We start from the raw sequence: 43,390 nt of genomic DNA on the forward strand, positions 1-43,390 counted from the left end.
GATCTCCCGCGGAGCGGGTCCCTTCGGGCTGCGCCCGAAGAAGCGAACCGGGTCGCTACGCTCCCCGGCCGCTCCCGCTCCGCGTGAGCGGATGCGGCTCGCTCCGCTCACCGCCAGGCGGCACGCGCTGCGCGCGCTGCGCCAACCGCAGGGCATCCGGCCCGCGTTGCGGACCGGGGCCGACCTCCGGCCGACCCGTGGCCTCCGCTGCGCTCCAGCCACCCCAGGGCGCACCCCTCAACTCCCGTGCGGCCAGGCGTGCCACGCTCCGCGCGGCCCGCCCACCAGGCTCACGCCACAAGCAGCAGCAAAAGGAGGAGTGGTGACGGGCAGTCGGGACAGGTGGGGGAGTCCGGGGGCCGGCCACCCGGAGAGGGAGGGTGGACTGAGGGGGCGTCAAGGCTTCGGATTGGCTTGCGATAAGGCAAGACTAACAGCTTTCAGCCACGTTCGGGGGAATCTCGGCATTCTGTGTGCTTCATTTTTGAAGTCGAGATACGCTATGGACTCAGAGCCCACCACCCCGGACAGCTCCGGAGGGTTATCGAGATCCATCACAGGGCCTTGCCGGTGCTCCGGTGGGGCAAAGCAGTCAGCCGACCGCGTCAGTTCAACCGTAGCCACTGCGACTCCTCCACGTGCAGGTTTCCCGTTTCCCACCGTCCGAATCGACCGGACGGCATCCCAGGATAAGGCAGGCGAATATGTCGAGCACAGACCGCGCTGACCAGCGCGAAGCAGCCCAGCGAGAGGCCATTGACGCGGTCGTGCGCGCTCTCGAATTGCCTGCAAGATCACTTGTGCCCGAACGAGGGCTTCGAACGCAGGTGATCATGGCGACCGGGTCCGGGAAGACCCGGGTGGCGGTCCGCAGCGCGGAGGAGCTCCACGCGGGCCGTGTGCTGGTGCTCGTGCCCTCGCTGGACCTGCTCGCCCAGACCGAGGCCGCGTGGCGCGAGGGAGGCCGCCGGGGGCCGATGATCGGGGTGTCCTCGCTGCGCGGTGAGGAGGTGTCCTTCCCCAACACCACGGACGTGGACGAGCTGGTGGAGTGGACGCGGGGCCTGGACAAGGTGACCGTGTATGCCACGTACGCGAGCCTGGGGCTCGGCACGCTGGAGCGGGCGCACGCCGGGGGTCTGGCGGCCTGGGACCTGATCGTCGTGGACGAAGCCCACCGCGTTTCGGGCCGGATCGGGAAGCCGTGGGCGGTCGTCCACGACAACCAGAAGATCCCGTCCCTGCGCCGCCTGTACATGACGGCCACGCCCCGGCTGTGGCAGCTCGGGGACGAGGACGAGGCTGGCGCACCCGGCGAACTGGTCGCGAGCATGGAAGACGACCCGGAGGGCCCCTTCGGCAGCAGGGCGTTCACTTTGACGCTTTCGGAGGCCATCGACCGGGGAATTTGTGCCCCCTACCAGGTCGTATGCGTGGACGTCACCGACACCGCGCTCCAGGCCGCGCAGCTCCTGGGCGCGGAGGGCCGCTCGGCAGAGGTTCGCGGGGCCCGGCTCGCCGCGCTACAGACCGCCCTGGTGAAGGCGTCGGCTGAGGAGAACTTCCGGCGCACGCTCGTCTTCCACCACATCGTCAAGGAAGCCGAGGCGTTCGCGGCCGGCCTTCCGGACGTCGCCGCACAGCTGCACGCCAGTGACCCGGAGCTGTACCCCAAGACGATCTGGGCGGACTGGCTGTGCGGCGACCACAAGCCGCTCCACCGCCGCCGGCTGCTCGGGGAGTTCGCGGCCGGGATCGCCACGGACGGCACTGTGGTGGAGAAGTGCTTCCTGTGCTCGGTGAAGGTGCTGGGCGAGGGCGTCGACACGAAGAACTGCGACTCCGTGTACTGGGCGGATGTGCGCGGGTCGATGCCGGACCTGGTCCAGGCGGTGGGGCGGGCGCTGCGGATGCAGCCGGGCGAGGGGAAGATGGCCTCGCTCGTGGTGCCGGTGCTGCTCGGGCCGGGCGAGACGGCGGACAACATGCTCACCAGTCGGGCGTTCGGCGGGTTGGCCAAGCTGTTGGAGGCGCTGCGGGCGCACGACGCGCGGATCGTGGAGAACCTCGCGGAGCAGCAGGCACCGAGCCGCTACAAGCCCGTCAGCAAGGACGAGAGCGGGAAGAGCGCGGGCGGGAGCGGTGAGGGCTCCGGGGGCGTCAGTGCCCCCGCCAAGGCCCTGCTGAAGTTCTCCACGCCCCGCGATCCGGCCGCGCTCGCCGCCTTCATCAACCTGCGGGTCCTCAACCCGGAGCACGAGCACTGGCGGCGCGGGATCGAGGCCGCAGTCATCTTCGCCCGCGAACACGGCGACCTGCGCGTCCCGTTCACCTACCGCGTCCCCGAAGGCGAAGAGGCCGAAGGGGTCGGGTGGCCGGCCTCGCTCGCAAACTTCCCGCTGGGGCAGTGGACCGCCGACGCCCGCCGCTTCTACGCCCGCGGCGACATGGACGAAGACCGCATCGCGCAGCTGGAGAAGCTCGGCATGGTCTGGTCGCACTTCGATGTCGCCTGGGAGGAGGGTCTGTCGGCAGCGCGTGGGTGGGCCGCCGAGAATGGCCACCTCCTGGCGCCGCTGGATGCCGCCCACCAGGGCTACAAGGTGGGCATCTGGTTGAAGAACGCGCGGGCCGCCGCCCGGCGCGCCCAGGAGCTCGAACAGCGCCAGGCGGAGGGGCTGCCGGTGGAGTCCTGGGCCGGGGCGATGTCGCCGGAGCGGCGCGAGCAGTTGGAGGACATCGACCCCTCCTGGTGCCCCACCTGGCCCGTGGAATGGCAGAGGGCGTTCCATCTCACCCGCCTCCACCTCGAGGAGGTCGGTGGTGAACTGCCCAGCGAGCCCGGCGTCGTCGTGCACCAGGGCGAAGATCTCGGCCGATGGGTCCGTGCGCAGCGTCTCGGCTGGGACAAGCTCACGGGCGTGCAGCAGTGGATGTGCGAGCAGGTCCTCGGGATCGAGCCCGCCACCGAGGAGGAGAGGCCGAAGCCGCGCCGTACGCAGGCCGACAAGTGGACCGCGAACCTGGCGGCCGCCCGGCAGTTCTTCGAGCGCGAGGGCCACCTGAAGGTCCCCCGGAAGCATGTCGAGACCGTGCTCTCCGAGGACGGCTGGGAGCTCCAGTTCCGTCTGGGGGCGTGGGTCAGCAACCAGCGGAGCAGGGCCGCGACGCTGTCCCCGGAGCGGGTGGAGCAGCTGTCCGAGGTCGGGATGCGGTGGTCGTGATGGGCGTCGTCATCATCGCGGCCGCCGCGCTCGCCGCCGGCTATCTGCTCGGACGTCTTCGCCCGTGACGGCGTGCAGGCGACTGGGCAGCCGATCAGGTCCGCTTCACCGGGCCGTGGGCCCGGGGCATCTCCGGCCACCAGGCCGTCGTCGTCCCGGTCCATGTCGTCACCGCGCCGCGCACCAGCTGGCGCATCATGCGCGCCCCGGCCGCCGACACGCGGGCGCCGGCGCCCCAACGCGATCCGGACTGGGCCACCCAACGCACCCGCACCCGCACCGACCAGGGAGAAACAGCGTGAACACCGACGGCACCAATCGGAGGAAGACCATGACGACAGCACGCAGCGACTTCGAGATCCGCATGGCGGTTCGCCAGGAGGTCACCGGCCTGACGTACGAGCAGCTGCGTGAGCTGATCTCCGCCGACAGGGACGGGGCAGACCCCGCGGACCGGCACGCGGCGGCGGTGCGGATGACGGAGCTGAAGCGGATCCGAAATCTGGTGAGCCAGCAAGCCTTCGGATGCGGGTACACACCTGCGGGCGATCCGGAGGAGCGCGGACAGGGGCACCCCGCGTCCGGCGGGGTACGGCCGCCCGAGCAGCGGGGGCTCTACCAGGTCCTGGCCAGGTGCACCGAACCGGAACACCCCGGAGCCTCGGAGGTGACCAACCGGGCCACCGCCGACTCGGTCGAGGAGGCCGCAGTGATGGTGCGCCGCACGAAGGAAGGCAACCTATACGGGCCGCCGGGCCTGTACCGAATCGTGGAGGTCTTCGAGGACACGCCCTCGAACTCAGCACGGCACATCCAGGAGGCACTCTCGCAGGCCGCCGCCGAGACCGGGCAGGCCGCGGCCGCCGTGGTCGGCGCCTACGAACCCGCCCCCGAAGCCACCGGCCTCTACGAGGTGCTCGCCGACTTCTTCCACCGCACCGTCGTATACCCCTGGCACCTGGCCTACCCCGGCGACCGGGGCGACGGCAGCACCTCCCAGCAACCACGCGGCAGCGACCACGGACGCACCCTGGCCCGCCTGCTCCTGGCCCACCTGGAAGCACTGGACATGCCGCTGGCGAACACTGCCCGGCACGCGCCGAGCGCGCCACCGGCGCACGACGCGGACGCCTACGGGCAGGAGCTGGCCCCGGTGGAGGAACCGTCTCCGGCTCCGGCCGTGGCGCTGGACGCGAAGGACGTCCTGGCGGCGGCGGAACGGTTCCCGTGGGCCCTGGCCGCGCCCGGCGAGCGCCACTGGCCGGACGGGGAGTTCCTGGACGTCGCGCTGAGCGCGGTGCGCGCCGAGGAACGCGAGGGGTACATCGAGCGCCTGGAGGTGTTCGTGGAGCAGCACCGCGACCGCTTGGAGGAGCTGCTGCGGGCGTACGGGCCGGGCAGCAGGCCCGCTTCGCACGGCCGGTACGCGCTGATCGGGCAGCCCGAGACCCTGGTCATCCTGGAGCAGATGGAGACCAACCCCTTCGGTCTGCGCGCCCAGTGGGAGAAGGAGCTGGAGACCGTCTTCCTGGACGACCTCGAGTTCGCGTGGGGGCCGCGTATCCGCCTCAGCCGGTGAGCAGCGGGGCCGGGCAGGGTAATCCTGTCCGGACCCGCTGTCGTCGGGTCAGCCGAAGTCGAGCGTTTCCTGTGCGAAGTCGGCCGGGGCTGGGCTGGGCAGGGGCGGCGGCGGTGCGCCATCCTGGCGCGCGGCCTCCCAGCGCTCGATGAGCTCGTCCTTCCATCCCTTGGGCGGGGGCCACGAGACACCCCAGGCGGCGAGCTGGTCACGCTTCCAGCCGCCGGCAGGCGTACGGGCGGCTTCGACCTCTTCAGGCGAGGGCAGGCCGGCCATGCTTAGCGACCGCCCATGAGGAACAGGGCCGACGCAGGGTTGGCGAGGCTCTTGGCCAGCTGCTCGCTGTCGGCCGCGACGGTCCGAAGCTCTGCGGCGGTCGTGGCCACCTCGCTCTTCGGGTCGCCCTGCTCCACCGTGACCTTGTCGTTGGCGGCCAGCAGCTCCAGGACGTCGGCGGTCTGCTCGAACGCCTGCGGGAGCCGCTCGACCAACGACTTCAGCGCCTGGGTGGCTTCCGACAGAGCGGGCGCCGACAGGTCCTTCGCGTCGTCCAGCACCACGCGGTTGAACTCCTCGATCAGGTCTCGGGCCTGCCGCGCCAACTTCGCCGGATCCGTCTTCGCCGCCATGTGCTCGCCCCTCGCCGCTGGAATGGTGGCCCTCAGTGTCCCAGAGCGAGAACGGCGACAGGCCGCGTCAGCCGCGCAGACGTGAGAACCAGCCGGTGGCCTTCCGCTGCTCGGGCACCGCCTGGTCCTCCTCCTGGTGCTGGTCCGGCCAGGCTTCCTGCCATTCGGTCTCGAACCGCCGGTCGCAGTCTCCGCACAGAGACGGGCGGGGCTCTTGAGCAACGCCCCAGCCGACGCGCTCGGTCGCCTTCCATCGTTCGTCGGTGAACTCGGCACCGCAGTCGGTGCAGACGGGACGGCGGGCGTTCCGCTGGAAGTCGTGCGGCCCTACCTCGCCACGCACCGGCTCCTGGTGCTCCTGCTTGTCAGCCGCTTGGCTGACGGCGGCGCCGACCCTCTGCTTGCAGTCGTCACACAGGTGCGGGTGGGTGTCCCTCGGGGTGCCCCAGTCCGTTGCCTGGGCCGCCTCCCACCGTTCGTCGGTGAACTTCGCCCCGCAGCCGGTGCAGACGGGACGGCGGGCCTCACGCTCGGCTGCCTTCTTCGCGGTCTGCTCCTGGGCCGCCCGCCGCACCTGTGCCTGGTACTCGTCCTGGCGGACCTTGGCCGCTGCCCGGGCGCGGGCATCGGCCGCCTCGCGGCGGGGGTTACCGATCGCTTCCCGCAGGGGCTGCATGTGCTCGCGGCCGAAGCGGAGAAACACCGGTCCGGCCGGGCCGTCCTTGCGCAGGTTGTTCAGCCCGGTCGCGATGATCGGGATCCGCCCGTCGTAGTGGTGGTGGCCGCCCTTCTGCCGATCGCCCTCCCACAGGTGCCGGGTGAGCTCCATCAGGCGCGGGATCGTGAGGTTGGGGTTGCGCTCGCCGACCCGGTTGAACACCAGCAGCACGGGCGGGTGCGTCCGGTCGCCGGACCAGGTCTCCGGAGCCGTCCAGCGGGTGCGCCACATCGGGCGCTCCTTGCCGTCGGTGTCCTTCATCTTCCGCCGGAAGAACCGGGCGTACTTCTCCAGCTTGTCGGCGAGCTCCTCCGCGGTCTCGTGGCAGTTGTCGACCTCGATGAACAGCAGCGGCACCTGGTCCTGCGGGGCGGTGAGGACGATGTCGGCCTGGGCGCCGCCCTTGCCGGGCGCGTTCCATGTGCCGGTGGCGGGCAGCGGGACCTCGGTCCAGTACGAGGCGATCGTGCCGATCCCGGCCGGCTCGTCGACGGCGGCCTGCGCGGCGGCCCGGACTTCGGCCGGGTCGTCGGCGAGCTTGGCCATGTTCGGCTTCGGGCGCAGCATCGCGATGACGGTCTCGTTGACGGCCATGGGGTGTGAGCCGCCGCTGGAACCCGCACCGCGTGCGGTGGAACCCATCTCCGTCACCGGGCGCCGCAGCTCGTAGGAGGCAGCCTCCAGGCCCTTGGCGGTCAGGTTCCGCAGCCTCTCCCCCGTCCCGGTGGAGCCGCCGGTCTCGGCGAGGCCGTGCTTGCGCATGTCGGAGAGCGCACCAGTGTGCGAGGCGGTGCGGGCCGTCTTCTGCTCGGACGGGGTGTCCTTGTCGGTGTGCCGGAAGTTCAGGTGCGGAGCGCCGATCCGCTGGATCTGATCAGTCGTCGCGACCTTCAGCGCTCCGAGCACGCGCAGCACGTCACCGCGGAAACTGTTCGTCGACCCCGCCGGGTTGGTCTTCCGCTTCCCCGCCATCAGCTCTGCTCCCTCGTTGCTCGCGACTGGCCACCGGCTGGGCGCCGGCCGCGCCTGGCCTGGAAGGGCGTCCGGGCCCCCCGGAACCCGATGATCTCCTCCACTACTGACATCAGGAGTAGAGAAGAGGGTTGTGACGGCGCAGTTTTCGCGCCGATTCCCATCCTGACCAGCAAGTTTCCCCTACCCCCAGGTGTCGGGCACCAAAGGGGGTTCCCAAGTGCCCCCCGAAGTGGGCGCTCAAGGAGCCCACTTCGGCTTGCCCGGTGCTGGTCGGGTCCATGGCCGGGGTGGGCGTGCAGGGCGCCGGCTGGTGGGCGACGTGTGGTCATCGTCGTGGCTCCTTCGCTTCGGACTGCCCTTGGGCGGGCGGTGATCGAGGGAGCAGCGTGCAGGGTACCCCCATGTCCGCGGTCTGACGGGCGCTGGTAGCGAGCGTGGTCAAGGAGAAACGCGGCGGTGGTCGGGCGGCAGCCGACCTGGACAAGGGGTCGGGGTCGGGCTCGTGGTCGGGCCGACCACGCTGGACAAGGGGGCCGAGTTTGACCCTTGCAGCCCGATTCATCCCGTCTGATGGGGAGGGAGAGTTCTCCGTCCTCTGTCCACAGGTCAGCACGCCGACCATGCGAGGACGACGCCGTGGTTCGCGCGGCGGCCATCGTGAGGAGAGCTTGATGCCGTACCTGATCCCGTCCCGTACACCGCTGACGCCCGAGCAGGTGGAGCGGGGCTTCGACTACCTCCTGGCGCTGCAGATGGGTGGCGCCGGCGCTGTCGCCGGGCGGGCGGAAGCGGACCCGCAGCTGGCGTTCGTCCTGCTGCGGCTGGCCGAGGACATCGTCTGGCCCGTCACGACCGTGGACGGGGAGGCCGACCCGTGCGCGGACTCCTTCGCGCTGGACGAGGTCGGGTGCGCGCTGCTGTCCGCGCTGCGGGACTGGGCGCGGGACTCCCCCACCACGGCGGTGCCGGGCATCGCCCGCAGCATCATCCGGTTCACCGCGAACGTCATCCCGGACCCCGACCACCCGGACACCGCCGACACCCTGGAGGCGATGCGCGATGAGCGCCTGGTGCTGGCGCACGCGGTGCACTCCGTACCCGGTGCGAACCGGTAGCCGCACCACCGTGGGGTGGATGCGCACCGGTGCGGCCAGCGGCGCGGGAGTGCTGCGCATCGGGTGCGCTCGGTGGGGTGGAGCGGGCCCCGGTGGGCGGCGCGTTTCCCCTTGACACGGGCCGTGGTCAAGGGGAGATGCGGCGGGTACACACCGGGTGGATGCAGAGCATCGTGCCCGGCGATGTCGCCCACTCCCGCACGATGTCGCCCACTCCACTCAGTGGAGTGGATGCCGTGCATCGCCGGTGCGAACCACGGCATCGGGTGCACTCAGTGGCCGGCCTCCCGGCCGCGATGCGCACCGGGCTGCTCCGGGCGGTGCGCCTGCTGGTCGTCCTCGCGCACCGAGTGCGGCCTCTCGGCATCGTCGCGGTGCGCGTAGCGGTCCATGGTGGCGCGGGCCCGGTCGGCCGCCGCGGTGAAAGCGTCCTGGAGGTGGCGCAGCCGCTCGGCAGTGAGATCGACGGCCTCCACGTCCGTGCGGGATTCCTTCAGGGCCGACAGCGCCGTCATGGCGAGCGGCGACCTGGGCTCGGAGTCGTCGGCGCCGGAATCGGCGTCCGGGAACGGGATGAGGAGCTGCTCGGGCATCGCGGCCTGCTGGTGCGTCACGACGTCGTACAGAGCGCGGCCGGTGCGGCGCGCGGTGCGCAGCTGGGCGCTGAGGGCGGTGGAGGCGATGACCGCGCGGTCGTAGAGGAGCGGGACGCGCGGGATGTCCCACTCCCCCGGCTCCAGGGGCAGGCGGGGTGTGTCCGGGTCGCCGGGGCCGGCCGGGGGCCGGTGGTCGGTCTCGGGGTTGGCGTCCGGTGGGCGGCGGCGGGTGGGCGGCGGGTCGTCCAGGAGCCAGCGGGCGGTGTAGAAGCGGTAGGCCGGCATGTGGCCGCGCAGCGTCTTCGGTTCGGTGATGTCCAGGCAGTGCGTGGTGATGGCGGCGTCCACGATGTTCTCGTCCAGGCCGGGTTCGCGGCGGCGGCCGCGCAGGACGAGGGCGAGGTGGCGGCGGGCTTCGGCGAGCAGGTGTCGGCGGTGGAAGGAGCCGTCCTTGTTCGTCACGAACACCATCGCGGTGACGTCGACGGCCGCCAGGGCGACGTCGACCACGGCGGCGATGCGGGCCCGGATCGCCGCGGCTGCGGCACGGGCGCGCTCGAGGAGGGAGTTGATGACGTCGACGGCCACCCCGGAGGTGAGGATCGCGCTCGCCTTCCACCACGCGCGCAGCTGCGTGAGCGGCCGGGCCTGCTGCTTGGGCGGGCGGGTCATCTTCGCCGCGATCCGGTTCAGTTTGGCGCGGGCCTGCTCCGAGACCACGGGCGCGAACTTCAGGTTGCCGTCGTCGTCGACGGCGGTGACGTACTCGTGCTCCAGCTCTGCCAGGCAGGCGGCTATCTGGTCGCTGCGCCGTGAGGTCCAGCGGATCAGCTCGTGCGGCACCCCGGCGAGCTCCATCACCGGACGGCGCCCGGCGGTGACGGTACGCGGCTCGGAGGCCAGCCCCAGCGCCTCACACACCTCCATCATCACGGTCTCGTTGTAGAGCGCGGACGCGGCGACGGTGTTCTCGAACAGGACCTCCGAGTGGACCGAACCCCACTTCCCGTCCAGACGCTGCCCCTTCACCGACAGCAGCAGATGGTCATGGAGCAACGGCATACCCGACCGTGCCTCGTAGTGGCGGAAGCGGGCGGCGACCAGACCGCCGGGCGGCCGGACCTGATAGACGCCGTCCTTGCCGTACCGGATCACCGCCACCTCGTCCTCGATCCACTCCAGCACTCTCTCGATCGCCCGCTCGTGCGCGGCCTCGATCACCCGCCGGGTCTCGTCATCACCCAGCGCCCACAGAAGGTAGACCGTCGGCTGCGGACGGAAGACGAAGTCGACTCCAGTGACCTTCACGCGACGACCGAGGGCGCCTGCCTTCCACGCGGCCTTCGGTGACTTGCCCGCGGCCAGCTGGTCGGCCTCGATCAGATCCGCGTGCGGGTGCCGGCCCCCCTCCCCGAACAGGTTGCGCAGCTGCGCCTCGGTGACGACGTCCCCGGCGGCCAGGCCGAGGGCGGCGAGTCCGCGGCCCATCCATCGGCCGGCCGGGACACCGGCCTCCTCTTGCGCCTCGCGGAGCGGCGTGCGGGCCGGGCGGCGACCGTCGCCGACAACGGTCTGGCGCAGGTAGTAGCGGTACATCTGCCCGGCGGTGATCAGCTTGATATCCGTCGTCATGCAGACCACGCCACACGGCCCTGACCTGCAAGAAGAGCCAGATCAGCGGTACGTCCCGCCTGGCGGGCGCCGTAGCCGAACTTTCTTCCCGCGTGCCCGTCAGGCGGGAAGCGGCTCCAGCCGGAACGCCAATGTCATCGCTCTCCGGCAGCCCTTCACACCACCCCCGACAACCGCCCCACAAGCCGGACCACACCAACGAGCACCAAGACGCGCGCACCACCAACAAGCGCCGCCCCTACAGGACGAACACCCCTCAGCCCTCGGCACCGCCGGGGGCTTCGTCGTGCTGCCCGGAGGACACCGTGCCCACCTACGAGTCGCTCCCCCGCTTCACCGCCGACCTCCAGCGCCTCACTCCCGCCCAGCGCCGGCGGTTCCGCCGCGTCGTCCTGGACGCCTTCGTCCCCGACCTCCGCACCGGGCTGTTCCGGCCCGGCCTGCGCATCAAGGGCGTCCGCTGCGCGCCGGGCGTCTACGAGCTCACCTGGGCGCCGGACGGGCGCGCGACGTGGTCGTACGGCCGGGAGCAGATAGCCGGGGCCCGGCACATCGTGTGGCACCGGATCGGGACCCACAGCATCCTGGACCGGCCCCTGACCGAAGGCCGTCTTGCGGGCGCGGGTCACCGGTTGGTTGGCTGATCGTTCCGATGACCAGGAGGGGACACAGCGTGGCAGCGAACGAGGCCGGGACCGAGTCGGATCACCTAAAGTCGTTGATCATCAGCACCGCACAGGAGCTGTGGGAGGACAAGGACGCGCTGGGCAAGTTCCTCAACGTCGTCCGCCGCAGCGAGACGTTCGCCCCGCTCGCCGACACCCTGGAGCAGTCCGAGGTCCGGCCCGCGAAGCCCACGTTCTACGGCGTGAAGAGCACCGAGTTCCAGGACTGACTGGGCGCGGGGCGCGCCGGTCTCCGCTCGACGCCCGCAAATAAGGCGGCGGCCCCACCAGTTGAGGTGGGGCCGCCGCCATTTCCAGCGAAAACGCTCAGGCCGGGTGGGTCAACCGGCCACAACCTGACGTTCTCTGTGCTTATTGAGCAGGTCCAGCATCTTGTTGAACTCGTCCGTCGGCATCTTGTGGATCAGGTAGCGCGCCGCGGCGACACCGTCTTCGTAGGGGAACAGCTTGGGCTGCTGGCCCCCTTCCCCAGCCCTTGCTTCGGGTGGGGTGGCCTGTCCAGGGACGGCTGGCGCGCCCTCCTTCGCCGCGTTGGCAGGAAGCTGTTGCTCCGTGGCAGCCGGTTCCTCCGGTGCTGGGTCGACCGAATCCGTTTTACGGCCGTAAAACGGATCGGCCCCCTGCTGCCCAGCCCCGGCAGGCGGCTCACCTGTCACCGGCTTGGGAGCAGCAGGCGTCTTGGCTGCCTTCTTGGCTGCCGACCGCTCAGCAGACGCTGCCGTCCGCTGCTTCTGCTCGTCTTGCCACCATGCCAGCTGTTCTGCGCCGTCCCATTCGTTGTCTCGGGCCAGCTTCCCCAGCGATCGCGCCGCATCGAGCGGCATGGCCTTCTTCCGCACCAGGTCCTGAACCTCAGGGGCCAGGTGGGTGAGCAGGATGCGCTGGGTGACCCACCCATCGACCCGCTCGAAGTGCTGGGCTACGGCGCGGTTGGAGCCGAACTCGGCAACGAGGGATTGGACGGCGTATGCCTCTTCGATGGGGTTGAAGTTCTGCCGGTCGACGTTCTCGGAGACCACGGCCTCCATGAACGTCTTGCGGTCCTTGGCCAAGCCGTCGTCGACAACACAGTTCAGGGTGGGGCTGCCGGCGGCTACGGCGCCACGGTATCGACGCTCCCCGGTGACGAGGACGTAGTCGACGTCACCGACCCGCTTCGCGTGGTCGGGCCACAGTTTCAGGTAGGCGCTGCGGCTGACGGCAGGGCATGCCTGGATCTGGCGGCGTCGCAGGCTCTTCCCGAGGTCGATCAGCTCGGCTTTGGTGCCGAAGTCGGTACGCGGGTTGACCAGGTTGGAGGCAAGCCGGCTGAGCGGAACACGGAGTAGGCGGCCGTCGGCTCGGGTGTCGACGACTGGGGTGTCATCGTCATCGCCGAAGAAGTCGTCGAACTCATCGTGCTTGGCCATCTATCGGCCTCCTGCGTACTTCTGGCGGCGGAGCTGGTGCTCCAAGGCGAGTGACACGAAGTCCTGCTTGGCCTTGGTGGCGATGTGGTTGGACTCGTACTGGGTGCAGAATCGCCCGTTGGTGATGCCGCGGGTGTGCGGCTTGTAGTGCCGGACGGTGGCGTTGTACTGCTCCCACCCTCTGCGTTGGACGAGGCTGATGGTGCGGTCTCGGTCGGCGGTGCCGTCCCGGGGGTCCCAGTTGTTGACGACGACACCGTAGGGAATCTGGCGGGGGACCAGGACTCGCTCAACGGTGACCCTGGTCGGGGTGAAGGCTGACCCCTCAGCTTCGAGAGGGACGATGACGTCGTCAGCAACGTCGAGGACGGCTCGCAGCGCGTCTCCGGTGGTTCCGTCGCCCAGGGGGTCGATGGACTCGTCTTCGTCGTCTTCGGCCTTCAGCGGCATGAAGCCTGGGGTGTCGACGATGATTATGTCGGCCTTGGCACGCCGAAGGCGACGCAGCTTGTCGATGCTCTGGCTTGCGTCGACTACACGGAAGGGGACTGGCCTGCCGGCCTTCCTGACCTTCTCAGCATGTTCGATGCTGGTGCCCTGGGGGTCTATTGAGACGACCGCCACGGACGGGCCGTCGCCTGCCGTCTCGCCTTCGGCATCGACGACATCGCAGCCGAGGATTTCGGCGTAGACCGCAGCGAGGTTGACCGTCATGAGTGACTTGCCAACGCCGCCCTTACGGTTCAAGAGCACGGTGATGTAGGGCATGTACTGCTCTCCGACTACTTCCCGGGAACCCGGTACTTCGGATGGACGGGAAGCATCCTCTCAGATGATCAGAGGGGGTCCAGGCGAGGCGTGCGGGCGCGCGTGGTTTTACGGCCGTAAAACCGCGCGAGTCAGGCGAGCTGGCTGCCGCATCGAACAGTCCCAGCGCGGCTGGTTTTACGGCCGTAAAACTGCCCATGAGCTGACTGCTCCAGAAACGCAAAAGAGCGGCCCCCGCCGCCCGGACCGAGGTCTCCGGGCGACGGGGCCCGCCGCCAGCTCCTGATCTGTCCCGGAACGCAAGAAGGCCCCGACTCCGGCGTATCGCGGAGTCGGGGCCTTCTGGTGCGTCACGGGATCATTTTGGACCGGTCACCTCGTCACGGCCTGCGACCGCAGCGGCTGCATGGGGAGACGGCGGGACGTACGGGCGCGCCGCGGTGGAGGGCCAGGAGGTCGTCGGCGCTGGTGGTGGGGTGCCAGAGCTGGCCTCGGCAGCTGCGGCGGCGGCATGGGATGGCGGCCTCGAACATGCCGGTGCCCGCATGGAGTCGTGTCTTCATCTCCTTGCCGCGCACCGCGAGCGCGCCATGGTGGAAGTTGCGGTCTTGCCAGGACCAGGTGAGGAAGTGGGCGATCTCGTCGCCGAAGAGCGCGCGGGCATGCTGTGTGGCGGTGAAGTCGGCCGGGGGCGGCAGTCGGCCGGTGAGGAGGTCGGTGATCGGGTCCTCGTCCGGCAGGAACTGCAGGGTGGTGGAGTCGATGCGGCCGCAGTGCGGGCAGCGGGCGGGGCTCCGGCCGCTGCCCAGGCAGTCCTGGCTTACCTTCTCGCCGCAGCAGGGGCAGTGGTGGGCGCGCCGGTATGCCTCGGTGCCCAGCTGGTTGCCGCAGCCCTTGCAGGTGTACGGCTCGGGGCCGGGCTGGAAGGGGGCTGCTACGACGGGGAACTCGCGGCGGTGTTTGGGGCAGGCGGTCACGCGGGGGCCTCCTGGTCGCGGGCGGGGTGGGTCCAGGGAAGGGCGAGGCCGTCGCCGGCGGCGCGGGGCACGAGGTGGCCGTGGAGGTGGGCAGTGACGTCGGTGGTGCGGCGGGTGAACTGGTCGAAGGCGGTGGTAGGCATCGGCCCTCACATTTCCTGGTCGGGGTCGGGGAAGGGCAGCTGGTGGAGCGCGGCCGTGCGGGTGCGGCCCCGGGCGGGGCGCGGCGGGGTGGGCGGCTCGGTGCGCACGAGCTCGGTCTCGGGGAGGAGTCCGAGCTGTCCGGCGGCGGCCGCGCGGGCGGCGAGGGTGAGCGAGCGGGTGACCCGGTGGTGCCCGTGATCAATCCGCAGATGACACAGCTGGCAGGCGGCGATCAGGTTCTCCTCTCGCACGTCCTCCGGCTGGTGATTGAGGTGGGCGGTGGTCAGGCCGACCACGGAGCCGGTGTCCGGGTGGATCTGCTCGTGGACGGCCGGGCAGCGGCCGCCGGGGTGCGCCAGGCCGCAGTGGCCCGTGCACTCGCAGCGGCCGCCTGCCCGCTCGAACCGGACCCGCGCACTGATCGCATTCCAGTCGCGCGGGTACCGGTGCAGGTTCTCGGGACGGATGGGCACGGCGGCTGACTCACTCGCCGCCGGCGGCCTGGCGCTGCTCGAAGCCTTCGAGAAGTTCGCCCAGGCCGCTCGGTTCGGGCGCGGTGCCGACCCAGTGGCCAGCCTCGGTGAACACCTCCACCGCAGGAGTGTCCGCGTCGAACCAGCAGACGTAGGCCCCGTACCGCTCGATGACCGCCGTGGCCACGGCGGCCGGGTCAGACATCAGCGGCGCAGACTCCAGCACGGTCAGCTCGGTTACGACCAGCCACATCGGCTCGTCCGGCGTGCGGGGCAGCCGGAGGTAGCCGGTGACGCGGAGCTGGTCGCCGGGCACCAGCTCGTGCAGCACCGTGTGCGCCATCTGCGGGTCGGCGACGCTGCACGGCAGGATCATCTCGTCCGTGAGCTCGTCCGTCGGAGAGACGGTGAGCCGGAACCGCGCCGTCGACCCGTGCAGGTCGCCGGGCACGGTCTCTTCGTCCAGGAAGCCGTCCAGGGCTATCGCGTCACCCATCTCAGCTGGCCTTCCGGGTCAGCGTCTGGTGGGCGGCGTCGAATGCCTCCAGGACCCGCTTCGGGACCATCCCCGCGTCAGCGACCTTGTGACCGTTCTCGCGCGCCCAGGCCCGGATCAAGGCGAGCTCCTCCTTGGTGCGTCCGCTGCCGAGCCCGGTACGGATCGGGGTGGGCGCGGCCGTCGTCGTGGCGGTGGCCTGGCGGGTGCCGGCCTTCACGGCGCGCAGCTGCTCTTGGGCCTGTTCCAGTTCAGCCCGGAGCTTCGCGACGCGCTGTTCGGCCTCGTGCTGGGCGTCGTCGCTGGCGCGCCGGTCGGTGAGTTCGGCGAGGTGGCCGCGGACCCGGGCAGCCTTGTTGCGGATGCCAGCCGTCGGGTGGGCCTCGGCCCAGGCGAGCAGCTGCTCCACCGTGTCGCCGGTGACGGCCTCGCCGGTCGAGGTGGCGGCGTCCTTGTCGAACTGCTCCTCCTGGGCGTTGACCATGGTGGTGATCTCCCGCTCGGACAAGCCGGTGGCTGCGGTGATCTCGGCGATGCTGGCGTCGGCGTAGTACATGGACAGCGCCGTGGCCTCGAACGCGTTGGGGGTCGGGGTCTTCGGGGTCTGCACCATTGCGGGGGCTCCTTCGGAGGCGGTGAGGAGGGGGAGCAGGGTGGTGAGGGTGTCGTCGTCGCCGGGCAGCCCGAGGATGTCCAGGAGGCGGATCAGGTCTTCCTTGCTGCTGGCCTTGCGGGCAGCGGTCCGCGCGGCGGCGGCCTGTTGCTCGATGGTGTTCGGGGTGAAGGGCAGGCCCTCGGCTTCGAGGGCCTGCTGCCAGTCGGTGAACATCGCGGCTCCTACGCGGCCTTGAGGCCGGCCACGAGTCGGGTGAGGTTGCGCTGCTGCTGCTTCGAGGTGGGCGGCAGGCGGGACGGCATCGGGCCGTTCATCTGGCGGTCCAGTGCCACGATCCGCGCCTCGTTCACGGTCGGCGGGGTGTTGCGGGCCCTGGCCGTCCGCTCGCGACGAGCCTGGTCGTGTTCGGCCACGGCGTCGATCCAGTCCGGTCCGAGGCGGTCGATGAGGCGCTGGCGCAGGACGTGGCGCTGGCGGGGCGTGGTGGCGGCCCAGATGCCGACGTCGGTGATGTCCTCGTTCGCGAGCGCCCACTTCAGGCAGTCGGCGACCAGGGGGCAGCCGGAGCAGGCGGTGCGCGCGGCATGCAGCTGCTTCTCAGTCTTTGTGCGGTTCCGGCCGCGTTCGCTGTGGTCGAGGTCGAACAGGGCCGGTTCGGTCTGGCAGCGGGTGGGGGTGGGGCTGTAGGGGAAGGGGATCCGGGCGTCTGGGGCAGGGAATTTGGTGGCGTTGGCGACGCCGGTTCGGCTCATGACGGGACCTCCGTGAGCTGCTGGGCGAGGTCGGGGAGTTGGACGAGGAACTGCTCGAACACGGCGAGCGGGACGCGCCACGGGCCGAGCTGCCCGTCGCACGGGACGGGCAAGGCCAGCGGGTGGACGTCGTCCAGGTCCAGGTGGACACGCTCGGGCTGCGCCCAGGGGCTGCACGGCTCGCCGGTGTCGGTGTGGGAGCCGGTGATGCGGACGATGCCGAGGACCGCGCGGGTGGGCAGCTCCAGGCCGCGGATCGTGCGGGCCACGAGCGGGTTGCTCAGGGCGGCCCGGTCGATCTCGGCTCCGGCGTGCAGCAGGCGCCAGCCCGGCGCCCAGGCGCGGGGCCGGTTCTCCACGCGCTTGTCGCCGTGCAGGATGCAGGCCGCCCAGGGCTGCTTGATGGTGATGCCGCGGATGTGGTCCGGGGCGTACAGGGTCGGCGTCTTCACGCGGCGGCTCCGAGGGTGCTGGTGCCGGGCCGTCCGGCGCGACGGCCGTTGATGGACGGCACGGCGGCGTGCTGCGGTCCGGCGAGGACCGCGCGGCCGGAATGCTTGCCGTCGTACATGGCGGCGTCCGCGCCGCGCAGCAGCGCGGACAGCTCGCGTGTCCCCAGGGCGTCGGGGCTGGCGGCGCCGACGGAGGCGGCAACGTCGACCAGGCGGCCGTCCACGTCGACCGGTTCGGTCAGCACGCGGACCAGTTGGGCGAGGCGTAGTGCACGGCGGCTGGGACCGATGCGGGTGGCGACGGCGAATTCGTCGCCACCGAGGCGTCCGACGACTCCACGGGTGCCAGCCCACTGGGCGAGGCGCTCGCTGGTCGCGGTCAGCGCCCGGTCCCCGGCGGCGTGGCCGTGGGTGTCGTTGAGAGCTTTGAAGTGGTCGAGGTCGACCAAGAGGACCAGGGCGGCGTTGCCGTACCGGTTGATGAGGTGCTGCGCGCGGCGCTCGAATCCGTCGCGGCGCTGGGCGCCCGTGAGCGGGTCACGCTGGGCGGTGGCCAGGCGCCGGTGCCAGATGACACCGTGCGCGGTCCAGCCAGCCAGCGGCAGAGCTGCCGCGGTGAGCAGCAGGGCACGTTGGCTGGGATGAGTCTGTAAGGGGGCGGTGACGTTCATACTGGGGGTTCCTCTCTCGTACGTGTTGCGGGATCGAGGCCCGGGACGGGCGCCAACGGCGTCCAACCAAGTCGCCCGTCCCGGGGCGAATTCAGATCAGGCTGTTGGGGTTGACCCACGCCTTGGTCTTGGCCTTGTGCCAGTCCAGGACCCAGTCCGGCCGCAGCCCCCGGGCCACCCAGCCGTCGCTGGACGACGACGGGATCTCCCGGCCAGCCGACGTGAGCAGCAGAGCCCTGTCGTAGGCGGCGTGCGCGGCGGCCAGCGCCTGGGCGGCGTCGGCGGCCCAGCCTGTGAATACATGCGAGCCGTGCGCGGCGCTGTTGGTGTGGTGTGTCGGGACGTCGACCTCGAAGTACGGCATGACGGCCCATCTCCTTCCTGTGCTGGCTGGGCGGGCCGGAGAACCGGCACGCGCGGGTTGGCTGTTGGTGGTGCCCGGGGCGGGATTCGAACCCGCAGGTTGGCCGCTTTTAAGGCGGCTGCGTATACCGGTTCCGCCACCCGGGCCTGTTGATGCTGGAAGCGGCGTGCCGCCCCGGCCAGGTGAGGCCGGGGCGGCACGGAGGAACGCCGCGCTCGCGCGGGAGAGGATCAGCGGTTCGCGGCCGCCGCCACGATCTCGGCGTGGTCGAACGCGAGGTCGGGGAGCGCGTCCAGGGGCCACCAGCGGGCGGCAGTGGCGTCGTCCCCGGCGGTCGGCTCGACCAGCGAGGGCAGGGTGGCCGTGTAGGCGACGCTGACGTACCGGCCGCGCGGGTCACGGCCGGGGGCGTCGAAGGCGCCCACCTGCCGGAGGTCGGTGACCGGGACGGTGATGCCGGTCTCTTCCTCCAGCTCGCGCCCGGAGGCGTCCAGGCTGCTCTCCTCCGTGTTCACATGGCCGCCGGGCAAGGCCCACCGGCGCTTGAACGGGTCCCAGCCCCGCTCGATCAGCAGGACGTGGCCGGCGGCGAACAGGACCACGTCGGCGGTGTAGCGGATCGTCTCGTCGGTGGTGTCGGTGATCACCAGATGTCTCCTGGTCTCGAAGAGATGAAGGGGGCCGCCCCGGCCGGTGGCCGGGGCGGCGCGGAGAAGAACGTCGGCGGGGTGGTCAGGCCGGGACGGGGGCCGGAGTGTCGAGCCCGGCACCGAGCAGCAGGCCGCGGATCGACTGCTCGTATTCGCCGGTGCGGATCCGGTCGAACATGAGCTGACCGGCAACCAGGCAGCGGGCCCGCAGCTGGATCAGGGCGACGGCGTGAGGGTCGGCGCCGGCTGCGGTCGCGGCCTGCGCGGCGGCGTCACCGGCGAGCTGGTTGGCCGTCTGCAGGCCCGCTTCGCGCCGGGAGTACCGCGCCCGGAAGTACGCCCAGGAGGTCAGCGCCCGGGTGTCGTCCACCCGCGTCTCCCACGCCTTGTACGTGCGGCGCGTGCCCTCGGGGTCGGCGGCCCACTCTTCGGCCCACTGCCGGGCGAGGTCGGGCAGCTGCGCGAGGACCGCCAGGACCTGCATGCCGCGGTGCCCGAACGCACGCCACGCCTCGACCTCACGGACGACGCGGATCTGGTGGGACATCAGCCAGTACGGGGCGAAGTCGTTGCCCCAGTTGCCGGTCTCCCCGAGCGGTTCGACCTCCCACAGCCGCACCGGCCAGCGCTCCTCCAGGCGCTCCAGGATCTCGCCGGGCCGGGTGTACATGTGGAAGTACGAGAACGGCTTGTCGGTGTACCACTTCTCGCCGGGGCTGGGGTGATCGACGGTCTCACCGATGTGGTCGGCGAGGTTCACGGTCGGGATCGTCTCGCCCAGCCCGCTGTAGTAGCGGGCGAGGTGCTCACAGGTGGGCGGGACGGTGCCGTCGGGCCGGGTCGCCATGTAGTGGACGACGGGCCGGGCGCTGCGTGCCATGAGGATTCCTCCAGGTCGGAACGTGCAGGTGGTGAGGGACGTGTGCGTGGGCTACGGGGCCAGGTCAGCCCAGGGCGACTTCCGCGATCGGGGCCCAGGTGATGTGCTGCCGGTCGTGCCACTGGGCGACCAGGCTCAGCCGGTCGGCGCGCAGTACGACCGCCTCGCCCGGGTGATCGGACAGTTCGGCCTTCAGCGCGCGGCGGTCCGTCTGATGCGATTCCCGAGGGTTTCCGTAGGCGAGCGAGAGGTGCGGGTAGTAGATCGCGGGGATCAGCGGGAAGCGGGCGCCGGTGATCTCAGCGTCGACCCGGGCTGTCAGCTCCCACAGCTGGCGGGCGGGCTCGCCGGGGCGGGCCGCGCATTCCACGGCGACGGTGCCGACGGTGGGCCGGTCGAAGACGAGGTCGAACGGGGCGAGGGTCTGGCACTCCTTGGCGACCCGCTCGGTGATCGCGGTGAGCTCTTCGTCCCGGTACTCAGCGATGGGCCCGCCGTGCAGGACCGTGCAGTGCGCCCACGGTGCCGGGACCGGGGCCAGGCCGGGGCGGTGGGTTATCGCCCGGTACGGCTGAACCAGTAGCTCGTTGACGGTTGTTTCCTCGAACAGCAGATGCCAGTGGAGGTCGGCTCTGCCTGCCGGCCAGGCGTTCTGGCGGGACTCCACCGCCTCGAAAAAGCTGGCGACCATCGCCCCGCTCACCGCTGGGCCCCCGCGGCCGCGCTGAGCTCGGAGGCGAGGTGCACTGTGCGGAAGCCCTCCCGGCGCAGCTGCGCGGCGGTGGGGAGCTGTCGGTGCAGGTCGCGCACCACGTGGGTCGGCACGACGCGGTCACGGGTTGCGTTCTGCGTTTCCACGGTGGCAAGCGGTATGTCGAACAGGACTGCCGTGGTGGGGCGTTGCCAATAGCGGGCGCGGGCCAGCAGCCCGGCTCTGACGTGCGGGAAGACGTTGGTGCTGTCGACCAGCACGGTGAGAGACCGGGCGAGGCGGGCGTCCAAGAGCAGGTTCTGGATTTCGGCGGCGACCGGGGTGGCCGACTGGTCGGCCTCGTCGTCGGTGGCGGCCAGGCGGTACAGATCAAGGCAGACCCGCCAGCTGTCGGGGTAGCGGGCGGCGAAGGTGGACTTGCCGCAGCCGGGCGGGCCCACCAGCACGCACACCGTGCCGGGGGCGAGGGTCAGCAGTTCCATTGGTTCTCCTGCGGGGTGGGCTGACGGGGCACCGCGCCGTCCCGGCCGGGGAGGGCCGGGGCGGCACGGTGCCGGGTCAGGCAGCGCCCTGCGCGGCGGTGGTGCCGGCGGTTTCGCGTTCTGCGGCGGCCTCGGCCTGCCGGTTCTGCTGGATGACCTTGCCGACGATCTGCCCGGTGACCTTCGCGGCCTCGGCCTCCATCTCGGCCTCGATCCGGTACAGGCGCCGGGCCTTGCCCTTGGGCAGGACGTGGGTGCCCATCTCGTGCCGGGTCAGGGCGATGCGGCGGTCCCAGGCGCCCTTGCGGCACAGCTGGTCGACTTCAACGAACGCCCACACGAGGGTGGCGCCGATCTCGCGTGGGCGGCGGCGCAGGCGCTTGGCGTTGACCAGGACTCGGATCACCTGTTTCGGGGCGATCACCGCCACTGAGTAGAGGTCGTTCGGGCGGGAAGTGAGGGTGAGGGTCTTGTCCTGGTACGCCTGCGGCTTCAGGCCGGCGGCTGCGCCCTGCGACATGACTGCCAGGCGGGAGATGCGGTTGGTGGAGGTGACCACCAGTTCCACGGCGGTCAGCGGGCGGCGGCCGAAGTGCTCCTTCACCAGGCGCTGCGCGGTGGGCACGGTGTCGGTGATGTCGGCAGTCAGGCGGCGGGAGGTGAGCAGGCCGTCGCGGACGACGGTGATCTGAGCGGGCTTCGACATGCGGGAGGGCCTTCCGGCTCGGTCGGGAGGTCTGATTGGCCACCGCACCGCCCCGGCCGGTGGTGCCGGGGCGGAACGGGTAGCCCGTCAGGCGTTCAGGGCCTTGAGCGAGTCCTTGATGTCCGTGAGGAGGTCGTCGTCCTCGTCACGGGCCTGGGTGTTGACGGTGGCCGGGGCGGCGGGGAGGCCGACGGCACGGGCGGTGAGGTGGTGGCGGATCTGCTCCATGCCGGTGATGACCACCGGCTGGTCGCCGTCGCCGGTCAGCAGCGTGAAGCGGGGCTCGTTGTTGCCGTACTTGTTCCGCTCGCTGCGGTAGTGGAGCGTGACGCCGGGGGCGAGGAAGAAGCTGGCCTCGCCGTCCTCGTAGCCGCGCCACCGGGCCGCGTCCCCCAGGAAGTTGGCACCCTGGTCGATGCGGACCGAAGCGTTGGCGGCGCGGTGCGCAGCGTCGTCCTCGGTCGCTGTGGCGACCTGGGCAAGGGCCTCTTCCAGAGTGGCCGCCGGGGCCGGGGCCCCCGACGCGCGGGTGGAGTTCAGTGGGCTGCGGGCCTTGATCATCAGGCGGCGCAGCGGGGCGAGGACGAGTTCAGCGAGTCCGTCGCAGGCCACGGCGCCGACGACGGCGACCGCCCCGGCCGCGGCGATCCGCAGTCCGTCGGACCAGGAGGCGGGGGCGAGCTGGTAGCCGATGTAGGCGCCACCGGCGCCACCGATCAGCGCGGCTGCCATGCTCACGCCTTCGACCATCGATCCGGCGACGGTGTTCGCGGCCTGTCGGAGATTTGAGGTCATGATGATGGGGCTCCTTCTTCTGTCAGTTGCGCTCTGGTGGGGGAGGGGCTTGCTCCGGGGCGGCCGGGTTCGATGCCTGCGGCCGCCCCGGGCACTCAGAGGGAGCGGCGGGTGAGGGACACGGTGACCTCCAGGGGAGGGCCGGTCGTCCGGTCTCGGCTGACCGGGCGGACACCGAGCGGCCCCGCCGCCGGCCACCCGAGGGGTGGTGGGCGGGGCCGTACGGAGAGCGGCCGGTCAGCGCTTCGGGAAGCGCAGGATCGTGAACTCGGTGCCGGTGCCGTAGGTGCGGGGCTTGGCGGTCAGCATCTCCGGCTGGGTGTCGGCGAGGCGCTGCAGTTCCTTCTCGATCCAGGCCGTGGTCCGCTGGAGAGCGATGCGGTCCGGGTGGAAGTCGGTGAGGTAGACCGTGGCGTCATGGTCGGAGCGCCGGTTGCGGTGTAGCCGCCGCCGCACGATCTCGCGGGCGGTGTCGTCGTCGGGGCGGGTTGGCAGCGCCCGGGGCAGTGCCCGGCACTGCGCGGCGTGGTTGTTGGCGATCTCGCCGGCTGCCTGCTCGGTGGAGATGTAGTTGTCGCTGCCCTGGGAGCGGGTGAGGAACGTGCAGCCCAGGCACGCGATCGCGTAGTAGGTGCCGTTGACGCCGGCGTCGGCGGTGTAGACGAGGGTGACGGCGCCCGTCAGGCCGAGGAAGCGCTGGGAGACGGTCACGCCCTCGGGCGTCCAAGTCTCCGGCCACGGTTCCGGGACGAAGTCCGGCTCGGCGGGCGCGGCGGTGCGGGAGAACAGAAAGGGGGCCATCGGCTACTGCTCCTTGTCGGTGTCGGTGCGGGAGAGGGGTGCCAGGCGGCGAGGACCGCCACGGCGGTGAGATCAAGACGAGCGCGTACGGCCAGCTGCTCAGCCGGTGACCGCGAGGACAGCGGCGACCAGGAGCAGGACCAGGGCGACGAGGATGGCGTCGACTGCGCGGGCCAGGCGCTCGAACTTCGCGACGGCGATGACGGACAACGACCTGACTCGGGTGGCGCGGGTGTCTTCGCTCATCGCGGTGAGCAGGACGTCCTCGTGCAGCTGCGCCCAGCAGGGGAAGCCTTCGCGGACGACTCGTCCTTTGCCTCCAAGGTTGGGGCGCACGACCAGAAGCAGCAGCACGGCGGCGACCGCCAGCGCGAGGACGGCGGCGGCGCCGGCGAGCTGGGCGGGCAGCGGCAGCTTCTTATCGGCGAGGCTGACGAGGCCAGCGAGGACTGCGCCGTCGAACGCGAGTAACAGCGATGCCTTGCTGTCGGTGCGGCCGATCTCCGTGGTGACCGTGGCGCAGGCGGCGTCCAGGTTCTTGTCCGCGTCGCGCGTGGCCAGGGGCGCAGCGGAGGGGTTGTTGTACTGGGTCATGGTCGGTTCCTTCCTGCCGGGCTGTCCGGCTCCCCTTCACCACCCGGCCCGCATCGTGCACGGGACGGGTGGATCAGGCAGCCGTCAGAACCGGTCAGGCGGTGACCAGGGCGGGCAGTGCGACGGCGCGGCACGTCTCTGCGTGCTCCTGCGCCCAGCCCTTGAGCATTCCGCCCTCGTACCTGTTGGTGAGGAACCGCTGTCGGGCCGCGGCGCTGTCGTGGACCTCTCGCGTTTCCTCTTGTGTGTAGTCGCAGCCGGAACAAGCGCTGACCAGCCGCAGTTCTACGTAGTCGCCGTTGAGCTCTGTGACGTACAGGCTGAGGTCGATCGGGGCGCCGACCAGGTTCTGGAAGCGGGCGACGACGCCTTCCGGGTCCGGCACCGGGTTGGCGGCGAGCTTGGCCTTCAGCCGCTCTATCTCTCCCTTGAGCTCCCGGACCTTTTCGTCGGCCATGCGCTCGATCCTGTTCGCCCGCTCCTGCTCCCTGTTGAGCAGATGGTCGTTGAGTCGCGCGGACTGGCCGGCCGTGACAAGGCGTTCCTCGTACGTGCGGGCGGTGGCCGCCTGCTCCTGCTGGAACTTCTCCTTGGCCTTCTGGAGTTCGCGTTCCAGGCCCTGGGAGCGGCGGTGTGCGGCGTCCAGGTCCTTCTCCAGGCCGTCGCACTTGCTCCGGACCGTGGGGAACGCGCTGGCGAGGTTGTCCAGCTCAGCGAGCCGGGACGTGCTGATGATCCGGAGCATGACGACGTCCTTTCAGCGGGCGGGGTAGTTGTGGTTGTGGATGCTGATCAGCGGGCGCAGGGACAGGCCACGCAATGCGAAGAGGCTGCCGACAGTCCAAGCGAGCACAGCCAGGGCAGCGGCAACGGGGCGGCTGGCGGCGGGGGAGGCGTCCCAGACCATGAAGACCGTGCAGATGCCGTGGGCGGTCCAGGTGAGGCGGGCGCCGACGGCTCCGGTGAACCAGGCCAGGGCGAGGGAGGCGGCGCCGACGCCCTGCCAGATGACGAACGTGCTGGAGGCCGTCAGCGGAAGGCCGGCGGTGTGCGCGGTCAGGTAGGCGTGGACAGGGTCGGCGATCGTCGCGGTCCACTGGGTGAACCAGCTCCAGTCCTGGTGATGGGACCAGTCGATCGCCCTCGGCACGCCCTGCGTCAGGGCGAAGATGACAGCGATGGTGCCGCCGATGAACAAGGCGACGACGGCGCTGGCCGGGATGTCGTCGCGGGTGCGGCTCGAGGCCGGCCGGGGCGGCGCGGGCCGAGGGGCGCGGGGCGGCTGGCGGTCGCTGTCGGCGATCGTGTCCAGCGGCGGGATGATCGGCTCGGGCTCGGGCTTGTTGGGCTCGGTCACCAGTGCTCCTTGGCGATGCGGACGGGGTGCTTGTGCGGGACGGGCGGGCCGTGCTGTTCGTGGTCGGCGTTGCCGTGGGTCGCTCCGCACAGCTGCGCAGGGGCGGGACGGCTGGATCAGGCAGCCGTCAGAGCGCCCTCGCAGGCTGCTGGGGCGTGGTGGTGGGGCGGGTGTTGATGTAGGAGCGGGGGTCGGCAGGCGTGCCGTCGTAGCACTCCTCGCAGCTGCCGATCGTCCGCAGACGGAGGCAGTGGTAATAGCGGCGCTTGCACAGGGGGCAGCTCTGGCGTGCGGCCATGGCCTTGTCGAGTGCGAGTTCCTTGGCGAGGGTCATGGGCCGTATCGGCAGGGCTTTTTCGATCTCATAGAGCCAGGCCCGGCGTTTCCCGCCGCGGCACTCGATCTCGGCGACGGGCTCCTGGCCGCCGGGCCGTAAGCGCATCTCGCGCAGCTGCCGTCGGGTGGCCAGTCCCTTGGGGGCTTGGCGCCAGCGGTAGACGGGGAAGGAGCCGGACGGATCGGCGTACAGGTCGACGTCCCGGACGGCCGGCTCTTCCGCGGGGACGTGCTCAGCGGCGGCGGCCACGGTTGTGTCCGCGGCCGGTGTGGATCTGCACCTTGGCACGGCCGCGCGCGTTGACGTTGATCGCCCTGCCGGGTCCGGGACCGGTGCTGAACATCTTGATGAGGACGAAGCCCCCCATGACGACGACGCCCAGGAGCACGAGCGCCTGAATCAGCTCCACGAGCGCGGCTGCCAGGAAGTAGATGCCGACACCGGCGACGCCCACGATGAAGGCGACCAGCGCCGCCTTCACCAGGAGCGGGGAGACGTAGGGCTGGGGGGCCGGGGCGGGCGGCGCCGTGTAGTAGGCGACGTGCTGGCCGTTCGGGCCGGGCACCATGACGACGCCGTCGATGCCGGCGGTCGGCGGGTAGACGACCGTGTCGTGGGGGAGTGGGACGACGTGCTGGCCGTAGGTGGGGGCGGGCGCCTGCCCGTACTGGGGCGGCAGCGGCGTCGGATAGTAGGTGGGCTGGGGCTGCTCGCCGTAAGACGGCATGATGGAACATCTCCTCGATGGGGAGCTCGGGCAGTGTCATGTGGCGTGAGATTCGCCCGGGGAGGCTTCGGCCTCTTCACCGGCCCCGAGGTGGCTTCAACATCTCGGGGCCAGTGGAGCCGTCGAAGCGGGCTCAGTCGGCGGGGCGGTAGCGGATCGGCATCAGCGGCTCGCTGCGGGCCAGAATCATCGGCGGGTACTCGGGGCCGGCACCGGGCAACAGCTCGATCGGCTCGTCCCGCTGCTCGGTGAAGTCGAACGTGAACTCCACTGCGTCCTCCTCCTCTTCTTCAGGTCGGCGGCTCATGCCGCGCCCGCGGCAGCGTCGTTGTTGTCGTCGGTGAAGCCGTCCAGCGCGTCCTCGATCACCGAGCTCTCGAAACCGGGCTCGTCCGCGAGGCGCTGCTTCGCGGTGCGGACGCGGTCTCCGACCCACGTCTCGCCTTTGCCGTAGTGCTGTGCGAGTCCGTCAAGATCGGGTGTGAGGCCGGACAGCATGCACTTTGCGATGTACCGCTCGGCTTCGTCGCGCTGCTGCGCGCGCACTTCGCGAGGGACGCGACCCTCGCTTTCCGAGGCGTTCAGGGCGGGGACCGCGACGAGCGCGACCCCGTTTTCCGAGGCGCTTTGCGAGGTGCGGCCCGCAGAAATCGAGGCGCGGGCGGTACCAGTGTGCGAGGCGGTTTCCGAGGCGGGACGGGCCTTGGCAGCGGCCCGCTCCAGGGCCCGCTGCCGCTTGACCTTCTCGGCCTCCTCAAGGGCGCGGGCTTCGGCCTCAGCCTGGATCCGCTTGGCTTCAGCGTCGGCCTCAGCCTGCTTGCGCACGGCCTCTGCCTGGGCTTCTGCCGTGGTGATCTCAGCCTGGCGGGTGGCCTCCCGGTCTCGTTCGGCCTGCTCCAGTTCCCACTGGGAACGGCGGCGCCGGTTCTCGATCTCGGCGTCGGCCTGACGGCGCTTCGCCTCGATTTCGGCGGTGCGCTCGGCCAGCTGAACCCGCTCGCGTTCCGCCTCGATTTCTGCCTGCCGAGCCCGGGCGGCCAGCTCGTTTTCTGCCTCGCGACGCTCACGTTCGAGCCTCGCGTTTTCCTCGCGTTCTGCGCGGGCGACCTCACGTTCCTCACGTTCGCGCTCGCGCTGTGCCTCGCGTTCTGCAGCTGCGCGCTTCTCGGCTTCCGCGCGTTCGCGTTCCTCGCGGACTCGTTTTGCGGCCGCCTCGCGTTCTGCGGCGGCCGCGGCCTCGAACCGCTGGATGATCGCGGTGAGTTCACCGCGGCGCCGGGTCGCGTACTTGCGGTAGCCGGTGGCGGCCTCGGCAAGCAGGATCAGCAGCGCCGGGGCGACGGAGTGGAGCAGGATTCCACCGGCGTCAGGGTGTTGGGGGATGAAGTGGAAGTGTCCGTCCGGGTACAGGCTGGTCCAGCAGTTCATGACCCAGGTGGACAGGCCGGCGCTCCAGCGCAGCAGGAACGGCCAGCCGCCAGGCTTGTAGTCGCCGCCGTGTTCGGCGAGCACGCCGTCAACATACAAAACAGTGATCAGGGCGAGGCTGGCCAGCGGGTCCAGCATCCAGGCGATGTACCAGGGGATCTCGTGGGAGACACCAAACCGGGTCACATTCACGCAAGTGAAGATCAAAGCGCCGCCCCCGAGGGTGAGCAGCGCCTTGGTGACCATGGCCAGGACCTCGTCCAGCTTCCCGAGGGACTTCCGGGCCTTGTCGACGTCATCAGCGTTCACGGGCGGGGGCTTTGGAGGCGAGCTGGCCGCCTTCGGCCGGGGAGCGGTCGGGGCGCTCATGTTGATTACCTTCCGTAAGGTGCGCGAAGGTGCGGCGCGCACCGTGCGCGTAGGACAAACCGGTACGCAACGGGTGGTGCGCGGCAAGGATGCGTGCCCTCTACCTGGGGCGGGGACGGGTGCGCACGGTGCGCGACGCTGCGCACCGTGCGTACCCGATTTCTGTCACTCTCCGTTGTTGCCGGAGAGGGGGGAGCGGAGGATGTCGTACAGGCCAAAGCCCTCGTCCGACTCGTCCACGGAGATCACCCCGGCCTCGATCAGCCGGTCGCGCTCGCGGTAGAACCAGCGCTTGGTGTCGCTCAGGCCGACCCGCAGGAGGATGTCGGTGACGTCTCGGGGAGCGAAGGAGTTTTTGCCCTCGCGAACCCACTTGTCGAGTCGCGCGTACAGCTCGTGGCGGCCCTGGTCGCTGGTCAGCTTGTCGGCGTCGTCGACGTCGCCGCCCAGGCTGAGCACCGGGGCGTCCGCGGCCGGGGGCTCGATCTCGTCCTCGATGCGCAGGTGGTCGTACTGACCGGGCTCGGGGTCCTCGTCCAGCACGTTCTGCAGCATCTCGTTGAGTTCCTCAACCTCGCGCGCCATCGTCTCCTTGTCCACGTCGTCCATCTCCTCGTCCGGCGGCCCGGAGTAGGCCGGCGCTGCCTCGACGGCCGGGGAGGCCGACGGGGCGACGGGGGCCGGGGACGGGGCCGCCTGCTGCGGGGTGTCGTCCTCTCCCTCCTCCTCGGGCAGCAGGGGGGCGTCGTACGTGGTGCGGTTGGCGTACAGGTCGCCGAACGCCTCGACCGTGACCGTGTCCAGCGGGGTGCGGATGGACGCGGCCGCGGTGATGGCGTCGGCCTGGTCGCGCTTGCTGGCCAGCTCGGTGCGGGCGGTGACGTGCCACCGCTCCTCCGCGATGCCCAGACCGGCCGCGTAGTGGTAGCCCGGTTTGCGGTTGCCCCACTGCGGCCAGGCACCGGCGTCGACCGCCTCGTCCGGGAGGCAGTACTGGGCGTCGGCGCCATCACGCAGACCGAAGCACAGCCCCGCCGGCGAGTTGGCCCGGCTGTCGGTGTCCATGTTGTTGTGCGTGGCCCGCTGGATGGAGGTCAGGATCCAGATGCCGGCGGCGCGGGCCGTGCGCAGGATCTTCTGGTAGTGCTCGTTGTCGGCAGCGAAGTCCGCGGCTTCCTCACCGACGATGACGAGGAAGTTGAGACCGCAGCCGGGCTCCCACTTCGACATGCCCTTCGCGGCAAGGAAGTCGGTGCGCGCCTCGATCGCGTTGGGCAGGATCTTGAAGAACCGCCGGGCGGCGTCCTTCTTGTCTATCGGCCACTCGATGCCGTGCCTGACGTGCCCGAAGTCCTGCTGGAACTTCGAGCAGTCGATCACGATGGTGCTGACCTCGGTGCGGGTGCAGCACTCGGTGATGATCAGCTGGTTGCCCTGGGTCTTGCCCGCGCCGTTCACGCCCATCGCGATGGCGTGTTCGACGTTGCCGTTGGACAGCGGTCCCGGGTCGCGCAGCATCCCGGTGAGGTTGAGCAGGACGTCCTCGCCGTCCTCGTAGCGGCCGGTTCGGATCGGGACGTCGCCGATGGACGCGCCGAACGCGGACGGGCCGCGCCAGGGGAAGCCCTCCTTGAGGAGGTCGGCGACCTGGACGCGCATGGTGACCAGGGAGGAGTCGTCATCGTCCACGGTGTGGGTGATGCGCCCCTTGCCGATCTTCATGGCGGCCGCCATGGCCGGGATCCTCCGGGCCAGGTCGTCAGCGGTCGCGCCGTCCTTGGCCTCCACCGTGGCGATCACGGTGCCCTTGCCGTTGGAGGCGGCCTCCTTGAGTTCGTGCTTGGCGAGCCCGATCTCACTCTCCAGCTTCTCCCACTTGCTGGCGCTCTTCTCAGAGCCCTTCTTGTGGAAGCTGGACCAGAGGTTGTTGGCGAGCGACAGGCCGATGCCGCCCAGCGCCCAGGCGCCGGCAGTCTCGGCCGAGTCGATGCCGGTGATGGTGCCCAGCGTCGCGGCCGCGGTGGCCGCGATCGTGTTCACCTGGTGGAGCCGGACGGTGTCCTTGTCCCGCTTGGCCTTGGCGTCCAGGTGAGCCAGGAACTTGCACAGCGCGGTGCCGGTGCCCGCGACGCCCAGGGTGGCCAGCGCGAGCGCGGCCGGGTTCCCGGCGACGGCCAGGTGGCCGCCCTCCACCAGGACGGGCCCCAGAGCGGTGACCGCCCAGGGCCCGGCGTAGCGGAGACGGCGGGCCCGGTCCTGCTGCTGCTCTTCCTCGGTACGGGTGTCGATCGTCTTCGACTTCGAGACGCGGCGTGCCATCAGGCTGCCCTTCCTGCTTCACCGGGCTTGCCAGCGGATCCGGTGTTCGGCTTGTCGCCAATGGAGAACCCGGGGCGGCCCTTGCCCTTGCCCTTGCGGGCCTCGGCCTCGGCGTCCTGCTCGGGCTTGATGAAGTGCTTGACGAAGGAGGCGTACATCTTCACGCCGGACAGGCCGAGGACCCTCGCGGCCCTCGCGCCGGCCCACAGGTGGGCAGCGACCAGCTTCGCGCGGATCTTGCTCTGGGTGCCGAACGTCCACCACTTGCCCTTGTACTGGCCGAGGATCGCGGCCACCATGTCGGCGTCCATGCCGATACGCATGTACAGCTCGAAGCCGATGGCGCGCAGGATGCGGGCGTAGTTGTAGAGGTCGCGGTCGGTGCGGAACTCGATGGCGTCCAGCTGCTTGATGAGCTGGCCGAGGTTCGAGCCGACCTTGTCGCCGTCGCTCATGAACGGGGTTCCTTCCGGAAGATGGGGCGAGGGGTTGTGCGGGCGGGGGCTCTGTCACCTCCCCGCGTGCCTCGGGCGGGGGCCCGGGGCCACGGGCAGGCGGCAGTTCACCGGCTGCTGGAGGTGTGGCTGTTGGCGTTCTGCACCGCGGTCCCGATGCCGGAGCCGATGTTGTTGATCGCCCCGGCGAGCGGGGACGTGGCCAGCGCGTAGCCGCAGATCAGTGCGGAGATCAGCACTCCGCCGCGGATGTCGGCGCGCCAGAACAGCCAGGCGGCGCCGCCAGCGATCAGGAAGAGGGGAATCGAGATCACAGGTCCTCCAAGGACAGGGAGTCAGGGAAGGTGCTCTCCAGCCACGAGGGCCGAACAGAGCGGGGAAGCGGGTGGCTCCTTCGCTCTCCACCGCCACCGGGCCGCGGGCGGGCCGGTGGCGCCTGGGCAACGCAGGAAGCGTGGCGGGGAAGTTCAGCGGGTCAGGAAGTACGCGGCGATGACGATGAACGGGCCGACCATGCCGAGCAGGTAGATGAACCTCACGGCTCCTCCTTCCGAGGGCAGTTGAGGGATCAGGCGTGGAGCCGGGTCAGAACTTCTTGACGGTTCCGTTGCTGGCGGTCGCCTTCACGTCCAGGTCGCTGCGGCCGCGGACGCCGTAGAGCTTGACGCTGCCGTTGCCCGTGCGGGCCTCGATCTGGCCCGTCGCCGCAGTGCCGACGGTCATCACGACCGAGCCGTTGCCGGAGCGGATGCGGGCGGCGCGGCCGGCGTAGTTTTCGACCTTGACGCTGCCGTTGCTGGAGTCGGCGTCGATCCACTCTGTGACCGTGCCGATCTTGATGCTGCCGTTGGCGGCTTCGGCCTTGACCCGGCCGGCGGTGTCGGCCTTGATGCTGCCGTTGCTGGCCTCGGCCTCCAGGGCGTCGAGTACGCCGTACACGTGGAGGCTGCCGTTCTCGCTGCTGCTCTTGACGCCCGACCCGGCGGGCAGGGTGATGAGCACCTCGACACCGGTCGTGCCATTGACGACCGTGGTGCCCCGGCCGCCGAAGCTGTTGAACGTGACGCCGTTGATCGTCACGGTGGAGTAGCTGTTCCCGCCGACGAACACGCCGCCGCCGTGGTTGAACTGCTGGGTGGTGGGCGCGACCGGCGGGACGACGACGGTGAGCCGCTCTGCGGTCTGGTGGATCCGGGTGTTCTTCACCGCGTCGGCGGCCGGCCCCGTCGGGTTGTCCGTGCGGACCTGGACGCGGGCGACGGTCGCGGTCGGGTCGACCGTGACGTGCACGGCGCCGTCCGGGCAGGTGATGTCCGCCAGGACCGGGCCGGTGTAGCCGTCGGTGCTGGTGAAGACGCGCTCGGGGCTGTTGTCCTGCTTGGTGAGCTGGGTGCCGATCATGGCGCTTCCTTCCGCTGAAGCTGACAGGGGCGTCGAACAGGGCGGCGATGGGTTCTCCCAGCGCTCTCCACCGCTCACCGAACCGCCGAAGCGGGCGGTGAGCGTCTGGGCAGCGCGGGGCTGCGGTAGTGGTTGCGCGGCACCCCGGTGTACGGGGTGCCGGATCTCGTAGAGACGCGGACCGCTACCGCCGGGAGATCCATCCGGCTGGGTCTGCGATGAAGGTTGTGCCGCGTCGTTCTTTAGCGTCGTGGGGATGCCGGCCCTCCGAGCTCTCCGTCAGTAATGAACGCCTGGTGGGGGTTAGTCACCAGGCCGCGCTGGTCTGCGCGCCCGACGGGTCGATGCCCGTGCTGACTGCCACCACCAGGGGTAATGGCGCCGCACGACGGGTCTCCACTCACCCCGGCCGGTGCGGTCACGGCCGGTACTGCGGTGGTGGATCACTCTGTGGAGTTCTCAAACGACGGCCGCTTCCTTTCCCTCGCGCTCTCGCGGTCAGGGGGTCCGGGCGGTACATCGGGGACCGAGGGTCCGGCTCCCTCATCCGGCGCCGCCGCGGGGGCAGTTCCGGGTGGGGGAGCCGGGTCCGTGAGGACCCGGCTGGAGCTAAGCCGCGAGCGGCAGGGGCTCCGTGGCGGTGGCCGGCGGCGCGATGCGCAGCTGCGCGGCGTAGGGGAGGAGCACGTCGACCAGGCGCTCGCGCACCAGCTCGATGGCGGTCGGGTCGGTGGCGGCGATGTCGCGGGCGGCGAGCATGCGGTTCTCGCGGGCCTCGATCGCGGCGATGGCGGCGGTGATGTCCAGGCCGTCCAGCCGTTCGTGGGGCAGGGGGCCGGCGGCGTACATCTCGAGCGGTGTACCGAAGGCGACGTCCAGGTCCAGGTCGGCGAAGTCGGGGAGCGGCACCTCGACCGCCTCCAGGAGCGCGAGCGTCTCAGCGTCGAAGGTCTCGGTGGCGAGGCTGGCGGCGGGGCGGCGGGTGACGTTCATGGGGTGGTGCTCCCTTCGGGAATAGCGGTCACGGGAGGCGTCCCGATGGCGGTTGGGCAGGGCGAAACAGCACCTATTCGGCGCCTCTGAACTCACCTCGTTAGCGAGGTTTGCTGCGCCCTCAGTACAGCGAACCTCGTTAGCGATGTCAAGAAGTACGTTAACGAGGTAAGGTCGAGCGGTAGATCCCGTACGGATCGAGTTCGCCCTACCGGGACCTCGATAGCTCGCAGCCGTAGGATCGCTAACGAGGTAGGGAGACGTATGGCGAGTGAGACGGGCGCGCAGCGACCCAAGTACCAGCGGATTGCCGACGATCTGAAGGCGGCAATCGAGTCCGGCGAGTACGGCCCCGGCGATCGACTGCCAGGCGAGAACGCACTCGCCGCTCAGTACGAAGTTGCCGCCCTCACCGCCCGCCAGGCGCTGAAGATCCTCCGGATCGAGGGCTTGGTGGAGACCAAGAAAGGTGCTGGCGCTCGAGTCATCTCTTTCCGCCCGATCCGACGCCACGGCATCCAACGGCTCGCTCGCGAGCAGTGGGGCACTGGAAAATCCATCTGGTCCGCCGATGAGGAGCGACCAGTGACGATCGACGTCCGGGTCGACACCGTTGCGGCCCCGGTCCACGTCGCCCACATCCTTGAGCTGGAGGACGGTGAACCCGTATGCGCTCGGTCGCGCCGTTTCGTATTGGCCGAGCGACCAGTCATGCTCGCCACCTCGTACCTGCCGCTCGCACTGGTCGAAGACACTGCGATCATGCGCGTCGACACCGGCGAAGGCGGCACGTACGCCCGGCTCGCTGAGCTCGGCCACGCCCCCGCCCACTTCCGGGAAGAGATCCGCTCCCGGCTCCCCATCGCGCAGGAGGCCGAGGGGCTTGGGATGCCCCTGGAGCGTCCCGTCATCAAGCTGTGCCGCACGGCCTTCGACGCGGATCTTCGCGCAGTCGAGGTGAACGAGATGACCATGGACAGCGCCGCTTACATCCTGGAATACACCTTCGATGCCTGAGTGCCTCAATTCGCCCACCGTGGCCCCCCTCCTGACTGGTCGTCTTGTGGGGGCAATCACACCGGCAGCGGCGGAAACGGAACATCACAGCGGCTTGTCGAAGCCGGTACGCACTTCCATTCACGGGTTTTCAACATCCGCGTACACATGGGTTTTGCAGCCCGAGCTCTAGGCTCGCGGCCATGACGATGACGGAGGGGCAGAGGGTGGGGAAGCAGCGAGCAGGGTGGAGGCCGGATCGGCTGCGCGAGCAGCGGGAGGCCCACGGCCTGACTCTGGAGAAGGCCGGTGAGCGCCTCCGGGAAGTCGCCGAACAGGCCAAGCTCAAGGGCATTCCTGCCGCGAATCCCCAGACCCTGTGGCAGCACGAACAGGGGGAGGTCTACCCCGGCCCCCACTACCGGCGCGCCTACTGCCTCCTCTACCGGGCCACCGAACCCGACCTCGGCTTCCGCACCGCCCTTCCCGGCGAGGAGACCGCCTTCAAGCTCACGCCGATGGATGACCGCCTCAACGGTGCGCATGTCCTGGCCGTTGAGCGTGCGATTCACCGCATCGCACCGGGCTCGGGAGAAGCCGACCACTTCGACTTGCAGCAGCGCATCATCGACGCCTGGAAGCGGAGGCACACGGGCGGCGATCCGCACCGTCCGGTGCTCATCCTGGTCGGCGGATTCGCCGGCAGCGGGAAGACCGAGCTCGCCCGATTCTTCGTCCAGCTCACCGGCTGGCCGCTGCTCGACAAGGACCCGCTCACCCGCCCGCTCGTGGAACGCCTCCTAGTCGCGCTGGGCGGGGACGCGAACGACAGGCACACCAATCTCTACCGGGAGAAGGTCCGGCCGGTGGAGTACGACTGCCTGATGCAGTCGGCCATGGCCAACATCAAGTGCGGCATCAGCACCGTTCTGACGGCCCCGTTCATCTCGGAGATGACCGACCCGGCCTGGATGCAGCGCCTGGCCAACCGCGCGAACTCGATGGGCGTCGATGTCTTCCCGGTGTGGGTTCGCTGCGACGAGGAGTCGATGCGCGAGTACATCGGTTTCCGCTCCGCAGCCAGGGACGCATGGAAGCTCGCCCGGTGGGACGAGTACATGGCCACGATCGACCTGGAGCTACGCCCGGCGGTGCCGCACCTGGTCGTCGACAACCGGCTGGGGACCGCGGTGACGCTCGCGGACCAGGCCCGGCAGGCGATGGGGGCGATGTACGCGTGAGCGGGAAGCAAGGAGTCGTCCTCTACGGCCCGCCAGCATCAGGCAAGGACACCGTCACGGCAGCGCTCGCCGAACTCAGTCCGAAGTACGCGCAGTTCGCGCGACTCAAGGTCGGGACAGGCAAGAGCACGGGATACCGGATGGGCACCGCTGAGCAGCTGCACGAGTTGGAGGCCGCGGGCGCCGTCGTCTACGCGAACTCTAGGTACGGCAACACCTACGCCATCGACAAGCCCGGCCTGGATGACGCGTTCGAGGCCGGCTTCCCGGTGGTCCACCTCGGGCAGGTCGTCGGCATCCGTTCCCTGGTCGATGGCTACCCGGCCGACTGGACGGTGGTGCTGCTGTGGTGCCCGCGCGAGGTGACCGCGCAACGGTCCCAGGACCGTGGCGACGCGGACACCACGGCGCGCCTGGCGGCGTGGGAGGCGACCCATGAGGACCTGGACGCACACCCGAGCATGTCCTGGGACCTGACCGTGGACACCACCGCGGCGTCGCCGCAGGAGGCGGCCCGGCTCATCGACCAGCTGCTGGCGCAGCGGGCAGGAGCGGCGACGGCATGAGCGTGGGCTACGGCTGGGCGAGTCGGTCCAGGGCGTCAGTGAGCGAGAGCGAACTGTCGTCCTTGGCGTCGTCCCACCGTGCCAGCGTGGACGCGGCCGCGCGCAGCATCTCCGGCGGAAGGCCGGCGGCCGCGAGGGTGTCGGCGGCTTCCTCCAGCTCCGGGCCCCACCGCCAGGCGCGCGCCGCGGTCTTGGCGACATACTCCGGTTCCGTGAGGTACGAGTCGGTCCGCCGGGAGGCGACCTTGATGAGCTCCTGGTCGACGCCGTGCTCACGCGCCATCCCGACCGCGAGCGCCACCAGCACACGACTCGTCTTCTGGAAGCTGGCGTACGCCAGCTTCAGCGCGGACGCCTTCCCGACCTCCTTGCCCAGCGTCGTCGTCCGTACGGCGGTGCCCGCGAAGAGCGCCTCGATCCGCGCGGCCGCAGCGGCCGGCCCGGACAGGTACAAGGTCGGCGTCTTGCCACGCACGGGCGGGGAGCCGACGACACCGCCGTCCACGACGGCTGCCGCTGTCCCGAGCAACCCGGCGATCCGCACGGCCCGTTCGGGGCTGATGGCGTTCGCCTCCACGTACACCCCGGTGAAGCCGTGCACGGCAACGTCGCGAGCGAGGCCCTCGGCGGCCGCCGGCGGGCAGAGGCTGATCACCGTGTCGGACTGGTCCAGCAGTTCCTGCAGTGTGGGGACCGGATCCAGGCCGAACTGCTCTGCGCGCGCGGCGCTCGCTGGACTCCTTCCTTCCGCGCACCACAACACCCGGGCTGCGTTGGTCGCGGCGCACGCAGCGACAGCCGCCCCCATGGTTCCGGGGTGGAGGATGGCGACGGTCTGCTGGTCCACGGTGCTACTCCGAAAGGTTGAGCAGGAAGGCGATGGCGTCAGCGACGTCGTCGACGACATGGTCTGGCGCAAGGAGCGGCTCGGGCCAGGGGCGGCCGCGCAGCCAGATGGTGCGCAGGCCGGCCTGGCGGCCGCCCTCGATGTCACCGTCGGGATTGTCGCCGACAATCCAGCCGTCGGAGAGTTCCACACCGCAGCGGGTGGCCGCGAGCTCGAAGAGCCTCGCGTCGGGCTTGCGGATCTCGATGTCGCCGGAGGCCGCGATGCCGTCGACCAGCTCGGTGATGCCGGTCGCTGCGAGTTTGGCGCGCTGGATCTCGGAGGCGCCGTTCGTGGCGATGCCGATCGTCCAACCCGCAGCGCGGAGTTGGGCCAGGCCCTCGAGGGCTGCCGGACGACACGTGACAACAGCTGCCATGCGGTCGACATACGCCTGCCAGAGCTGCGTCGCGGACTCGTCCAAGCCGAAGGTCTCACGCAGTCGGGCGAAGTCTGCGGCGTTGGCCCGGTCGGCGAGCTCGGTGAGCATCCAACGCTCGATTTCGGCGCCAAAGCTGTTCATACGGCACAGGGCGGCCACGGCGGCGCTGAACGCTTCCTGGCGGTCAACGAGCGTGCCGTCCAGGTCAAAGAGCGCGAGTCGGGCGGTCACGGTCACGGACCTTACCCGGCTGAACACGATCGTGATCAATTGTCTGCCCGCTCCGTCAGCCCGGGAGAGGACCGCCATGGCCAAGCTGCGTGCTTGCGGGGAGCGCATCACGTTAGGCCAGCGGGAAGTTCGCTTCCTCTCGGAGATACCGCACGGGTCGGAATCGCTCTATCTGGATCTGGAATGCGAGCTCGAGGCCGGCCACCGGGGGCCACACCACACCATCGGGGACACCTCACGTTCGTTCGGTGCAGGCCGACTGGCCAACGGCGAGGCCGTGGCGTGGTGGGTGCGCTGGGACGACCTCGATGGCCGTCGCGACGTGGTGCCGCTGGGGAGCTGCCAAGAGGAAACAGACCGAGGTCAGGTCATGTCCGAGGTCTGCATCTTGTTCGACAGGCACCCGGGTCACCACTCCTTCGAATGGGAAGCCCAGGAATGAAAGGCGTCTTCGCACCCTGCCTGATGGGCCGTCTGACCGCCTCTGCTTACCCATATGTTTCCGACCTTGCCGACCTGTTGTTCGGCGACGCCAAAGACCGCTCAAGTCGTGTATCTTTCAGGAGATCGTCGATCTTGAGAGGTTGGGCCATGGTCGAAGCGACCCCGTTGCAGCGGGTGGATGCCCTGCTCGATGACGTCCTGCCGCCGCCGCATGTGCGGCAGCAGCTGCGCCTCGCCGCGGGGCTCACCCAGCTGGAGGTCGCGGAGGCTGTGGGCGTGAAGCGCCTCGCGGTGGCTCGCTGGGAGTTGGGGGAGTCGTATCCGCGTCGGCCTCACCGAGCGGTCTACAAGCATTTCCTCAAGCGACTCGCGGAACGTTATCCCGAGGCCGCGGACGCGGGCATGCCGACGCCGGCCTCTGAATCCAGGGGGTCGGGATGACCTAACGGCCATCGGCCGCGCGCCAGTGGCGGATTAACCACCCGCTGACCGTCGCGCGGCCCGTCTTCCGACCGGATTAACCACCCGCGTCGGTTGCTCAGGTCCCAGTTGTCGCTGGTCCTGAGCTGCAGCTCATCAAGCCGCTCGATTCACATCGGCCCCTCATCAGGGCCACTACAGCAACACCCGGCCACTAACCACGGCCACCACAGCCGCAGCAGCACCAGCTGCGCTCACCGACTGGTGTCGGTCGCGGGCCCCCACCACAGGGGCTTCGCGATTCGGCACCACCGAGAGGAGAGGAGAAATCTCCCCCCACCCGATCGGTGTCCGCCCGCTCCTCACGAAGGGGGCGCTCACCCCTTCACATCCACTCGCCGACCGCTCCGCTCTGCGGACTGTGTCAGCTTGCTTATGGAAGTTGGTGTCCTCGCCATAGTGCACGAGATTGGTGTCCCCTGTCAGCTTGACCCTGTCCATTTCACCCCGGTTCAGGCGCAGCGGCCTTCCCATGTGACAGGATCGGCGTACGGTTCTTCCGTCTTTGCGCGGTTCGTACCGGAAGTTGGATCTCCGGTAGGAAGCTACAAGAGCAACAGTTTCGAAGCGGGCTCGAAGGGCTTGGTCGCGGTGTCGGCCGCCCGGCTCGTGCCCCCGCTCTCGGAGGTCGTTGACAACTCCGTCGGCGGCGACGTCCGCGGGGTCGGCTTCCCGTGTGGCGGGATGGTTTCCAAGATTCTTACCCGCCGTGCGGGAGCATCGGGGGTGATCGGGGCTCAGCGGGCTCTGTCCACAGGCCACCCGGTGCAGGGTCGGCGGGTGGAAGACGAGACGTGGTTCTTGGCTGCTCCGAACGGGGGTGTCCGCTTTGGCGTGTACACCGGCCCGATGATGACGCAGACGGCTTCGGCCCTGGTGGTTCCCTCCGCTCCTGTCGGGGCGGTGGGCCGATGAGCGCCGTGGCGGCACCGGCCGCCGCGTTCGCGCGCCCCCGTACGGAGTTGTCCGTCCCAGCCGGGCCGGTCCCGGAACGGACGGCGGGCCATCCTCTGTCGCTCGGCCCGGACGCTCGCGCCCGTCTGGGGGGCGCGGTGCGCGCGCTGCTGGACGTGGCTGGCCTGGACGGCGCGTCGGACGCGGTGCGTCTGGCGGTGCTGGTGCTGGCGTCGCGGACGCCGTCGGAGACCGGCGTGGTGGAGATCCGCACCTCGGAGTTGGGCCGGTGGCTGGGGCTGTCCGCGTCGTACGTGGCGTCCGAGGTGCTGCCGGTGCTGCGCCGCTCGGGCGTGGTGTCGGTGGACACGGCGGAGGGCGAGTACGGCCAGGACGCCGGGCTGGAGTGCCGGGTGCTGCCGCTGTGGGCGGCGCAGGACGTGGTCGGGCACCCGTTGAACCTGGCGAAGAAGGAGTACGCCACGCTGCTGCGGCTGCTGGAGGCCGTGATGGGTCCGGGCTGGACGCACCGGGACGGGCGGGTCACTCCGGCCGGGCTGATCGGTACGCGTACCGGTCGGGGCGCGGCGACCGATCGCCTCGCGCTGCTCCTGCTCGTCCTGGAGGCGCGGGAGACCGGTCGGGTGCGGCAGTGCGGCGGGACGGTCGACACCAAGCGTGGCCGTGCGGCGGCGACGGTGGCCCGGCTGCTCGGGTGCACGGCGTCGGCGGGGGAGCGGGTGCTGGAGCGCCTGGAGGACCGGGAGCTGGTGCTGCGGGTGCGTCTGAAGACGGGCTCGGGCCTGGCGAATCGGTCGCGGCTGATGGTGCCGGCGGTCGCCGCCGCGCACGGCCGTACGGTCGCCGCCGACGTCCAGGAGGACCGTGCGGAGGCCCTGGAGCCCGAGTTTTCAGACCCCGACGTTGTGGCAGGGCCTGTTCAGGCGCCGGATCTGGCAATGGAACCCCAGGTCAGCGGCGTGCTGGTGACGGATGAGGCGGATGTTGCAGAGCCCGACGTTGCGGCAGCCCTTCACACTGACCACCCTCACCTGGTTACTCCCGTCGTTCCTCTGCAGCTCTCTGGTGGCTTTTCCGGCGAAGGTCGTGGTGGGAACCACGGTCTGCCGGACCGCGCGTGCGTGCGCGAGGACGGCGGCCCGCTGCGCGGGGAACAGCCGAAGAAGTCCCCGTCGATCAGCAGCGAGAAGCCCGGCTGCGGGCCGGTGGCCGGCGCTCCGGTGCGGGTCGTGGAAGGTACGGGTCAGGGCAGGCAGCAGCGGGGGAGGGTGCCTCTGCCGCCGGAAAAGCTGCGGGCTGTTCTGGCTCCGGTCGACCTGGTGTGGGCGCGTCTGGACCGTCCGGCAGCCCGGAAGCTGGTGGAAGCCGCGGCTCGCAGCGAGTTGAAGCGGGTGATCGGCTTCGCCGGTCGCACGGATGCGCCGCAGGTCCTCGCCGACCGGCTCGCCCGGCGCCTGGACGAGCAGATGCGGCTGGGCAAGCCGATCACGGACCCGGTGGGCTGGCTGATCGGCCGGGGCCTGCCGCAGCGCCAGCTGTGTGCTGAGCCCCGGTGCGACGAGGGCGCTCTGCTCGACTCCGGTCGGGACTGCCCGCGCTGCGAGGACCGGCAGATCGACCGCCGTGCCCAGCGCCGCGCGGTCGCCGCCGCCGTGGACGCCTCGATGTCGAACGCCTCCGAAAGCGAGCGCCGTGCGGTCACCGAGCAGCAGCTGCACCAAGACGTGACTGCCGAAGCGTGGGCCAAAGCCCGCCGGTGGGAGCAGGTCCGGGAGCAGCAGGCCGCCGCTGCCGAGGCACGCGCCCAGGCCCGCGCCGAAGCCGCGGCCGCGCAGCCGGCCGACGACGTCCCGGTCGTGCCGGTGGCCCCGGTCGTGCTTCCCGCGCCGCGTCCGGCCTCCGTCGTCCCCGCTCCGGAGCCGGAGCCCGCCGACGTCGACGACGACCAGGAGCTCGTCCTCGAGGACCTCACCCGGGAGCAGGTCCTGGACTGGCGCAACCGCGCCGCCGCCGACCACCAGCTGGTGGTCGACCACATCGACCGGTACGGCGAGCTGTCGGCGCAGCGCCTGTTCACCCGGGCATTCGTCGCCCAGGTGCAGCGCCTGTCGGGCCTCGGGCACCTGGACCTCGGCTACACCACCTGGGGGCAGGCATGAGCAGCGGCGAGACGTCCGGCGTCGACCTGGCTCGGGTCGCGCTGCGGGCCGCGATGGAGGCGGCCCGGAGGAACGGCGCTGGCCAGAAGACGAAGAAGAAGCCGCGGCCCATTGCGGTGGCGCGGCGAGACGGGCGCGAGCCGATGGGCCTCGGAGCGGCGATCGGCGCGCTGGTCACCGAACGGGCCTGGGAGCTCCCGGCCGCCGGCGCCACGCTGCGCCAGCGGTGGGCGGCGATCGCTCCTGAACTCGCCGGGCACGTCGCCGCCGTGGCGTACGACCCGGACTCCGGTCAGCTCACCGTGTGCCCGGAGTCGGCGGCGTGGGCGACGAAGGCGCGCCTGGAGCAGACCCGGGTCATCGCGGCCGCCAACAAGGCAGCGGGTCGCACCGTCGTGAGCTCCCTGCGGATCCTGCCGCCCGGCGCCGCACCTGCGCCCGGTCCGGCCGACGCCGACCCGGCAGACCCGACCCCGCCCGCGCCCACCGGTCCGGCGAAGACCAGGGAGACGGCGTGCGAGGGTTACCACCGCGCGCTCGCCGCGCACCAGTCGGCCACCCCAGCACGCCGGATGGACCCGGGCATCGCGGAGGCGGTGGAGCGGCAGAACCAGGCGATGCGCGAGCTCAGCCGCCGGGCATTCCCCGAGCCCGATGTCGTGGCGGACGATGCGCCGGCCCCGATCGAGGCGGCCCGAGACCAACGTCGCCGCCAGGCCGCGGTGACCCAAGCCGCGGCGCTGCGCCGGGCCCGAGCCGAGCGGGCTGGAAAGGCGCAGAGCCCACGCCAGCTTGGACAGACCGCATGACCTGACCACGAGGTTTGACCGGGCGCCATCCGCGCTGCCACGATGGCGCTCCGCAACACGGCTGAGGTTTCAGAGAGCTCCATCGAACTCCCTCACTGCCAGCACCACTTGGACGCACTCATGCGTCGCGAACTCGATGCAGCCCCCTGTGACCACACGGTTTGACCGGCGTTGCAGGCACTGCCAGGATGACGCCCCACAACCGCATAAAGAGGTACCGGCGGATCGAGGTGGAGCCAAGCTCCCTCACGACGGTGCAAGCACTACGGCGAGGTTGATGGCTCCAGCAAATCCCTCGCCAGTTCCACCGGACGAAGGCTCCTGCTCCCGCTCACCCGGGGCGGGAGCCCCTTTGTCTCCACGCCCTGTCTCCTCAACCCCTATATATCTGTGCCCCGAAGCCCCGGCAGCCGCCGGGGCTTTTTCTGCATGCCCTCGGAGGTCTCCGTGACGGATCTTGCTTCTGCCGTGCCCGCCTACATCCTGCTCGCCGCCCTCGCGGTCATCGTCGTGCTGCTCACCGTGGTCGCCATCGTCGCGCGGGCGGTCGTGGCGAAGGCGCGGCCCGAGGACTTACAGCACATCCTTCCCGGCCTGGGGCAGGTCCTGGCCGCGCTGGCCCTCTTCCTCCCCTGGGGGCGCGGGACGCGGGGCCCGACCGTCGCGCCGCCGGCGCCCGTACGGTCCGAGCGCAGAGGAGGCCGGCGGCGGGCATGAGGCCGGGTCAGCCCGCTGGCGGCTGGCTGGAGGGCGCGGCCTGGTCCAGCTGCTGCTGGCGGCGCCGCTGCTCGTGCGGTGGTCCTCGACGCGCTGGGTGAACAGCTTCAGCGCCTCGACTTCTCTGTCCTCGCCGAACTCGCTGTAGGGGCCGATGCCGACTGACCCGCCGAATAGTCGCTCCGAAGCGGGGGGGGGGGGGGGGGGGGGGGGGGGGGGGGGGGGGGGGGGGGGGGGGGGGGGGGGGGGGGGGGGGGGGGGGGGGGGGGGGGGGGGGGGGGG

General features: G+C 70.5%; 50 protein-coding genes and 1 tRNA gene. 13 read left to right on the forward strand and 38 right to left on the reverse strand.

Going from position 1 to position 43,390, the window contains the following annotated elements:
• The first annotated feature begins 704 nt into the window (after positions 1-704).
• The gene (locus ACZ5XZ_RS36825; RefSeq protein ID WP_468986429.1) at positions 705-3,224 is read left to right on the forward strand and encodes a helicase associated domain-containing protein; all 2,520 of its coding nucleotides are present in this window, start codon (positions 705-707) and stop codon (positions 3,222-3,224) included.
• Positions 3,225-3,318: 94 nt separating this feature from the next.
• Here the strand turns inward: ACZ5XZ_RS36825 and ACZ5XZ_RS36830 are convergent, their stop codons facing one another.
• Positions 3,319-3,483, reverse strand: a complete 165-nt coding sequence (locus ACZ5XZ_RS36830; RefSeq protein WP_468986430.1) for a hypothetical protein — start codon at positions 3,481-3,483, stop codon at positions 3,319-3,321.
• Positions 3,484-3,555: 72 nt separating this feature from the next.
• Between ACZ5XZ_RS36830 and ACZ5XZ_RS36835 the strand changes: the two genes are divergently transcribed.
• Entirely contained in the window at positions 3,556-4,803 is a 1,248-nt protein-coding gene (locus ACZ5XZ_RS36835; protein ID WP_468986433.1) for a hypothetical protein, read from the forward strand.
• Between the two features lie 48 nt (positions 4,804-4,851).
• Here ACZ5XZ_RS36835 and ACZ5XZ_RS36840 read toward each other — a convergent pair whose 3' ends face one another.
• From ACZ5XZ_RS36840 to ACZ5XZ_RS36850, 3 genes are all read right to left on the reverse strand, one after another.
• Positions 4,852-5,079 (reverse strand): hypothetical protein, encoded by a 228-nt coding sequence (locus tag ACZ5XZ_RS36840; RefSeq protein WP_468986434.1) that lies wholly within the window; start codon positions 5,077-5,079, stop codon positions 4,852-4,854.
• 2 nt (positions 5,080-5,081) lie between these two features.
• Positions 5,082-5,432, reverse strand: coding sequence for a hypothetical protein (locus ACZ5XZ_RS36845; RefSeq protein WP_468986436.1), 351 nt, complete (start codon positions 5,430-5,432; stop codon positions 5,082-5,084).
• A 67-nt stretch (positions 5,433-5,499) separates the two neighbouring features.
• Complete coding sequence (locus tag ACZ5XZ_RS36850) at positions 5,500-7,122, reverse strand: replication-relaxation family protein (RefSeq protein ID WP_468986438.1); 1,623 nt, start codon at positions 7,120-7,122, stop codon at positions 5,500-5,502.
• 674 nt (positions 7,123-7,796) lie between these two features.
• Here ACZ5XZ_RS36850 and ACZ5XZ_RS36855 point away from each other — a divergent pair.
• Positions 7,797-8,240, forward strand: coding sequence for a hypothetical protein (locus tag ACZ5XZ_RS36855; RefSeq protein WP_468986441.1), 444 nt, complete (start codon positions 7,797-7,799; stop codon positions 8,238-8,240).
• A 272-nt stretch (positions 8,241-8,512) separates the two neighbouring features.
• Here the strand turns inward: ACZ5XZ_RS36855 and mobF are convergent, their stop codons facing one another.
• Positions 8,513-10,468: a MobF family relaxase gene (gene mobF / locus ACZ5XZ_RS36860; protein WP_468986443.1), complete on the reverse strand. Its 1,956-nt coding sequence runs from the start codon at positions 10,466-10,468 to the stop codon at positions 8,513-8,515.
• Positions 10,469-10,773: 305 nt separating this feature from the next.
• On the opposite strand from mobF, the gene ACZ5XZ_RS36865 reads away from it, so the two are divergent.
• Complete coding sequence (locus ACZ5XZ_RS36865) at positions 10,774-11,112, forward strand: hypothetical protein (protein WP_468986445.1); 339 nt, start codon at positions 10,774-10,776, stop codon at positions 11,110-11,112.
• 74 nt (positions 11,113-11,186) lie between these two features.
• Positions 11,187-11,363 carry a hypothetical protein gene (locus ACZ5XZ_RS36870; RefSeq protein ID WP_468986447.1) on the forward strand — a complete coding sequence of 59 codons (177 nt, stop codon included), beginning with the start codon at positions 11,187-11,189 and terminating at the stop codon, positions 11,361-11,363.
• A 111-nt stretch (positions 11,364-11,474) separates the two neighbouring features.
• Here the strand turns inward: ACZ5XZ_RS36870 and ACZ5XZ_RS36875 are convergent, their stop codons facing one another.
• From ACZ5XZ_RS36875 to ACZ5XZ_RS37025, 31 genes are all read right to left on the reverse strand, one after another.
• Complete coding sequence (locus ACZ5XZ_RS36875; protein WP_468986448.1) at positions 11,475-12,563, reverse strand: ParB/RepB/Spo0J family partition protein; 1,089 nt, start codon at positions 12,561-12,563, stop codon at positions 11,475-11,477.
• The gene (locus ACZ5XZ_RS36880) at positions 12,564-13,331 is read right to left on the reverse strand and encodes a ParA family protein (RefSeq protein ID WP_468986450.1); all 768 of its coding nucleotides are present in this window, start codon (positions 13,329-13,331) and stop codon (positions 12,564-12,566) included.
• Positions 13,332-13,711: 380 nt separating this feature from the next.
• Positions 13,712-14,308 carry a hypothetical protein gene (locus ACZ5XZ_RS36885; protein WP_468986452.1) on the reverse strand — a complete coding sequence of 199 codons (597 nt, stop codon included), beginning with the start codon at positions 14,306-14,308 and terminating at the stop codon, positions 13,712-13,714.
• Positions 14,305-14,451: a hypothetical protein gene (locus ACZ5XZ_RS36890; RefSeq protein ID WP_468986454.1), complete on the reverse strand. Its 147-nt coding sequence runs from the start codon at positions 14,449-14,451 to the stop codon at positions 14,305-14,307. Before ACZ5XZ_RS36890 ends, ACZ5XZ_RS36885 begins: the two co-directional genes overlap by 4 nt.
• Before the next feature lie 6 nt (positions 14,452-14,457).
• Positions 14,458-14,925: a hypothetical protein gene (locus ACZ5XZ_RS36895; RefSeq protein WP_468986456.1), complete on the reverse strand. Its 468-nt coding sequence runs from the start codon at positions 14,923-14,925 to the stop codon at positions 14,458-14,460.
• A gap of 10 nt (positions 14,926-14,935) precedes the next feature.
• Positions 14,936-15,421 (reverse strand): hypothetical protein, encoded by a 486-nt coding sequence (locus ACZ5XZ_RS36900; protein ID WP_468986458.1) that lies wholly within the window; start codon positions 15,419-15,421, stop codon positions 14,936-14,938.
• Position 15,422: 1 nt separating this feature from the next.
• Positions 15,423-16,250, reverse strand: a complete 828-nt coding sequence (locus ACZ5XZ_RS36905) for an Lsr2 family DNA-binding protein (RefSeq protein ID WP_468986460.1) — start codon at positions 16,248-16,250, stop codon at positions 15,423-15,425.
• Positions 16,251-16,258: 8 nt separating this feature from the next.
• Complete coding sequence (locus tag ACZ5XZ_RS36910) at positions 16,259-16,789, reverse strand: WhiB family transcriptional regulator (RefSeq protein ID WP_468986461.1); 531 nt, start codon at positions 16,787-16,789, stop codon at positions 16,259-16,261.
• Complete coding sequence (locus tag ACZ5XZ_RS36915) at positions 16,786-17,241, reverse strand: ASCH domain-containing protein (RefSeq protein ID WP_468986463.1); 456 nt, start codon at positions 17,239-17,241, stop codon at positions 16,786-16,788. Before ACZ5XZ_RS36915 ends, ACZ5XZ_RS36910 begins: the two co-directional genes overlap by 4 nt.
• A complete protein-coding gene (locus tag ACZ5XZ_RS36920; RefSeq protein WP_468986465.1) occupies positions 17,238-17,912 on the reverse strand; it encodes a GGDEF domain-containing protein in 675 nt (224 codons plus the stop codon). The genes ACZ5XZ_RS36915 and ACZ5XZ_RS36920 overlap by 4 nt, the downstream gene beginning before the upstream one ends.
• 91 nt (positions 17,913-18,003) lie before the next feature.
• Positions 18,004-18,276: a hypothetical protein gene (locus ACZ5XZ_RS36925; protein ID WP_468986467.1), complete on the reverse strand. Its 273-nt coding sequence runs from the start codon at positions 18,274-18,276 to the stop codon at positions 18,004-18,006.
• A gap of 68 nt (positions 18,277-18,344) precedes the next feature.
• A tRNA-Leu gene (locus ACZ5XZ_RS36930) sits at positions 18,345-18,422 on the reverse strand.
• 84 nt (positions 18,423-18,506) lie between these two features.
• The gene (locus tag ACZ5XZ_RS36935; protein WP_468986468.1) at positions 18,507-18,923 is read right to left on the reverse strand and encodes an NUDIX domain-containing protein; all 417 of its coding nucleotides are present in this window, start codon (positions 18,921-18,923) and stop codon (positions 18,507-18,509) included.
• Between the two features lie 85 nt (positions 18,924-19,008).
• Positions 19,009-19,806 carry a hypothetical protein gene (locus ACZ5XZ_RS36940; RefSeq protein ID WP_468986470.1) on the reverse strand — a complete coding sequence of 266 codons (798 nt, stop codon included), beginning with the start codon at positions 19,804-19,806 and terminating at the stop codon, positions 19,009-19,011.
• Between the two features lie 64 nt (positions 19,807-19,870).
• Positions 19,871-20,497, reverse strand: coding sequence for a 2'-5' RNA ligase family protein (locus ACZ5XZ_RS36945; protein WP_468986471.1), 627 nt, complete (start codon positions 20,495-20,497; stop codon positions 19,871-19,873).
• An 8-nt stretch (positions 20,498-20,505) separates the two neighbouring features.
• Positions 20,506-21,000, reverse strand: coding sequence for an AAA family ATPase (locus ACZ5XZ_RS36950; RefSeq protein ID WP_468986473.1), 495 nt, complete (start codon positions 20,998-21,000; stop codon positions 20,506-20,508).
• 76 nt (positions 21,001-21,076) lie between these two features.
• Positions 21,077-21,706 carry a hypothetical protein gene (locus tag ACZ5XZ_RS36955; RefSeq protein ID WP_468986475.1) on the reverse strand — a complete coding sequence of 210 codons (630 nt, stop codon included), beginning with the start codon at positions 21,704-21,706 and terminating at the stop codon, positions 21,077-21,079.
• Between the two features lie 87 nt (positions 21,707-21,793).
• On the reverse strand, positions 21,794-22,501 hold the full coding sequence (locus ACZ5XZ_RS36960; protein WP_468986477.1) for a hypothetical protein: 708 nt from the start codon (positions 22,499-22,501) through the stop codon (positions 21,794-21,796).
• A gap of 237 nt (positions 22,502-22,738) precedes the next feature.
• A complete protein-coding gene (locus tag ACZ5XZ_RS36965; RefSeq protein ID WP_468986480.1) occupies positions 22,739-23,302 on the reverse strand; it encodes a hypothetical protein in 564 nt (187 codons plus the stop codon).
• Positions 23,303-23,401: 99 nt separating this feature from the next.
• Positions 23,402-23,896 (reverse strand): Pycsar system effector family protein, encoded by a 495-nt coding sequence (locus ACZ5XZ_RS36970; RefSeq protein ID WP_468986482.1) that lies wholly within the window; start codon positions 23,894-23,896, stop codon positions 23,402-23,404.
• A 94-nt stretch (positions 23,897-23,990) separates the two neighbouring features.
• Complete coding sequence (locus tag ACZ5XZ_RS36975) at positions 23,991-24,641, reverse strand: hypothetical protein (RefSeq protein ID WP_468986483.1); 651 nt, start codon at positions 24,639-24,641, stop codon at positions 23,991-23,993.
• Positions 24,642-24,653: 12 nt separating this feature from the next.
• Positions 24,654-25,253, reverse strand: a complete 600-nt coding sequence (locus ACZ5XZ_RS36980) for a hypothetical protein (protein WP_468986485.1) — start codon at positions 25,251-25,253, stop codon at positions 24,654-24,656.
• Positions 25,254-25,380: 127 nt separating this feature from the next.
• Positions 25,381-25,839: an RRQRL motif-containing zinc-binding protein gene (locus tag ACZ5XZ_RS36985; RefSeq protein ID WP_468986488.1), complete on the reverse strand. Its 459-nt coding sequence runs from the start codon at positions 25,837-25,839 to the stop codon at positions 25,381-25,383.
• Positions 25,823-26,317, reverse strand: coding sequence for a hypothetical protein (locus ACZ5XZ_RS36990; protein ID WP_468986489.1), 495 nt, complete (start codon positions 26,315-26,317; stop codon positions 25,823-25,825). The genes ACZ5XZ_RS36985 and ACZ5XZ_RS36990 overlap by 17 nt, the downstream gene beginning before the upstream one ends.
• 133 nt (positions 26,318-26,450) lie before the next feature.
• On the reverse strand, positions 26,451-26,588 hold the full coding sequence (locus ACZ5XZ_RS36995) for a hypothetical protein (protein ID WP_468986491.1): 138 nt from the start codon (positions 26,586-26,588) through the stop codon (positions 26,451-26,453).
• 32 nt (positions 26,589-26,620) lie between these two features.
• On the reverse strand, positions 26,621-28,054 hold the full coding sequence (locus tag ACZ5XZ_RS37000) for a cell envelope integrity TolA family protein (RefSeq protein WP_468986493.1): 1,434 nt from the start codon (positions 28,052-28,054) through the stop codon (positions 26,621-26,623).
• Positions 28,055-28,279: 225 nt separating this feature from the next.
• Positions 28,280-30,433, reverse strand: coding sequence for a hypothetical protein (locus ACZ5XZ_RS37005; RefSeq protein WP_468986495.1), 2,154 nt, complete (start codon positions 30,431-30,433; stop codon positions 28,280-28,282).
• Positions 30,433-30,888 carry a hypothetical protein gene (locus tag ACZ5XZ_RS37010; protein ID WP_468986496.1) on the reverse strand — a complete coding sequence of 152 codons (456 nt, stop codon included), beginning with the start codon at positions 30,886-30,888 and terminating at the stop codon, positions 30,433-30,435. Before ACZ5XZ_RS37010 ends, ACZ5XZ_RS37005 begins: the two co-directional genes overlap by 1 nt.
• 107 nt (positions 30,889-30,995) lie before the next feature.
• Positions 30,996-31,202 (reverse strand): hypothetical protein, encoded by a 207-nt coding sequence (locus ACZ5XZ_RS37015; protein ID WP_468986498.1) that lies wholly within the window; start codon positions 31,200-31,202, stop codon positions 30,996-30,998.
• Positions 31,203-31,473: 271 nt separating this feature from the next.
• A complete protein-coding gene (locus ACZ5XZ_RS37020; RefSeq protein ID WP_468986500.1) occupies positions 31,474-32,289 on the reverse strand; it encodes a DUF4097 family beta strand repeat-containing protein in 816 nt (271 codons plus the stop codon).
• Positions 32,290-32,898: 609 nt separating this feature from the next.
• Positions 32,899-33,282, reverse strand: coding sequence for a hypothetical protein (locus tag ACZ5XZ_RS37025; RefSeq protein WP_468986503.1), 384 nt, complete (start codon positions 33,280-33,282; stop codon positions 32,899-32,901).
• A gap of 264 nt (positions 33,283-33,546) precedes the next feature.
• On the opposite strand from ACZ5XZ_RS37025, the gene ACZ5XZ_RS37030 reads away from it, so the two are divergent.
• The 3 genes from ACZ5XZ_RS37030 to ACZ5XZ_RS37040 all read left to right on the forward strand — a co-directional run bounded on the left by ACZ5XZ_RS37030 (position 33,547) and on the right by ACZ5XZ_RS37040 (position 36,085).
• The gene (locus ACZ5XZ_RS37030) at positions 33,547-34,299 is read left to right on the forward strand and encodes a GntR family transcriptional regulator (protein ID WP_468986504.1); all 753 of its coding nucleotides are present in this window, start codon (positions 33,547-33,549) and stop codon (positions 34,297-34,299) included.
• A 182-nt stretch (positions 34,300-34,481) separates the two neighbouring features.
• Positions 34,482-35,519, forward strand: a complete 1,038-nt coding sequence (locus ACZ5XZ_RS37035) for an AAA family ATPase (protein ID WP_468986507.1) — start codon at positions 34,482-34,484, stop codon at positions 35,517-35,519.
• Positions 35,516-36,085 carry a phosphotransferase-like protein gene (locus tag ACZ5XZ_RS37040; protein ID WP_468986509.1) on the forward strand — a complete coding sequence of 190 codons (570 nt, stop codon included), beginning with the start codon at positions 35,516-35,518 and terminating at the stop codon, positions 36,083-36,085. Before ACZ5XZ_RS37035 ends, ACZ5XZ_RS37040 begins: the two co-directional genes overlap by 4 nt.
• A 7-nt stretch (positions 36,086-36,092) precedes the next feature.
• Here the strand turns inward: ACZ5XZ_RS37040 and ACZ5XZ_RS37045 are convergent, their stop codons facing one another.
• Positions 36,093-36,932, reverse strand: coding sequence for a DUF1932 domain-containing protein (locus ACZ5XZ_RS37045; RefSeq protein WP_468986511.1), 840 nt, complete (start codon positions 36,930-36,932; stop codon positions 36,093-36,095).
• A gap of 4 nt (positions 36,933-36,936) precedes the next feature.
• Positions 36,937-37,623: an HAD family hydrolase gene (locus ACZ5XZ_RS37050; RefSeq protein WP_468986514.1), complete on the reverse strand. Its 687-nt coding sequence runs from the start codon at positions 37,621-37,623 to the stop codon at positions 36,937-36,939.
• A 37-nt stretch (positions 37,624-37,660) separates the two neighbouring features.
• Between ACZ5XZ_RS37050 and ACZ5XZ_RS37055 the strand changes: the two genes are divergently transcribed.
• From ACZ5XZ_RS37055 to ACZ5XZ_RS37075, 5 genes are all read left to right on the forward strand, one after another.
• Positions 37,661-38,026: a hypothetical protein gene (locus ACZ5XZ_RS37055; RefSeq protein WP_468986516.1), complete on the forward strand. Its 366-nt coding sequence runs from the start codon at positions 37,661-37,663 to the stop codon at positions 38,024-38,026.
• Positions 38,027-38,175: 149 nt separating this feature from the next.
• Positions 38,176-38,469, forward strand: a complete 294-nt coding sequence (locus ACZ5XZ_RS37060) for a helix-turn-helix transcriptional regulator (RefSeq protein WP_468986518.1) — start codon at positions 38,176-38,178, stop codon at positions 38,467-38,469.
• A gap of 950 nt (positions 38,470-39,419) precedes the next feature.
• Entirely contained in the window at positions 39,420-41,582 is a 2,163-nt protein-coding gene (locus ACZ5XZ_RS37065; RefSeq protein ID WP_468986521.1) for a hypothetical protein, read from the forward strand.
• A complete protein-coding gene (locus ACZ5XZ_RS37070; protein WP_468986524.1) occupies positions 41,579-42,391 on the forward strand; it encodes a DciA family protein in 813 nt (270 codons plus the stop codon). The genes ACZ5XZ_RS37065 and ACZ5XZ_RS37070 overlap by 4 nt, the downstream gene beginning before the upstream one ends.
• Positions 42,392-42,859: 468 nt before the next feature.
• The gene (locus ACZ5XZ_RS37075) at positions 42,860-43,108 is read left to right on the forward strand and encodes a hypothetical protein (RefSeq protein WP_468986527.1); all 249 of its coding nucleotides are present in this window, start codon (positions 42,860-42,862) and stop codon (positions 43,106-43,108) included.
• Positions 43,109-43,390: the final 282 nt, after the last annotated feature.

The sequence above is a fragment of the Streptomyces sp. NPDC033270 genome, assembly GCF_055576575.1.

Coding starts and splice junctions, on each gene's coding strand:
- ACZ5XZ_RS36825 (WP_468986429.1), top strand. CDS start 705: ATGTCGAGCACAGACCGCGCTGACCAGCGCGAAGCAGCCCAGCGAGAG.
- ACZ5XZ_RS36835 (WP_468986433.1), top strand. CDS start 3,556: ATGACGACAGCACGCAGCGACTTCGAGATCCGCATGGCGGTTCGCCAG.
- ACZ5XZ_RS36840 (WP_468986434.1), bottom strand. CDS start 5,079: ATGGCCGGCCTGCCCTCGCCTGAAGAGGTCGAAGCCGCCCGTACGCCT.
- ACZ5XZ_RS36845 (WP_468986436.1), bottom strand. CDS start 5,432: ATGGCGGCGAAGACGGATCCGGCGAAGTTGGCGCGGCAGGCCCGAGAC.
- ACZ5XZ_RS36850 (WP_468986438.1), bottom strand. CDS start 7,122: ATGGCGGGGAAGCGGAAGACCAACCCGGCGGGGTCGACGAACAGTTTC.
- ACZ5XZ_RS36855 (WP_468986441.1), top strand. CDS start 7,797: ATGCCGTACCTGATCCCGTCCCGTACACCGCTGACGCCCGAGCAGGTG.
- mobF (WP_468986443.1), bottom strand. CDS start 10,468: ATGACGACGGATATCAAGCTGATCACCGCCGGGCAGATGTACCGCTAC.
- ACZ5XZ_RS36875 (WP_468986448.1), bottom strand. CDS start 12,563: ATGGCCAAGCACGATGAGTTCGACGACTTCTTCGGCGATGACGATGAC.
- ACZ5XZ_RS36880 (WP_468986450.1), bottom strand. CDS start 13,331: ATGCCCTACATCACCGTGCTCTTGAACCGTAAGGGCGGCGTTGGCAAG.
- ACZ5XZ_RS36890 (WP_468986454.1), bottom strand. CDS start 14,451: ATGCCTACCACCGCCTTCGACCAGTTCACCCGCCGCACCACCGACGTC.
- ACZ5XZ_RS36900 (WP_468986458.1), bottom strand. CDS start 15,421: ATGGGTGACGCGATAGCCCTGGACGGCTTCCTGGACGAAGAGACCGTG.
- ACZ5XZ_RS36905 (WP_468986460.1), bottom strand. CDS start 16,250: ATGTTCACCGACTGGCAGCAGGCCCTCGAAGCCGAGGGCCTGCCCTTC.
- ACZ5XZ_RS36910 (WP_468986461.1), bottom strand. CDS start 16,789: ATGAGCCGAACCGGCGTCGCCAACGCCACCAAATTCCCTGCCCCAGAC.
- ACZ5XZ_RS36920 (WP_468986465.1), bottom strand. CDS start 17,912: ATGAACGTCACCGCCCCCTTACAGACTCATCCCAGCCAACGTGCCCTG.
- ACZ5XZ_RS36925 (WP_468986467.1), bottom strand. CDS start 18,276: ATGCCGTACTTCGAGGTCGACGTCCCGACACACCACACCAACAGCGCC.
- ACZ5XZ_RS36940 (WP_468986470.1), bottom strand. CDS start 19,806: ATGGCACGCAGCGCCCGGCCCGTCGTCCACTACATGGCGACCCGGCCC.
- ACZ5XZ_RS36945 (WP_468986471.1), bottom strand. CDS start 20,497: ATGGTCGCCAGCTTTTTCGAGGCGGTGGAGTCCCGCCAGAACGCCTGG.
- ACZ5XZ_RS36950 (WP_468986473.1), bottom strand. CDS start 21,000: ATGGAACTGCTGACCCTCGCCCCCGGCACGGTGTGCGTGCTGGTGGGC.
- ACZ5XZ_RS36955 (WP_468986475.1), bottom strand. CDS start 21,706: ATGTCGAAGCCCGCTCAGATCACCGTCGTCCGCGACGGCCTGCTCACC.
- ACZ5XZ_RS36960 (WP_468986477.1), bottom strand. CDS start 22,501: ATGACCTCAAATCTCCGACAGGCCGCGAACACCGTCGCCGGATCGATG.
- ACZ5XZ_RS36965 (WP_468986480.1), bottom strand. CDS start 23,302: ATGGCCCCCTTTCTGTTCTCCCGCACCGCCGCGCCCGCCGAGCCGGAC.
- ACZ5XZ_RS36970 (WP_468986482.1), bottom strand. CDS start 23,896: ATGACCCAGTACAACAACCCCTCCGCTGCGCCCCTGGCCACGCGCGAC.
- ACZ5XZ_RS36975 (WP_468986483.1), bottom strand. CDS start 24,641: ATGCTCCGGATCATCAGCACGTCCCGGCTCGCTGAGCTGGACAACCTC.
- ACZ5XZ_RS36990 (WP_468986489.1), bottom strand. CDS start 26,317: ATGCCGTCTTACGGCGAGCAGCCCCAGCCCACCTACTATCCGACGCCG.
- ACZ5XZ_RS37005 (WP_468986495.1), bottom strand. CDS start 30,433: ATGGCACGCCGCGTCTCGAAGTCGAAGACGATCGACACCCGTACCGAG.
- ACZ5XZ_RS37010 (WP_468986496.1), bottom strand. CDS start 30,888: ATGAGCGACGGCGACAAGGTCGGCTCGAACCTCGGCCAGCTCATCAAG.
- ACZ5XZ_RS37020 (WP_468986500.1), bottom strand. CDS start 32,289: ATGATCGGCACCCAGCTCACCAAGCAGGACAACAGCCCCGAGCGCGTC.
- ACZ5XZ_RS37025 (WP_468986503.1), bottom strand. CDS start 33,282: ATGAACGTCACCCGCCGCCCCGCCGCCAGCCTCGCCACCGAGACCTTC.
- ACZ5XZ_RS37030 (WP_468986504.1), top strand. CDS start 33,547: ATGGCGAGTGAGACGGGCGCGCAGCGACCCAAGTACCAGCGGATTGCC.
- ACZ5XZ_RS37035 (WP_468986507.1), top strand. CDS start 34,482: ATGACGATGACGGAGGGGCAGAGGGTGGGGAAGCAGCGAGCAGGGTGG.
- ACZ5XZ_RS37055 (WP_468986516.1), top strand. CDS start 37,661: ATGGCCAAGCTGCGTGCTTGCGGGGAGCGCATCACGTTAGGCCAGCGG.
- ACZ5XZ_RS37060 (WP_468986518.1), top strand. CDS start 38,176: ATGGTCGAAGCGACCCCGTTGCAGCGGGTGGATGCCCTGCTCGATGAC.
- ACZ5XZ_RS37065 (WP_468986521.1), top strand. CDS start 39,420: ATGAGCGCCGTGGCGGCACCGGCCGCCGCGTTCGCGCGCCCCCGTACG.
- ACZ5XZ_RS37070 (WP_468986524.1), top strand. CDS start 41,579: ATGAGCAGCGGCGAGACGTCCGGCGTCGACCTGGCTCGGGTCGCGCTG.